Genomic DNA, 48,170 nt, shown 5'->3' on the forward strand with positions numbered 1-48,170 from the left:
CGGGGGGTCGTCGCTTGGTCTCGCCCCCGGGCGGGGTTGTTGTTCCGCCCCCCCCCGCCCCCCCCCCCGCGGCCCCCCCCCCGCGCCGGGGGGGGGGGGGGGGGCCCCCCCCCCCCCCACCTCTCCTCCTGTTCGGCGCCCTTTCCGCGAGTCTTTCGAAACCCTCCGATGGCCATCCCTGCGGGGAGGTCTCGCGGTCGCGCGAGCGGCTCCCTCGTTTCACCGGCCAGGAGACCGTGAGGAGGCGCGCCCCTTCCAGTCCGCACCGGTCACACAAAATGACCACTGGACAACAGTCAGTTTTCCTACATGATTAGTTGGGTATCGATTCCGGCTACGAGTTCAGGAGTTCACCGTGGCACTCATCCAGCCCGATCCCACCTTCTACCCGTCGGCCCGTGAGGCCATGACGGCCCCGAAGGAGGAGCTCGCCTACGTCGCACTGCTCGCCGCGACCGGCGACGGCCGGCCCGACGGGCTCGCCACGATCGACCTGTCGACCGGGGCGATCGCCGACGTGCACGACATGTCCGTCCCCGGCGACGAGCTCCACCACTTCGGCTGGAACGTGTGCAGCGCGGCCCTGTGCCCGTACGCGCCACACCCGCACGTGGAGCGCCGCTACCTGGTCCTTCCCGGTCTGAGGTCCAGCAGAATCTACATTTTCGACGTCAAGGACGACCCCCGGCGCCCCAAGCTCGTCAAGACGATCGAACCGGAGACGATCTTCGAGAAGACCGGCTACAGCCGCCCGCACACCGTCCACTGCGGCACCGACGCCATCTACGTCAGCGCGCTCGGCGACGTGGACGGCGACGCGCCCGGCGGGATCTTCACGCTCGACCACGACACCTTCGAGCCGAAGGGCCGCTGGGAGGCCGACCGGGGGACGCAGCGGCTGCACTACGACTTCTGGTGGCACCTCGGGCACGACACGATGATCTCCAGCGAGTGGGGAACACCCAACCAGATCGAGCCGGGACCCTCGCTGGAGCTTCTGGTCGGCCGACAGTACGGTCACAGGCTGCACGTCTGGGACCTGGCCAAGCGCAGGCACCTTCAGGAGATCGACCTGGGCGACCAGCACCAGATGGCCCTGGAGCTCCGGCCCGCCCACGACCCGACCAAGACCTACGGCTTCGTCAACACCGTGATCAACGTCGAGGACCTGTCGGCCAACATCTTCACGTGGTACCTGGAGGGCGGCGTCTGGAAGGCGCGCAAGACGATCACGATCCCGGCCGAGCCCGCCGACCCCGACCTGCTGCCCGAGCCGCTCAAGCAGTTCGGCGCCGTGCCACCGCTGGTCAGCGACATCTCGCTCACCCTCGACGACCGGATCCTGCTCGTCTCCGCCTGGGGCACCGGCGAGCTCAAGGCGTACGACGTCTCCGACCCGTTCGCGCCACGCGAGACCGGCTCGGTCCGGATCGGCGGGATCGCCAGGCGCGACGGTCACCCGGCGGCTCAGGGCCGGGCGCTGAACGGAGGGCCGCAGATGGTCGAGGCGAGCAGGGACGGACGGCGGGTCTATTTCACCAACTCGCTCTACCGCTCCTGGGACGACGTCTTCTACCCCGACGGCATCTCCGGCTGGATGGCGAAGGTGGACATCGCCGACGACGGTTCGATCGCCCTCGATCCGGATTTCTTCGTCGACTTCTCCTCCGACGGCCGCCGCGCGCACCAGATCCGTCTGCAGGGCGGCGACTCCTCCTCCGACTCCTACTGCTTCCCGTGATCCCGGCCACCTTCCCACCGGACGTCGACACCTTCCCACTCTCCGCGAGGCGCACCCGATGGATCTGACGTCCCTGATCATCCTGGCCGGGCTCGGTGCCTTCCACGGCCTGAACCCGGCCATGGGCTGGCTTTTCGCGGTCGCGCTCGGACTGCAGGAGCGCTCTCGCGAAGGAGTGCTGCGCGCGCTGCCGCCCATCGTGCTCGGCCACGCGGGCTCGGTGCTGATCACGCTCGTCCTGGTGTCGGCGGCCCGGCTGGCCGCCCCGCCGAAAGCGGTCTCGTACGGCGTGGCGGCCGTGGTGTGCGGGTTCGGCCTCTGGCGGCTGCTGAGACGGCGCCATCCCCGCTGGGTCGGCATGAAGGTGACGAAGTGGCAGCTGGCCGGGTGGTCGTTCCTGATGGCCACCGCTCACGGGGCCGGGCTGATGGTGCTCCCCGTCACCCTGCACAGCGGACATGGCGGGCACGGGGGCCACGAAGGGCACGACGCCGCCGCGCTGGCCTCACAGAGCCTGCTGACGACCGGGGTGCATACGGTGTCCATGCTGGTGACGACGACCGTTCTGGCCCTCGTCGTCTACGAGCGGCTGGGCGTGGCGGTGCTCCGCAAGGCGTGGTTCAACCTCGACCTCGCCTGGGCCGTCGCCCTCATCGGGGCCGGCGCCTTCGCCGCGATCACCTGATGCCGCCCGGCAGGCGAGCCGAACCCCACGCGAACCGGGTGAACCGCCCGGCGGCGGCGTACGTTTCAGGATCATGCGCCGACTGTTACCCGCCCTGCTGGCCGTCGCCGCCCTCTCGGCGTGTGCCATGACCGAGTCCAGTGTGATCACCGCGAAAGGGGTGGAACGGGAGACCCCGAAGGATCCTCCGATCGAGGAGACCGTACGCGGTCTGACCTCCTTCGGGCACGCCCTGTTCGTCGCGACCGCGAAACCCGGGGCCAACACCGTTCTGTCGCCTCTGAGCATCGGTTACGCCTTCGGCCTGGCGAGGGCGGGAGCCGCGGGAGACACCGCCACCGAACTCGACGCGGTCTTCGGCTTCCCCTCCGGCGGGCCGCACACCTCGCTCAACGCGCTCACCAGGCAGATCGTCACGACCGACGCTCCGCCTCCCCTCCCAGAACCGGACGCGGAGCGGGACGCCCAGGCGGGTGCGTCCGAACCACCGGTCGTGGGCATCGCCAACGACCTGTTCACCCAGAAGGGGTTGAACGTCAAGCCCGAGTTCCTGCGTACGCTCGCGGCGCAGTACGGCACGGGCGTGCGCCAGGTGGACTTCACCGGCGACGCCACGGAGGTCATCAACGCCTGGGCCGAGGAGCGGACCGCGGGGCGGATCAGAAAGGTGTTCGACGACCTGCCCGCGCAGACCAGGCTGGTCATCGCCAACGCCGTTTACCTGCGGGCCGACTGGACGGCACCGTTCACCGACGCGCCGGAAGAGGGCGCCACCTTCACCCGTGCGGACGGTACGACGACACGCACGACCCTGATGCGCAAAGACGGCTTCCTCCCGTACGCGGCGGGATCCGGCTGGCAGGCTGTGGAGCTGCGCTACGCCGGAGACGAGCTGGCCATGTGGGTCCTCCTGCCGCGAGCGGGCGGTTCCCCCGGCGACCTGCTCTCCCCCGTTGTGATGGCGGAGGTGGCGCGTGGGCTTGAGGAGCGGCCGGTGCGGCTCGCCATGCCCCGGTGGGACTTCTCCACGAGCCTGGATCTGGCGGAACCGCTCGCGAGGCTGGGGCTGCGGGGGACCGACTACTCGGGGATCACCGACGGGGCCCTCCTCGACCAGGTGATCCACCGCGCCAACATCACCGTGGACGAGTGGGGTACCGAGGCCGCCGCCGTCACCGGCCTCGCCTTCCTCCTGTCGGCCCCGGCCCCGCCAGAGGCGGAGATCCGTGCCGACCACCCGTTCGCCTTCGTGATCGTTCACCGGCCGACGCTGACCCCGCTGTTCGTCGGCCAGGTCGGCGACCCGGCCGCGTGAAGACGCCCGAGCGTGTGAAAGCGACCTGACTGTGTGAAGGCGCCCGACCGCGTGAAAGCAACCTGACTGTGTGAAAGCGAGCCGACCGTGTGAAAGCGAGTCGGCCCGCCCGGCGGAAGGCCCGCGAAGACCCCGCTGTCCGGCGGGAGGTGACCGCGCGAGAGCGCGATCCTTCGCGGACTCAGCGGGAGAAGGGGAGCAGGCCCTTGTCCACCACGGTCCGGCCGAAAACGCGGGCCAGCTCCGCCAGGCGGGCCAGTTCGTCGTCGGAGAGCGCGGCGTACGCGGGCAGCGCCAGCTCGTCGGTGCGGTCCTCGATCCGCTGCCTGAGCACCGCGCCTTCCTCGGTGAGCTCGTCGCCGGCGAGCAGGCCGCGCCCGCGCAGCCCTTCCTCGGCCGAGGCCCACTCCTCCTCGGACCAGTCGCGGCTGAGCTTGAGGAACACCGTGGGGACGTGCCCGGCCGCGGCGTGCAGGACCAGCGCGTCCAGCGGGCCGATGCCCTCGGCCAGCAGGGTCGCGACGTGCCCGTCACCCCGGAACTCACGAAGCAGCGTCTGGGCGTGCCAGAGCCGCTGAAGCGGCTCGGAGGGCCAGGGCAACGCGGCGTGCGCGGCGAACAGCGGGCGCCCCTGGGGATGCTCGCACGCCCTCTCCGCGGCGCGGACGGCGAGTTCCGTCGTCTCGGCGAGGGTGTCGATCTCGTGGATCCCGGCCCGGCGCAGTGCCGCTCCCGCGGCTTCGAGACGGGCCGCGAGCAGCTTCTCCGGGGTCGTGACCTGCCACGCGGCGGGAAGTGCGCGCCGCACCAGGGCGGGGTGGAAGTTGTAGAAGGTCGCGATGACCAGCTCGGCGGAGGCGGTGCCGAAGGCCGCGGCACGGGAGGCGAAGTAGCCTGCGCGGTCATCGAGGCCGAGCGCGGCGTAGCGCTCGGTGGCCTCGGGCACGAAATAGATCATCCCGTGGACGGGCTCCAGGCGGCGCCAGGCTTGACGGGCGAGCCGGACGTCGGTCATCACGCCTCCAGTTCAGTGGAACGGTCGGGGTCCTCGGTCTCGTGCCGGGCGGAGTCGGCCCCCCTGCATACCGACCGGCCGGTCTCCAGGAACCTATTCCTACCCGCCAGTAGCCGTCAACGGCGGCGCACCACGAAGACGCCCCAGCCGAGGTATCGCCTGCCGTACTCGACGTGCGAGCGACGGGAGCGCTCCAGGAAGTCGCGCACCTCCTCGGCCTCCAGGTCGTCGGGGTTGCCGCGCAGCCAGTCGCTCAGCGTCCACCACTGGCTCGCCATGTAGCGGTCCCAGCTGTCGGGGTCGGCGAGGACCATCTCCAGCACCTCGACCCCCGCCGCCTCGAACCGGTCGAACGTCCCGGCCAGCGAGGTGAAGTCGTCCGGGCCGAAGCCGAACGACTCGTACGCCCCGGCGGGCGGCTCGGAGGTCCAGTACGGCTCGCCGACGAGGAGGATCCCGTCGTCCTTCAGTGCGGGGAGCATCAGCTTGACCGTTCCCTCCAGCCCGCCGCCGATCCAGGTCGCCCCCAGACAGGACACGACGTCGAACGCGCCCGCCTCCGCCCGGTAGGCCCCCGCGTCGCCCTTCTCCAGGCGGACGCGATCGGCCACCCCGAGCTCCTCGACCCTGGCGCGCGCCGCGTCGAGGAAGACGTCGCTGATGTCGACGCCGACCCCCTCGATCCCGTGCGCGAGGGACCACCGGCAGAGCATCTCCCCCTTGCCACAGCACAGATCGAGCAGGCGCATTCCCGGCCGGAGCCTGGCGACCTCGCCGAGCAGCGCGAGCTTGTCGTCGGTGAACGGGTTGAGGATGCGATGACCGCCCTCGGCGATCTCGTGAAAACGCAGCGACATGGTCGCCATACTCACCCGGTGCCGAACCGCCGGACAACCGGTTATCTCCGGGCGCGACCCCGACGAAGGGGCAGGAGGGGTTGCGGCTGACACGGTGTCAGCCCCTATACCTGGAAGCACCATGTTCAGTATCGGAGAGTTCTCCCAGCTCGGCCAGGTGTCGGTGCGCATGCTGCGCCACTACGACGCGATCGGCCTGCTCAGGCCCGCCCATGTCGCCCCGGACAGCGGCCACCGCTTCTACCGGGCCGACCAGCTGTCACGGCTCAACCGCGTCATCGCCCTGAAGGATCTCGGCCTCACCCTGCGCCAGATCTGTTCGATCCTGGACGAGCGGGTCGACGCCGCGGAACTGTACGGGATGTTGCGGCTGCGCCGCGCCGAGTTGGAGGAGCGGATCGCGGCGGACACGGCCCGGCTCCTCCGGGTGGAGATACGGCTCACGACGATCACCAAGGAAGGCCACATGCACCCCGAAGAGGTCCTTCTCAAGCCGATCCCCTCGACACGCGTGGCGGAACTCACCGCCGTCGCGGCCAGCTACGAAGGCGAGGACATCGGCCCCGTCATCCAGCCCCTCTTCGCCGAGCTGTGCCGGCGCGTCGAGGCGGCCGGTGTGAAGGTCACCGGGTACGGCATCGCCCGCTACGAACCAGAGGCCGACGGCCGGGTGATCGTGCACGCCGGGCTGGAGGTCGCCGCGGAGACGAGCGACGGCCACGACTTCGCGGTCGTGGACCTGCCGGAGATCGAGCAGGCCGCCACGATCATTCACCGCGGCTCGATGGAGAAGGTGGGCCCGACGTTCCAGACGCTGGCCCACTGGATCGACGAGCACGGCTACCGGGGTGTCGGGCTGGCCCGGGAGGTCTCCATCGACTGTCCCGAGGGCGACTACGACAACTGGGTGACCGAACTGCAGATGACGGTCACCCGGGCGTGACGTCGTCCGCGGGCGGCGGTCACCCGCGGTCCGGCATCGCGAACGACGGGCCGCCGAGGCGATCTCCCCCCGTGGACGACGTCACGCGTCCGAGGTGACCAGGTCACCGAGGCGGCGGGCGTTCCGCTGGAGCTTGCGCCTGAGCATGCGTCCGAGAATGGGAGCGCGCAGGCGCAGCAGACCCGGGGGCCTCACCCGGAACCAGATGGTCAGCAGGCATCGGTCGTCATCCAGGGGCACGACCGATCTGCCGCCCACGACCTCGATTCCCGATGTTCCCCGCCAGAGGAACTCCCTTCCCGGCACCACCGAGGTCACCACACCGCTGATGTAGTAGACGCGTCCGGCGAAACGGAACATCTCCTCGGTGGTGGTGCCCGGGACGACGATTCCCGGCGGGTCGGGCGCCATCGTGGTCACGCCCGCACGCCAGCGGGGGTCCTGGCCGAAGTCGGCGACGATCCGCCATATGTCGGCCGCGGGGTGGTCCATCTCGATCGAGACCCTCACCTCGATCACAGCTCGTACACGGTCCCTGTCGGCCGCTCGGGCTCGGTCCGCGGGCGGGCCTGGGCAACGTCGGCGGCGGCGTCGTCGCGTGAGGCTGGAGCGGAAAGGACCGGCACGGGGTCCCTACGGGGGCCCGACGGGGCGTCGTGTTCGACGCCGGGGGCGACGTTCTCCGTCCAGTGTTCCCCGGTCATCGCCCCGCTCTTTCCCGTTAAGCGAAATCAGTCGATGAACCATATCGAATATGTATTTGTCATGAATGCTAACTAAAAGGGGGTTTCGGGGGGCGTCCCGACGCCCCCCGAATGTCGCGTAGGCCGACGCCGGTGCACGACGCCCCACGATCACCACCGATCAGAGCCGACGGCTCACGATCGTCACCGGCCTGGCCGGGCGATCCACGATCACGGCTGGTCGGAGCCGGTGGACTCGGGGACACGGACGGTGATGCCGCCGGGCACGACCTTGGCCTTGAGCTCGGTGACGCTGCCCTTCGCGCCGCCGTCCAGCTCGTAGGTCATGGGAGTGGCGAACGTGGCGGTCATCTTGCGCGCCCGGGTCATCCTGACGAACGGCGACTCGTCGGACCGCCCCACGCTCATCCGGCCGAGCACGCGGGCCCACTGGATCGGCCCCTCCGCGGTGGTCACGCCGATCTCCAGCCATCCGTCGTCGGGACGCGCGTCGTCGAACGCCTCGACACCGCCGGTGATGGTGCCGACGTTGCCCAGCAGCAGGCAGCTCGCCTCACCCTCGAACCACGTCACGCCGTCGATCTTGACCTTCATCCGCACGAGCTCTCCCCGGACGTGGCGCAGTCCCGTCCAGACGTACGCCACCCGCCCCAGACGGTCCTTCAGCCCCCGGTCGGCGTCCTCGATCATCGCCGCGTCGAAGCCGACCCCGGCCATCACGGCGAAGTGCTCCCCGTTGACCTTTCCGAGGTCCAGCTTCCTGCTCTCGCCGTGAAAGGCGATGTCCACGGCCTTGGGCAGGTCCTCGGGGATGCCCAGGTTCTGCGCGAAGAGGTTCGCCGTCCCCGCGGGGAGGATGCCGACCGTGACACCGGAACCCGCGAGCGCGTCCACGCAGCGCTGCACCATGCCGTCGCCACCCCACACCAGGACCAGGTCGGCCCCTTCCTTCAGCGCCTTCTTCGCCTTCTTCGGCGCCTTCTTGCTCTTGGGCACCTCGTACCAGAGCAGTTCACCGACACCCTCGTCGGCGAGCAGCCTGCGCAGCTCGTCAAGCCCTCCGCCGAACGTCTTCTTCTGGTGGGCGATCACCGCGACCGTGCCGACCTTCTGCTTCCGGGGCAGCATCTGACCTCCTGTAACGCCACGTCGGATCCCCCAACGGCTGCCCTCACCCCGAACCGGCAAACGTCAGCCGAGGCGGTCGGCCCGGCCGAGCAGATAGCGCCGTTCGATCTGGTTGCCGGTCAGAGAAGCGGCCTCACGGTACAGCCTCGCCGCGTCGCCCACGTTGCCGGTCATCTGCAGCAGGTGGGCGCGCACGGCGCGTTCGCGTTGCCTGATCAGCGGGTCACGGTCGAGCCGGAAGCGGCGGTTGAGGTCGTCGAGCAGGGCCAGTCCTCGGGGCGGTCCGTACGCTTTGGCCACGGCCACCACCCGGCTCAGCCGTACCGGTGGGGTGGGGGTGAGCCGTTCGAGCCACAGGTAGAGCGCCGCGATCTGCGGCCAGTCGGTCTGCTGCGGCGAGGTGGCCGCGGCGTGCACGGCCGCGATCGCCGCCTGCAGCTGGTAGGGACCGACCTCGCGGCGGCTCCAGACGCCGTCGATCAGCTCGGTGCCTTCACGGATGAGGTCGCGGTCCCATCGCGACCGGTCCTGCTCGTCCAGGGTCACCAGCTCGTCGTGGCCGCCGGTACGGGCGGGACGGCGGGCCTCGGTGAGCAGCATCAGCGCGAGCAGGCCGGTGATCTCGGCGTCGGCGGGCACGGAGGCGTGGAGCGCGCGGGTCAGCCGGATGGCCTCGCCGGTCAGGTCGACGCGGGCGAGCCGGTCACCGGTGGAGGCGGTGTAACCCTCGTTGAAGATCAGGTAGAGCACCCGCATCGCGGCGGCCATCCGGCTGTCGCGGTCGGTGTCGGCCGGCGGGGTGAAACGGGCGCCGGCGCGGGCCAGTTGCTGCTTGGCGCGACTGATCCGGGTGCCCATGGTGTTCTCCGGAGTTCCATGGGCGTGCGCGATCTCGGCGGTCGTGAGGCCCCCCACGGCCCGCAGCGTAAGCGCCACCTGGGAGGTGGCGCTCAGTGCGGGGTGGCAGCACAGCAGCAGCAGGGCGAGGCTGTCGTCGGTCTCCCGCGCGGGGCCCGGCCGACGGCCCGGTTCCCGCATGACCAGTTCGGCGACGCCGGCGTCCTGCTCGCGCCGGCGTCGGGCCTGGTCGGCGCGGAGCAGGTCGACCATTCGCCGGTAGCCGATGCGGATCAGCCAGCTGCGCGGATTGTCCGGCACGCCGTCGGCCGGCCAGGTGCGGCTCGCGGCGAGCAGTGCCTCCTGCACCGCGTCCTCGGCGACGTCGAAGCGGCCGAAGCGCCGTACCAGCGCGCCGAGCACCTGTGGCGCCTCGGTGCGCAGCAGGTGCTCGATGCCGGCGTTCATACCGGCGTGCGCCTTCCCCGCCATCCTGCCGACCGCCGGTTCGGCATGGTCGGTCACGCTGTGAAGTCCTCGCCCATGATCGGCCTGATCTCGATCGGCTCACCCAGCACCTCGACGATCCGCGAGCCGATCTCCACCGCTCGTTCCTGACCGGATACATCTATGACGGCGAAGCTGGCCAGCACCTCCTTCAGCTCGGCGAACGGTCCATCGATCGCCACCACGCCGCCGGCGGTCTTGCGGACCGTGGTGCTGACCGCGGGATGACCGAGGCCCTCGCTGCCGACGAACTCGCCGGTGGCGATCAGTTCCTGCTCGAACTTCTGGTAGGCGGCGAACGCCGCCATCGCCTCCGCCGACGGGGTGTCGGCGGTCGCGGCGTCCCAGGCTGCGGCCGGGGTGTAGCTGAGCAGCAGGTACTTCATGGTGCGTCCTCTTTCCGAACGTTCGGGAAAGCGTATGCGAGGTCAGGTGGGGCGGCGCAGGGACAGGGCCAGGACGGTCGTCCAGGTGAAGGCGACCAAGCCGTTGACGGCGATCTGAATGCTCATGTGATCGGGCGACATGGGCAGTAGCAGGACGATCGCGGCGGTGCCGTTGCCGATGGCCGCCGGTACGGCCCGGCGGCGGGCGCACCGGACGGCCAGCACGACGGCGGCGATGGCCAGCGCGGTGAAGGAGACGGCGGCCGCGACCGAGTGCGTGATGCCGTGCCAGGACATCTGCGCCACCGGCCCGTCGGAGGTTCCGGCGGGGAAGCCGTTCTCCGGGTCCATGGTGAACACGCCCGCAGCGATCATCCCTGCCCCGAAGACCCCGATGAGGATGGGCAGCGCCCGCCTGCCGATCCCCTCGGTGAGGGTACGGCCGACACCGCCGGCCAAGGCCAGGCCGCCCAGACCGGCGAGTACGAACGTGGCGATCTGGATCCAGCCGAGATCACCGGTGGAGAGCTGACTGATCGGATGGCGGGTGATGTCGAAGCCCTCGCGGGTGAGCATCTGGACGGCCGCCGAGGTGAAGAACACCGGCCCTGCCAGGGCTCCGGCGAGCAACAGGTGGCCGACCGAGCGGCGGACGGCAGGACTGCCGGTGGCGGCCGGGGTGTGAGGCGCGGTGGTGGCCATGACTTCCTCCTTGGTGGGTTCCTTCCGCTACCTCGGGGCCGGACCCGGGCTCTCGACACGATCGCGATGTGATCTGAAACACATCCGACTCGCGTCGAATCTCCCAAGCGCGCTCCGAGGTACCGGCAAGCAGTCACCAAGGCCACAAGGAGAATGAGATGTCCGAGACGACCCAGACCTACCGGCCGAGCGTCGACGTGCGGGCCCTGGATCGCCTGGTCGGCACCTGGGCGGTCACCGGCGGCGCCGAGGGAACCGTGCGGTACGAGTGGATGCCCGGCGGCTTCTTCCTGCTCCAGCATGTCGACCTCACCCAGTTCGGCCAGTCCGTCACCGGCCTGGAAGTGATCGGCAACCTGCGCCCGTTCGGCGAACCGGCCGCCACGGACGTGGTGTCGCGCTTCTACGACTCGACCGGCAACACCCTCGACTACGTGTACGAGCTGACAGGCGACAAGCTGACCATCTGGGGCGGCGCGAAGGGCGGCCCGGCCTACTACGAAGGCACGTTCAGCGCCGACGGCACCACCGTCACCGGTGCCTGGGTCTACCCCGGCGGAGGCGGGTACGCCTCCGCCATGACCCGGATCTGACGTCGGCACCTTGCCGGCCCGGCAGGCCGAGGCCTTCCGGGAACGCCTCTCCAAGGCGGCGCGCGCACCAGGGCCCCTGGCGGTGTCGACCAGATGCCCGGCCGGAACTCATGGTGAGCCGGCACGGGCAGGTCGTACACCACCGCTCCTGCGGCATGGATGACCGTGACAACGTGGTCATCCGGATTTACTCGATGACCGAACCCGTCACCTTGGTCGCCGCGACCCGCTCCCGCGTGACGCGCGGGCGCCGACCCGGCAGCCCGAACGTCGGGTTGGCGACACTCCAGGCGGCACCCCTGCAGACCAACTCCTTGTAGACGGCCGCGAGCCCTCCGGTCAGGACCGTCCGCAGGGCGCGGTCGTCGGCTGTGACGTACTGGATCAAGCCCTCCTTCCGGCCCAGTGAGACACACTGGTTGACGTAGCGGATCGGCGTGTTCGGGAGTCTCCCGCCGGTCAGGCGTGCCGCGATCGCCCCGGCGGCCTGCCACGCGGTCGGAATTCCCGAGGCGCACGACATCCGCAGCGGCTTGTCCCCCGGGCCCGTCACCATCGCCGCGTCGCCGACGGCGTACACCTCCGGATGCGAGACCGAGCACATGGTCTCGTCGACCACGATCCGGCCGGTGCCGGTGACCTCCAGGTCGGTCGCCCCCGCGATCGGGTGGACGGCGAAGCCGGTGGTCCACACGGTGACCGCGGCCGGGATGCCCCCGCCGCCGTCGGTGGTGACGCGCTCGGCCTCGACCTCGGTGACGGCGGTGTGCTCGTGCACGGTGATCTTGAGCTTGTCGAGGACCTTCCGCAGGTGCTCGCGGCCCCTGGGCGAGAAGCGGTCACCGAGGTCGCCGCGGACGGCGAGCGCGACGTCGAGGTCCGGGCGCGCCTCGGCGATCTCGGTCGCGGCCTCCAGGCCGGTGAGACCGCCACCGACGACGACCACGGTCTGTCCGGCGCCCAGGCGGGCGAGGCGCTCGCGCAGCCGGAGTGCTCCGGGACGGCCGGCGATCTCGTAGGCGTGCTCGGTGCTCCCGGGGACGCCCTGGGAGTTCCAGCCACTGCCCAGGGCGTAGACGAGCGTGTCGTAGGCGAGTTCTTCCGCGCCGTTCGCGTCGACGACGGCGACGGTCCTGCCGTCGACGTCGACGCCGGTGACCTCCGCGACCCGCAACTCGACGCCGGTGCCCGCGAACATCTCGCTGAGCGGCCGGGGCTTGAGGTCCTGGCCGACCGCCAGCTGGTGCATCCGGACGCGTTCCACGAAGTCGGGCTCGGCGTTGACAAGGGTGATGGCGACGTCCTCGCGGCGCAGCCGCCTGGCGAGGCGACCGGCGGCGATGGCTCCGGCATATCCGGCTCCAAGAACGATGATGCGGTGCTGCATTCCCCTGCTCCCATCTCGTGCGGATTTGCCCCTTGAACCGGGCGGCCCGCCGTTTCCTGACAGGAACGCGATGTGAAGCACCTCACACAGCGATCGAGAAGTGATCAGGAGGCGCCGAACAGGGGCTCCCCGTGGTCGGTGGCCGCCCAGCGCGCGGTCGCGCGGTCGAGCTTGTCGGGATTGACCTGGTGACGGAACGCGGCGATGCCCTCGGCGGTGACCTCCAGGCACATGACACCGACGACCCGGCCGTCCATGACGGCCACGACGGCAGGGTCACCGTTGGCGGTCCAGGCGTACACCTCGGGCACGCCGCCCACCACGGCGCGTACGCCCTTGCCGAACGCGAACAGGCCCCGCAGGAACTTCGCGACCGCGACGGAGCCCTCGAACGCCGTGGCGCGGGCCGGGACCTTCCCTCCACCGTCCCCGATCGAGACGGCGTCCTCGGTGAGCAGGCGCACGAGCGATTCGACCTGACCGCTGGCCGCGGCCGCCAGGAACTCCTCGACGATCCGCCGGGTCGCGGCCTCGTCGACCTCGGTTCGGGCCCTGCCGTCCGCGACGCGCTTCCTGGCCCGGTGGAAGATCTGCTGGCTGGCGCCCTCGGTGATGTCGAGGATCTCGGCGATCTCCCGGTGCGAGTAGCCGAAGGCCTCCCGCAGCACGTACACCGCCCGCTCGTTGGGATGGAGGCGCTCCATGAGAGTGAGGACCGCGTACGAGACCGATTCGCGCTGCTCGGCGGTCTCGGCCGGGCCGAGCATCGGGTCTCCGGCGAGCAGCGGCTCGGGAAGCCACTGGCCCACGTAGGTCTCGCGGCGCGCCCGCGCGGAGGTGAGCTGGTTGAGGCACAGGTTGGTGAGGACCTTCGTCAGCCAGGCCTCGGGGACCTCGATGCGGCCGACGTCGGCGGCCTGCCAGCGCAGGAACGTCTCCTGCACGGCGTCCTCGGCCTCCCCGCTGGAGCCGAGGAGGCGGTAGGCGATGGCCTCCAGACGCGGCCTGGAGGCCTCGAACCGGCCGACGTCGTTCGCGGTCAACGGCATGGCCCGATCCTAGGTCGCGCGGCGCGAATCGGCTGCCACGGTTCAATCAGGGTTCCGGGAACGGAGGGTGATCGCTTCACGGGGACAGCAGTCCGCCACCTCCCCGGCCAGCGAGATGTCGTCCGGGTCGGTGGAGATGAGCAGGTCCACATCCCGCGCGAGATCCTCCCTCCCCTCCATGGTGAACCCGAGACGCGTCGCGATCACGGAAGGCGGAATCGGCACCGCGAACTCCGCCACCAGATCCCGCTCCTGCCCCGGTTCCCAATCTTTTATGGTCAGGTCGATAACGCGCCGGATATCCTCCCGCCATTTTTCGACGGCGCGCGGGGTGAACGCGCTCATGGCGCACCGCCGGACCCGGGTGTGCTGCGGCGGATCGAGCCCCGGAATGGGCTGCGCCAGTATGCTCTCTCCGCCGATGGACAACCCCGCCGCATGGAATTCGGCGCTCCCGCGCCACTCGGCGGTGCTGAACCGCGTGTCGGCGAGGATGACCTGAGCATCGTCGTATCTGGTCACCACCCACATGGGGACGTCGCCGAGCGGAAAACATATCGATGAACAGGCGAGTTGACCCGCAACCAGTCAAGCGCCGTATAGGGATCACGAAAATAATCGGAGCCGAAAAGCTCGAACGGGGCGACCGTGTCAGCCATACGAGGATTCCTCCCGCTGCCTTTATCGCCCGCATCGCATGTCGCATATCCACCGCAGGAAATAGGAGGCCCGCAACGGAGCCACCACACAAAAGGCGAACGTCGGCCACCGGAAGAGACCTGTCAGCAAAGGCGCAGCTACTCGGCCCCAAGGCACTCGCCCCGGACTCCGAGCGGGAGGGCCCGGGGGTCGTCCTGTCGGGTAAACGAGAACGGGACCTGCGGGAAGCCGCCTCTGAAGACGGACCCGCAAGTCCCGGTCACACGTGGAGCTATGGGGATTCGAACCCCAGACCTCCTCCATGCCATGGAGGCGCGCTACCAGCTGCGCCATAGCCCCTTGCGATGCAGATGAAATCCTAGCCGATTCGGGACAGTCCTCGCGCCCTCATTCCGGCCGCGAGCGCGACGGCCGCGGAGCCCGCGGCGCTCGCGGTGATGATGCCGAAGGAGATCACGTACGCGTCACGGGAGGGGACGGAGGTTCCCGCGATGGTGATCGAGGTGAGGAGCGCGGAGGTCGCGGCGCCGGAGAGGCTGCCGCCGATGGAGCGGACCAGGGAGTTGATGCCGCTCGCGATGCCGCTCTGGTCCCTGGACACGTGCTGCACGGCGAGGGCCCCCAGCGCGGCGTAGCCGATGCCGAATCCCAGGCCCTGTACGGCGTTGGAGCCGACCAGATGGAGCACCGAGTCGTTGAAGAAGGTGAACCAGCCGAATCCGGTGGCGCACAGACCCGCGCCGAGGGCGAGGGAGTAGGCGGCACCGAGCCGGGCGGAGAGACGGCCCGCCGTGAAGGAGGCGAGCAGCATCGTCACGGTGCTGGGCAGGGCGTAGACGCCGACGTCGAGGACCGACCCGCCGAAGCCGTACCCGGTGGACGAGGGCGTCTGGATGAAGCCTGAGACCAGGGTGAAGGAGCCGAACATGGCGAAACCCAGGAGCATCGACGCCACGTTGGCCGGCAGGGACTGACGCCCGACGAGCAGGTGGAGCCGTACCATCGGCGCCCGGAGCCGCAGCTGACTGAAGACCCAGACGGCACAGAATCCGCCCGCGCCCGCGAACAGCCACAGGACGACTCCCGAGCTCCAGCCCCAGTCGTTGCCCTTGGAGATCGCCAGCAGCAGGCAGACGAGCCAGGCCGACAGCAGTGCCGCGCCGATGAGGTCGGGACGGCCCCCGGCGCCGGCTCCGTCTCCGGGAGCGCTCAGCACGATGAGAACGATCGCGAGCGCGCTGAGCCCCGCCGTGATCCAGAAGACCGGGTGGTGGTCGGGAGTGCGGTCGGCGATCAGTCCGGTGACGATCATACCGAGGCTGCCGCCGACCCCCATGGTGGCGCTCACCACCCCGATCGCCGTCATGACCCTGCCGGGCGGGAAGGTGTCCCTGATCATGCCGATGGCCAGCGGGATCAGTGCCGCCGAGGCGCCCTGCAGAGCCCGCCCGGCGATCAGCACGGGGAGGGAACCGGACAGGGCGCAGACCAGCGAGCCCAGTACGAGCAGGCCGACGGTGAACAGGATCATCCGCTTCTTGCCGTACATGTCCCCGAGGCGCGAAAGCAGCGGCGTGGCCACCGCCGCGGCGAGCAGCGAGGCGGTGAAGACCCAGGTGACCTCGGCCACCGACGCACCGAAGGTGACCATGAGCCTGGGCAGCAGCGGGATGACCACGGTCTGCTGCACGGACACGACCATCCCGGCGGTGGAGAGCGCCACCAGGGTCAGCCAGAGCTGCCTGCCCTGCCGTGTGGTGCCAGGTTCGGCGAGGGTCGTTCCCGTCACTGCCCGCTCCTCCGCTGTCGACTGCCGCCTTCGCATGGTAAAGGGCGACGGTAAACAACTGTTTACCGGGTGGCGGTCGGCCGAACCCCCTCGGCCTTTCCGCCAGAACGGGCGACGCGCGTCAAGTCCGTGATCGGCGTCACCTCGTCATGCCGGTGTCATGCCCCGGTGTCATGCCGGTGCGGCTCGCGCCGCCCCCGAAGGGACGCGAGCCACACCGACGCGGTCGATCAGCGCGCGGGGGACCGCTCGTCCTCCAGATATACCGGACGACCGGCGTGCCAGCCGGTCACGAACTGGACGGCGACCACCGCGAACAGCAGCAGGAACGGCAGCGTCCAGCCGCCGGTCGACTCGTGCATGACGCCGACGACCAGGGGCCCGGCACCCGCGATGAGGTATCCGACACTCTGCCCGAAGGCCGACAGCGCGGCCGTCGCCTCGGGAGTGCGGGTGCGCATGGCGAGCATCGTGAGCGCGAGGGGGAACGACCCCATGCCGACGCCCACCAGGCTCGCGAAGACCCAGGCCAGGCCGGAGGGACCGAGCCAGAGTCCGAGGAATCCGACGGTGTAGAAGACGACGAAGGCGGCCACCACGGGCCTCTGGTCGGAGAACCTCGACGCGATCGAGGGCACCAGGAGCGAGACCGGGATGCCGATCGCGGTGAAGACGCCCAGCACCAGGCCCGCCTGCGCGGTGGTGTAGCCGCCGTCGGTCAGGATCTTCGGCAGGAAGCCGAACATGATGTAGGCGACCATGCTCTGGGTGCCGAAATAGGCGGCGACCGCCCAGGCCAGCCTGCTACGGAGCAGGGCACGGGCATCTGTGCCCTCGCTGCCCCCGCTCGCGCCGCGCCGCTCCGGCTCACTGCGCGAGAGCGCAAGCCACGGAATGGCGGCGACGGCCGCGAGCGCCCCCCACACCCCCAGGGCAACGTGCCAGTTGCCGTCGGTGGCCCGCTGGATGGGCACGGTCGCGGCGGCCGCGAGCATCGTGCCCACCGCGAGGGCGGTGGTGTAGACGGTGGTCATGGTCCCGGCCCGGCCGGGGAAGTGACGCTTGATCAGGCTGGGGATGAGCACGTTGCCCACCGCGCCGCCCGACAGCGCCAGGGCACTGCTGTAGAGGAACACCTCGGCCGAGCCCACCATCGAGCGGATGAGCAGGCCCGCACCGAGGACGATGAGGGCGAGGAGCAGAAGGCGGTGCTCTCCGACCCTCACGGCGAGGGCGGGCGTCACCGCGCCGACCGAGGCGAAGATGAGCACCGGGAGCGTGGTGAGCAGCCCGGCTCCGACCGCGGTCATGCCGAGGCCGGAGGTTATCTGGTCGAGGACCGGTCCGACGCTCGTGACGGCGGTACGCAGGTTCAGTGCCGCGAGGACGATTCCCAGTACGAGCAACCAGGCGAGAGAGCCCGTGGTTCCACCGGTGCGGCCCCTGGTCTGATGGGTGAGCACGCTCATGCTGGTTTCAGTCCTCCTCAGTGGTTTCATCCAATCGTAGGATGATTGGCTGACCCCGACTGTAACAGGAGTGAAACTTCAGTTTGTTCCTGACCTGGCGTGTCGAATCCGAACGGGCGCGAATCACTGACAACGTGAAAGCCGGGCCACGCTCCTCTTTACAGAACGTGGCCCGGCTTTCTCACGCACCGGTACGACTCCCCGGCCTCCGGATGCCCGGAATCCCGGACGGTTCGGGCGGCGGACGCCTGGGCGGCGTCACCGAGCGCGACTTGGGATCGGACGCGCGGCCCGGGACCGACCGCACCGGACGCGCGCCTCGGACGAGAGTCCCCCAGGTCCGGGCGGCGGTTTCCGGGCACGCGGCCCCGGCCGACGAGCGTCAGATACGCGGCCCCGGGGTGAGCGGCGGCTCCTCACCAGGCCTGCGCCCCGCCGGGGGCAGCGGCTCACCACCGGGCGGAGGAAGATCCGGGTCCGCCGGGTAGGGCTGGCCCACCGTACGCGGAGGCACCGGCTCGTCGAATCCGTGACCGCCTCCCGTACCGGTGCCGCGGTGCTCCCCCAGGCCCCGGTCGCCCAGAGGTCGGTCGGTGACCCCACCGGTGCCGGCGACATCGCCGCCGCGCTCGTGCGGGCCGGGAACGTCGCCGCGCCACGCGCCGGTCTCGTCGCCGCGCGACTCGACAAAGGTCTTGAAACGCTCCAGGTCGCCGCGAACGCGCAGCCGGACGAGCTGCAGCCAGTCACCGACGGTCTCGACGAACCCCTCGGGGTCGTACTCCATCTGCAACGTGACCCGGGTGCTGTCGGGGCCGAGATGGTGGAAGGTCACCACACCCGCCTGGTGCGGCTTCTCCAGTGACTTCCAGGCCACCCGCTCGTCGGGGTGCTGCTCGGTGATCTCCGCCTCGAACTCCCGGCGGACCCCCGCGATCTCGACGACCCACGCCGTACGCGTGTCGCTCAACTGCTTGATCGACTCGACGCCTTCCATGAACTCGGGAAAGCTCTCGAACTGGGTCCACTGGTTGTACGCGGTCCGGATCGGGACGTTGACGTCCACTGACTGTTCAATCGAGCTCATGACCGTGCCTCCCTTGTGGTTTGGTCGGTTCGGGAAGCAGACCTGCCCGGTGAGGCACGGGCCTAACTAGCGGCGCCGCAAAAGCCAGTAAAGGCCCAGGATCGGAAGCACAAACGGGATGAAAAGATATCCACTCCCGTAACCCGACCAGACCGTGGCACGCGGGAAAGCCTCGGGGTCGACCATGCTGAGCGTTCCCACGATGAGCACCCCGGCCAGCTCGACGCCGCAGGCGACGAGCGCCAGGGTCCTGTTCCCCCTGGCCAGCGCCACGGTGAGCAGGATGTAGACGGCCGCGGCGAACGCCGACAGCGCGTAGGCCACCGGTGCCTCCTGGAACCGGGTGGCGATCTGCACGGCGGCACGCGCCCCCGCGGCGAGGGCGAAGACTCCGTAGACCGCCACCAGCGCGCGTCCCGGCCCGCTGCCGATCGCCGGTTCGCTCACGGCAGCCCCTGCCAGATCTGGAGCATCCGCCCGACCATGCCGGGGATCGCGAAACCCGCCACCGCGATCACCGCGGGCCCCCAGCGCGACCGCTCACCGATCCCCCAGAACGCCGCCACCGGCGGGATCACCAGGCTGCCCGCCAGATAGCCGATGAGTGTGGCCGTCTCCGCGGGCCCCTCACCTCTCACCAGCGCGGCGATCACGAACCCGGCCTGGACGAGCAGGCCGATCTCCAGCACTCCGAGCGCGACGAGGAGCGGTCTGCTCATCGCCCTGTTCCTCGCCGTGCTCACGAGCGCGAAGATCCCGACCAACAGCGACAGCAGGATGAGGCCGGTCGCGAGCGGGCCGATCATCGAGACCTCAGGGGATCGAAAAGCATGGGCAGCAGGGTACTGCCCGGACCCCTCGCCCTCCGCTCCGCGCCACGTACTCTGGGTCCGTGGAGAGGATCCTGGTCAGCGCCTGCCTGATGGGACGGAAGGTCCGCTACGACGGGGCCGCCAAGACGAGCGGCGACGCCCTGCTGGCCGCGTGGCGGCAACAGGGGCGGCTTATCCCGTTCTGTCCCGAGGTCGAGGGCGGTCTGCCCGTGCCGCGCCCGGCCGCGGAGATCGAGGGCGGCGCCGGAGGTGAGGCGGTGCTGTCCGGGGCGGCCCGGGTGCTGACCGCCGAGGGCGCCGACGTCACGGAGGCCTTTCTCTCCGGCGCGCGGGCGGCGCTCGCCGCCGCGCGGACCCACGGTGTGAGGGTGGCGATTCTGAAGGAGGGCAGTCCCTCCTGTGGCAGCCTGGTCATCTACGACGGCGCCTTCGGGGGCGGGCGCGTGCCCGGCCACGGGGTGACCACCGCCCTGCTCGAACGGCACGGCATCGCGGTCTTCTGCGAGGAGCGCGTCGCCGAGGCCGCCGCGCGACTGCGCGAACTCGGCGACCGGCACCCAGGCCCCACCTGAAGACCGGCCCCGCGGCTCCCCACTCGCCCCGGTGTCCATCAGGGCCGGCCTAGTACTCCCACAGGTCGGTGCGGCCCTCCGCTCCGATGCAGAAGACCGCGGAACCGTGCTCTCCCTGGACGAGGTCGACCCTGATCCAGCCGGTGGCCGAGGCGACCTTGGCCTCGTAGCCCGCGTTGGGCGCGGCGGCGATCAGACGGCACACGCCGTTCTCGATGGCGAACGAGACCGAACCACCCTTGACGTTCACCACGCGCAGGTTCTCGGTGGAGATCGATCGCGTCCTGGTGGCCGTCGCCCTGGGCGTGGTGGGCGACGAGGTGGCCGCCTGGGTCCTGCTCGATTTGGAAGGCGCGGACGACGGCCCGGAACGGGAGGAATCACCCTCCCGCGTGCGTGCCGGCGCCGCGGCGGTCCTCGACGGGGAGGGGGCGGAACTCGGCCTGGCGGTGCCGCGTGCGGGTGCGGTGGAGCGGGGCGCCGGGGTCCGGTCCGGCGCGGAGGAGGCCGCGGTCGGCGTGCCGAGCACCTGCGGTCCCGTGGGCGCTCCCCGAGGGAGTCGCGAGTCTCCCGTACGCCCGATGGCGGCGTTGATGGGTTCGATGCTCGCGTCCTCGAAGACCTCGCTGCGGAGCACGTCGCGGACGCCGAACCAGGCAACTGAGATCGCCAGGACGGTGGCCCCGCACCACACCGCTATGAACCCCAGCGTCTGCCGCATATCGTGAATTATTACGTCATATGTCCCACTGTTCACTACCGTTACATGACATGGCGACGGTGCTAGTGGTCGAAGACGATGAATACGTACGATCCGCGATCATCCAGGAACTCAGCAGGCGCCAGCACGCCGTACGCAGCGCGGGGCGTGCGCTCGACGCTCTGCGAGAGATCACCCAGAACCCCCCGGACGCGGTGGTTCTCGACCTCGGGCTGCCCGACCTGGACGGGGCAGAGGCGCTCAAGATGGTCCGCAGCGTCTCCAGCGTCCCGGTCATCGTGGCCACGGCCAGGGACAACGAGGCGGAGATCGTCCGTCTCCTCCAGGCGGGGGCCGACGACTACCTGGTCAAACCGTTCTCCGGCGACCACCTGAACGCCCGCCTGGACGCCGTGCTGCGCCGGGCGCGGAGCGCGACCCCACCCCCGGTCCTGTGCGTCGGCGCTCTGTCGGTGGACCTCAACCGGCGCGAGGCCCACCTGGACGGCGCCCCGCTCACCCTCACCAGGCGCGAGTTCGACCTCCTCGCCTATCTCGCCACCCGCGCCGACCGGGTGGTCTCCCGCAAGGAACTGCTCACCGAGGTCTGGCAACAGTCCTACGGGGACGACCAGACGATCGACGTCCACCTGTCATGGCTGCGGCGCAAGCTCGGCGAGAGCGCGTCCTCCCCCCGCTACCTGCACACCGTACGCGGCGTGGGGGTCATGCTGATCACACCGCCGTGAGGCGGACCCTCGCCTTGCTCACCGTCGCGGGAACCTCGATGGTCGCCCTCGCCTTCCTGATCCCGCTCGGGCTCATCGTCAGGGAGATCGCCCACGGCCGGGCCATGGCCGAGGCGGAGCGGCAGGCGTCGGCGCTGGTCCCCGTGCTGGCCATCACCGTCGATCCCGACCGGCTGACCCACGCGCTGCTCAGCACCGGCGCGCGGGACCGGATCGCGGTCCACCTGCCCGGCGGCGGCTCGGCCGGTACCGTGAGGGCCCCCGCGGAGACCGTGGCCGCGGCCTCTCGCCTGACCCGGGCCATCACCGCCGAAATGGACACCGGCTACCTCCTGCTGCGCCCCGTCGCCCTGGACGGCGACAGGACCGTGGTCATCGAGATCTTCATCCCGCCGGCCGACCTCACCCGAGGTGTCGCCTCGTCGTGGGCGGTGCTGAGCGGGGTGGCCGCGGTGCTCGTCGCCGGATCGCTCCTGGTCGGCGACCGGCTGGGCGTGCGCGTGGTGCGCTCGGCCCGGCGGCTGGGACGGGCGGCGAGTGCCCTGGGCGCCGGGGACCTCAGCGTCCGCATCGAGCCCGAGGGCCCGCCCGAGCTCGTCGCGGCCGGCGAGGCGTTCAACAGCATGGCCGACCGCGTGACCCAGCTGCTGGCCGCGGAAAGGGAGATGGCCGCAGACCTGTCGCACCGCCTGCGCACCCCCCTCACCGCGCTCCGGCTCAGCCTGGACCACCTGGGACCCGAGGCCGAGCAGAGCAGGAGCGCGCTGAGCCGCCTGGAGACCGAGGTGGATCAGATCATCGCGGCGGCGAGGCAGCCCTCCCGCGCACCGGAGCTCGTCCACTGTGACGCCGCCGAGGTGCTGCGCGAACGGCTCGCCTTCTGGTCGGCGCTCGCCGAGGACCAGAGGCGCCCCTGGGAGCTGATCGGCGCCTCGGAGAGCGCACGGGTGCCGGTCGCGGCAGGAGAGCTCAGCGCCGTGGTGGACGCCCTGCTCGGCAACGTCTTCCGGCACACCCCCCAGGGCACGGCGTTCACGGTGACCCTGCACCAGGGCTCGGGCACCGTCGGCGTGCTGATCGCCGACGCCGGTCCCGGCATCGGCGACCCCGAGGCGGCGCTGCGGCGCGGGACCAGCGGGGCGGGGTCCACCGGGCTCGGCCTGGACATCGCCCGCAGGCTCGCCGAGTCCTCCGGCGGCACCCTGCGGATCGACGCCTCCTCACTCGGCGGCGCCAGAGTCCAGCTCTGGTTCCGCACCGACCCGCACGACCGTCCCCCGCGTACCGCCCGACGTCTGGTCGGCGGCCGCTGGTCCCGCAGGAACGCGAGGCGCTGAGCGGCGCGGCCGGGAACGTGTCGTGGACCGTGCGGAGAGTGCGCCGCGGCCGGTACGGGGCCGGCTCACGAAGCGCTTCTCCGGATGTCGGCCAGAGCACGCGTAGGCGAACGGCCGAACCTCGACCGGATCACACGGAGCGCAGGGCGTTGCCCGGACCACGCGTAGGCGGACATTGGTTAGATCACACGTAAGCGCACCTTAAGCAATGCTCAAACAGGCTGTTTTACCATTCCGGCTGCTCGATCATGAAGGGGAACGCGGACGTCACCCCGCGTCCATGGTTTCCGGCTCGCCCCGCCGCGCCGGTCTCGCGTCCAGACGGAGGAGGCGCGACCGGCACGGCGGGCGAGCCGGGAACTCGCCTTCGCGGTCTCGTCTGACGATCCGTGATCGAAGCGCTCCGTCGCGAAGAACCGGAATGACGTTCGCCTTCCAGGGACGCGAGAACGGCGGGCGTCCCCGCCCCACCTCCTCGTTGACCCGCTGACTCGGTTCGGCCGACGTGTCGTCCCGCGTGATCGGCCATCACCGGATCACGAAACAGAACACGCCGGTGGCGAGACAGATGACGAGCATGCCCGTGGCGTTGAGGAAGAGGTTCCTGCCGAAGTCCCTCGCCGCCACGTGCATCGATATCGCGACGAGGAAGTACAGGACGAGCGCGGCGCAGGTGACCGCCCCCAGATAGGGGATCCATATGCCCGCCAGCAGGCCGGCCGCCGCCGCGAACTTGATGGGCGACATCACCCACCAGTGTCTTCGCGGCCACTTCACGTCCTCCAGGCACTGAGCGACGAAAGCCACCGGCCTGATGCACAGGATCGCATCGGCCACCTGGATGAAAGCCAGCACCACGACGGGCCACACCGGATCAGGAAGGTGCGTCAAGGTCGTCCTCCCTCCGTACACGCTCGATTCGAACCGTACCATACGGCATGGTATGGAAAGGCCGCAAGGATCCTCCGACTCCGGGCCGTGCGGGCGGGGCACCGGCCTTCCTCCCGCTCAGGTCAAGAAGAACGTGAGCCGCCCGGAAACCCGGCCGAATGATGGCGTGGATCGCGCGGAAAACCAGCCGACCGGCGTCACGAACCGCTCGGGAAACCGGCCGACCGATGCCATGAACCGCACAGAAACCCGCCCGGCCGATGCCGTGGAGCGCCGGGGAAACCGGCCGACCGATGTCGCAGAGCGCGAATCGATGTCGCGTCTCAGTCGGCGGCGGTGATCGGCTCCTCCGGCACGAGGGGCAGAAGCATCTCGACGACGTTCCTCAACTCCTCGGCGCCGACAGGCGGGACCATCACGGTGGCCCCCACGGCCAGGAGATACGGAAGCAGCGCGGCTCGTCTCGCCTCCGCGTCCGTCGCGACATGGGGCCGCCAGACGCGCTGCAACGCCGACAGCCTGACCTGGTCGATGCGCGCCTGCACGGCGCGCGCGTCGGGATCCGACATCGACCAGGCACGTACCGCGGCCTCCAGTTGCGGGCGGTAGAGCCCCGTATCCCGCGACCGGATCAGCTCGGTCAGCCTCCCAAGGACGGCGCGCGCGTCACCCGGCGTTTCGACCCCGGCGATCGCCCGGTCGAACGCCTCGACGGACAAACGCTCGAAGTACGCCAGCAGGTCGCGCTTGTATCCCTCGGCACCATCGAAATGGTGGTGAAAGGACCCCTTGGACAATCCCAGACGGGCGGCGATCCGGTCGATGCGCACCCCCGAGGCCCCCTCGGCGGCCAGCACTCGGATGCCCTCGTCCAACCAACGGTCACGCGCCGCGCTCACGCCCCGACCATACCAGGAGGTACGGTGCCCGGACGTGCCCGCGACACACCCCTGAACGAAACAAGGCCACCCGGAGGGTGGCCTTGTCAGGGAGATCGCGGGCGACCTCTCACCGGCGCTCACCGCACCGACGATCCGATCACCCGTCCGTAGGTGGAGCTATGGGGATTCGAACCCCAGACCTCCTCCATGCCATGGAGGCGCGCTACCAGCTGCGCCATAGCCCCTGGTCACCGCTTCGAGTGCTCTCGTTGCGGCGCTCGGGAAGCATATAAGGACACCGGCGTGTTCACCTAATCGACGACCACACGGCCCGCGCCCGCCGCCGGGGCGCAAGCCGCGCCGCTCGAAGGTCACTCCTGGGTGACCTCGGGGTTGTCGTCACTACTGACCGGCTCGGGGAGGGTCCCCGCGTTGTGCTCCAGCAGACGCCAGCCCTTGCGCGCCTCCTCCAGCACCGACCACGAGCAGTTTCCGAGACCTCCCAGGGCGGGCCAGAGCTCCTGCGGCAGGTTCATGAGCTTGGCGATACCGAGTCGGATCGCCGCCCCGTGGGAGGCGACGACCAGCAGGCCGTCGGAGTCGATCTCCGCCGCCCAGCGGCGTATGGCCGAGGAGACCCTGTCGGCGACATCGGTGACCGTCTCACCGCCCGGCGCCTCCCAGTCGGCGAACTCCCGGGGCCACCTCTCGGAGATCTCCGCCCGGGTGAGCCCCTCCCACTGGCCTCCGCCCCGCTCTCGCAGGTCCTTGTCGACGCCGACGTCCAGGCGAGTGACGCGGCCCAGCGCCGAGGCGGTGTCGAAGGCGCGCTGAAGATCGGAAGAAACGATCTTGCTCGGGCGGAGAGCGGCGAGCAGCGAGGCCGCGCGGGTGGCCTGCGCGATCCCGGTCTCGTCGAGGGGGATGTCGCTGTGGCCCTGGAAGCGGTGCTCGACGTTCCACAGCGTCTGGCCATGCCTGAGGCAGACGACGCGGCGACTCACTCAGCTACCGTCCCGCGGGCGCGCTGGGCGGCGACCTGGGTCACGCTGTCCGGCAGCGAGATGGAGGGACAGTCCTTCCACAGGCGCTCCAGCGCGTAGAAGGTGCGGTCCTCCTCGTGCTGGACGTGCACGACGATGTCGATGTAGTCCAGCAGGACCCAGCGGCCCTCGCGCTCACCCTCGCGGCGAACGGGCTTGGCGTCGGCCCCGATCCGCAGCCGGTCCTCGATCTCGTCGACGATGGCGCGGACCTGACGGTCGTTGGTGGCGGAGCAGAGCACGAACGCGTCGGTGATGACGAGCTGGTCGCTCACGTCATAGGCGAGAATGTCATCGGCCAGTTTGTCCGCCGCCGCCTCGGCGGCGAGCCTGACGAGCTGGATGGATCTTTCTGTTGCTGTCACGGTGTGGGTCAGTCCTCCTGCTAGTCGGCGCTGTCACCTATCAGGGTGCCCGATTCGGCGCTTGTTGAAGAGCCGCCTGTTGGACAACGCCTATCGTGTGTCACCCGATTCCGCGCCGCAAACGAATTGACGCCCTGATCAGGGGCGTCTTCGGCGGGCGGGGCCGCGTTTGTCGATCTCGGGTGGGACGGGCACGGCTCGCGCGTTCGGCGATCATGCCGGATGAGCTGCGGATACTCGTCCCACGCAAATTTCTCGAATCATAGCGAATTTCATCAAAATCGGCCCCTACTCACCGGCCGCCGGAAGGCCTGGCCGCCGCACCGCCGTACAGGCCGCGCTTGTTGATGTACTGGACGATGCCGTCGGGGACGAGATACCAGATGGGCTCCCCCGAGGCCACCCGCTGGCGACACTCCGACGACGAGATGGCCAGTGCCGGGATCTCCACCAGGCTCACCTTGCCGTCGGGCAGGCCGGGGTCGTGCAGGATATGGCCCGGCCTGGTGGCACCCACGAAGTGTGCGATGGTGAACAGCTCGTCGACGTCGCGCCAGCTCAGGATCTGGGCGAGCGCATCGGCCCCGGTGATGAAGTAGAGATCCACGTCGGGCCCCCAGGCGGCGGAGATCTCCCGGAGCGTGTCGATGGTGAAGGTGGGACCCGGGCGGTCGATGTCGACGCGGCTCACCGAGAACCTGGGGTTGGAGGCGGTGGCGATGACCGTCATGAGATAGCGGTCCTCGGCGGCCGAGACGATCTTGTCGGCCTTCTGCCACGGCTGTCCCGTCGGCACGAAGACCACCTCGTCAAGATCGAAATAGTGAGCGACCTCACTGGCCGCGACCAGGTGACCGTGGTGGATCGGGTCGAAGGTCCCGCCCATGACGCCCAGACGTCGCTTCCCCTTGCCGGTAGGCACGTTCATCATGAAACGGACCATACGTGCAAGCCGTACACAGCTTTTAATCACCCCCCGCGCGTGGCAGGCGGACCCGACGTAGCATGCCGGACATGACCACCACCCCGGATCGCAACCGCGTGCAGCTTCCCGGCATCAGCTCACGCGCCTACGAACATCCTGCCGATCGGTCCGCGCTGGTCGCCCTCCGGTCGCTCAGCGGGTTCGACACGGTGCTCAAGCAGATGTCCGGCCTGGTCAGCGAGCGCCGCCTGCGCCTGATCTACCTCGCCTCGGCCGTGCGCACCAGCGACACCCAGTTCCGCTCGCTGCACGACATGGGCCGCGACGCCGCCTACATGCTCGACCTCCACCGCATTCCCGAGGTCTACGTGCAGCAGAGCCCGCTGGTGCAGGCGAAGGCGATCGGTTTCGACGACCCGTTCATCGTCGTCACGACCGGTCTCCTCGACCTGATGGACTCAGAGGAGCAGCGCTTCGTCATCGGCCACGAGACCGCCCACATCCTGTCGGGCCACGCCGTCTACCGGACCATGCTCGACATCCTGACCCGTCTCGCCACCCGCGTGGCCTGGATCCCGCTCGGCTACATCGGCCTGCGCGCGATCGTGGCCGGCCTGGAGGAGTGGCACCGCAAGTCCGAGCTCTCCGCCGACCGGGGCGGTCTGCTCTGCGGCCAGGACTCCGACGCGGCACTGCGCGCCCTGATGAAGCTCGCCGGCGGCTCGCGCCTGCACGAGATGAACATCGAGGCCTTCCTCGACCAGGCCAGGGAGTACGACACGGCGGGCGACGTCCGTGACGGCCTGCTCAAGGTCCTCAACCTGCTGGGCACCACCCACCCGTTCGCCGTCTCGCGCGTCGCCGAGCTCGACAAGTGGCGCCGCAGCGGCGAGTACGAGACGATCCTCGCCGGTGAATACCCCCGCCGCGCCGACGACGCCAACGCGAAGATCTCCGAAGAGGTCAAGGCGGCCGCCCGCTCCTACCGGGAATCCTGGTCGCAGTCCCAGGACCCGTTCATCGGCGTCCTGCGCGACGTCGCAGAAGGCGCCGTCAACGCCGGAGAGCGCATCTTCAACCGCTTCTCCCGCCGCGATGGAAATTAATCAGAAGTTCCACCAAAAGGGTCCGGGCAGGTGTTCCCGGGCCCTTTTCCATGCAGGCCGAACACATACAGATCCATGCGCGAACAGGAGCGAGACCTAAGCGAGACCTACACGAGGAGGGCGATCGCGCGTACGGCCGCGGAGCACAGGGCGACGAACCCGCCCAGTACGGCGAGCGCGCGCAGGCCCTCCTTGCGGAGTTCGACGAGCTCGGCACCGATCCGCTCGATCTCCCGGCCGAGGATGCCCCCGCAGACGACGCCGAACACGACGCCGGCGACGGCGACCGGGGCGGGATGCGCCCACCAGTCGGGGGGCAGCGAGCCGCCGAGGCTCAGCCAGAGCGCGCCCCCGGCGAGGGCCGCCGCCGGCAGCCCCGGCCACGCGAGGGCGGTCAGCAGCGAGACGACGAAGGTCAGCGGAAAGCCCAGCACACGCAGGATCGCCCGGGTCCTGGCCGACTTACGCTTCCTGACCAGCCAGTGCCCGACCCACAACGTGCGGGCCAGCGTGGCGAACAGCCCGGTGACGGCGAAGGTGGCCGGCGGCCAGATGACCGTGGCCACGACGCACGGCACGGCCAGCACCGCCAGCAGCAGCAGCGCCGCGTTGCCCGCGGGCAACGGCCCCGCCCTGCCCCCGCCCTGGAGCTCTCCGGCCGCCCCGCCCCTCCCCTTACCGGCTTGGCGCCGCCGGACGGCTCTGCCCGCCGCGGAGGCGGGACGCCCGCCACGCGACGTCTCCGCGGCCGCGGGGGCCCGTCCGGTCCTGGAGGTCTCACCTGTCGTGGAGGCCACGCGTGCCGCGCGAGGTGTCTCACCGCTCGCGGGGGCAGAGCGGCCACGGGGTGCCTCGCCGACCGCGGCGGCCGGGCGCCCACCACGGGACGTCTCACCGGGTGCCGGGAGTGCCCGTGCCGCACGGGCCGTCTCACCGGCGGGCACCGCCCTCCCCCCGCGCGGCGCGCCGTCCGTGCCGGCCGGGGACCGGGGCGGACGCACCGCTCCGTCCGCGGGAACGGATGACCTTCCTCTGCCGGTCTCCGCCCTGGCCGCCCGCCCGCCCTTGACGGGATCCTCACCCTTGGTGCCGGACCTGGAGCGGCCTTCCTGCTTCCTGCCCTGGCCGGGCTTCTCCCCCGCGAAGGTGCCCGGTTTCCTGGCCGCCCCCGCCTCGGACGGGATCGTCCTCACCAGGCGGCCCAGGCGGCTGGTGAGGAGGGCCGCGGTGGGGCGCTTGGCCGGCTCACGGTGCAGGGCCGCGCGGATCAGCGGCAGCAGAGCCGCCGGGACGCCCTCGAGGTCGGCCTGGCCGTTGAGGATCGCGTACATCTGTGCCTCGACGGTGCCTCCGCCGAAGGTGGGGCGGCCGGTCGCGGCGAAGGCGACGGTGGCCGCCCAGGCGTGCACGTCCGCGGGCTCGCCCACGTGCTCGTCGGCGAACAGTTCGGGGGCGGCGTAGCCGGGGGTGCCCAGGAAGGTGCCGGTCAGGGTGAGCCGGGTGGCGTCCAGGACGTGGGCGATGCCGAAGTCGATGAGGACGGGCTCGTCGTCCCCGTTGACCACCACGTTGGCGGGTTTGAGGTCGCGGTGCACGACCCCGGCCGCGTGGATGATCGACAGGGCGATGGCGAGGCCCTGCGCGACGCTCAGCAGGCCGGCGCCCTCCAGGCAACCGTCACGGCGCACCCGATCCAGGAGGGTGTCTCCCTCGATGTGCTCCATGACCAGGTAGGGCCGGTCACCGTCGAGATCGGCGTCGACGACGCGGGCGACGTAGGGGCTCTCGACCCTGCGCAGGGCGCGGACCTCCCGCTCCAGACGCACCCGGCCCTCGGAGCCCGCGTCGTGGACGTCGTGGAGCACCTTGAGCGCGACCCTGTCACCCCGGCGGCTGGAGGCGAGGTAGACCTCGCCCATTCCCCCCCGACCGAGACGTTCCAGCAACGTATAGGGACCGACCCGCCCGAGACGACCCACGTGACCTCCTGCGTCGGCCACATGGGTCAGGGACCGCCGCGCCTATCGGGTCGCTCACTCCCGCTCGCTTCCCTGCTCTCCAGCCATAGGAGACCACACCATAGCGGGCGAGTGTGGCGTTTTCCCGACGGCACGCCGGACTCCCAGAAAGATCCGGATGAGCGAAAGGCCCTGCGGCTGCGGGATTCGCCGGGTCCGGACGGTGCGCCCCGGGTCCGAAGAGAGGCTCACGGGGCACCCGGAAGGCCGCGTCGCGACGTCCGGGGCCCCGTGGGGAATCGACTATCGGGACGCGGACTCGGGTGAGGCGAGGATCGTACCCTCGGCCGTGCGCAGATGACCTTCGCCGGTGTAGACCCACTTGGTCGAGGTCAGCTCCGGCAGGCCCATGGGGCCGCGCGCGTGCAGCTTCTGGGTGGAGATGCCGATCTCCGCGCCGAAGCCGAACTCCCCGCCGTCGGTGAACCTGGTCGAGGCGTTGACCGCCACGGCCGCGGAGTCGACCAGCGCGACGAACCTGCGGGAGGCGGTGACCGAGCGCGTGACGATCGCGTCGGTGTGCGCCGAGCCGTACTTCCTGATGTGCGCGACCGCCTCCTCCAGCGAGTCGACCACGGCGGCGGCGATGTCCAGCGAGAGGTACTCCATCCGGAAGTCCTCCTCCCCTGCGGGCACCACGTCGCCGTACGCCGCGACGCGCGCGTCGCCGTGCACCGTGACGCCCTCCGCCGCCAGCGCGGCCAGCGCTCGCGGCACGAAGGTGTCGGCCACGGCCGCGTGCACCAGGAGCGTCTCGGCGGAGTTGCACACCGAGGGCCGCTGGGCCTTGGAGTTGATCAGGATCTGGATCGCGAGGTCCGGATCGGCGTCGGCGTCGACGTAGACGTGGCAGTTGCCCACACCGGTCTCGATCACCGGGACGGTGGACTCCTCCACCACCGAGTTGATCAGCGAGGCGCCGCCGCGCGGGATCAGCACATCGACCAGGCCGCGGGCCCTCATGAGCTCCTTGGCCGAGTCGCGGCTCTGCCCGGGGACCAGCTGGACGGCTCCGGCGGGCACCCGGGTGCCCGCCAGCGCCTCCTGCATGATCCTGACGAGGACCGTGTTCGACTCGTACGCGCTGGAGGAGCCGCGCAGCAGGGTGGCGTTGCCGCTCTTGAGGCAGAGCGCCGCGGCGTCCACGGTCACGTTGGGGCGGCCCTCGTAGATGATGCCGATCACGCCGAGCGGGACCCGGAGCTGGCGCAGCTCCAGCCCGTTGGGCAGCGTGTTGCCCCGGATCACCTCGCCGACGGGGTCGGGCAGGTCGGCGACCTGACGGACCGCCTCGGCGATCGCCTCGATCCTGGCCTCGTCGAGACGAAGGCGGTCGATCATGTACTCGGAGATCCCGCTCTCCCTCGCCCTCTCCACATCGAGCGCGTTGGCCGCGACGATCTCGGCGGACGCGGCCACCAGCGCGTCGGCCATCACCCGGAGCGCGGCGTCCTTCGGCGCCCTCGGCAGCGGGGCCAGCTCTGCGGCGGCCTCTTTGGCCGCCAAGGCCACCTTCAGGAAGTCCTCGGACATCTCGCGCTCCAAAAAACTAGTTGTGGGATTCCAGTATGACGATGTCGTCGCGGTGGATCAGCTCTCGTTCGTACTCGGGCCCCAGGCTCGCCGCCAGCTCCCGGGTGGAGCGCCCGAGCAGCCCAGGAATCTCCCCCGCGTCGAAGTTGACCAGGCCGCGCGCGACCACCCGGCCGAGCGGCCCGCACAGGTCCACCGGATCGCCCGCCGCGAACTCGCCCTCGACGGAGGTGACCCCCGCCGGGAGCAGCGACTTGCGGCGGCTCACCACCGCCTCGACGGCGCCGGGGTCCAGGTGGAGGCGTCCGCGGCCCGTGGTGGCGTGGGCCAGCCAGAGCAGGCGGGTGCCCGGGTGACGCCCACCGGGATGGAAGTAGGTGCCGATGTCGGTTCCCGCGAGTGCCTGGGCCGCGTGCGCGGCGGCGGTGAGCACCACGGGCACACCCGCCCCTGTGGCGATCTTGGCGGCCTGCACCTTGGTGATCATGCCTCCGGTGCCGACCGCCCCGCCCTTGCCGAGCTCCACCCCGACGAGATCCTCGGGTCCGCGTACGTCGGCGAGCCTGCGGGCGCCGGGACGACGGGGGTCGCCGTCGTAGAGCGCGTCCACATCCGACAGCAGCACCAGCGCATCAGCCCTGGTCAGGTGGGCGACCAGCGCGGCGAGCCGGTCGTTGTCGCCGAAGCGGATCTCGTCGGTGGCCACGGTGTCGTTCTCGTTGACCACGGGGACGATGCCCAGCTCCAGCAGCCGGGCCAGCGTGCGCTCGGCGTTGACGTGGTGCGAGCGGCGCATCATGTCGTCGGCGGTCAGCAGAACCTGGCCGACCCGCAGGCCGTACCGGGCGAAGGAGGAGGTGTATCGGGCCACCAGCACGCCCTGGCCGACCGAGGCGGCGGCCTGCTGGGTGGCGAGGTCGCGCGGCCTGGCGGGCAGGCCCAGAGGACCGAGACCCGCCGCGATCGCGCCGGAGGAGACCAGCACGATCTGGGTGCCGGCCTTGCGCCGGGCGGCGAGCACGTCGACCAGGGCGTCCACCCGGTCGACGTCGATCATCCCCCGCGGGGTGGTGAGCGAGGACGAACCCACCTTCACGACAAGGCGCGAAGCCGTACGGATCCGTTCGCGCGCAGAGTCCACGACACGCACCTCTCAAAGATGATCACTTGGAAGACCAGGTTATCCGAGCCGCCCGGACGGGGCGGGAACCACACGGGACGCGCGTCGAGGCGCCCTCGCGAGGCCCCGCTAGCCGAGCCGGTTGTCCGATCCGCGCGGCCCCTGACGTACGGCCTCGGCGTTGAGCGTCGGCTGCCAGTCGAAGATGTGTCCGCTCTCCATGGAACCGATGATCACCTCGGCTCCGGCCTTCGCCCCGGCCTTGGTGAGCTCCTCCTCGACGCCGAGCCGCTCCAGCCGGTCGGCCAGGTAACCCACGGCCTCGTCGTTGGTGAAGTCGGTCTGGCGGATCCACCGCTCCGGCCTGACCCCGGTGACCTGGAAGGTGTGGTCGTCGATCCTGCGGACGGCGAATCCCGCGTCGCCGTGCTGCTTGGGCCTGATGACCAGGCGGGTCGGCTCCGGGACCGGAGCGGCGGCCCTCGCGGCGGCGACCATCTCCCCCATGGCGTAGGTCAGCTCCTTGAGCCCGTCGTGGGTGGCCGCGGAGATCGAGAAGACCCGCAGTCCCCGCTCCTGGAGCATCGGCGTCACGATCTCCGCCAGGTCGCGGGCGTCGGGCACGTCGGACTTGTTGAGCACCGCCAGACGCGGCCGGTCCTCCAGCTTGCCGTACGCGGCCAGCTCGGCCTCGATCGCCTCGTAGTCGCTGATCGGGTCACGGCCCGGCTCCATCGTGGCGCAGTCGATCACGTGCACGAGCGTGTTGCAGCGCTCGACGTGGCGCAGGAACTCGTGCCCCAGCCCCTTGCCCTCCGAGGCGCCGGGGATCAGGCCCGGCACGTCGGCGACGGTGAAGACGGTCTCGCCCGCGGTGACCACCCCGAGGTTGGGGACCAGGGTGGTGAACGGGTAGTCGGCGATCTTCGGGCGGGCGGCGGAGAGCGCGGCGATGAGGGAGGACTTGCCCGCACTGGGGAATCCGACGAGCGCCACGTCGGCGACGCTCTTCATCTCCAGCATGACGTCGAGTTCGTCGCCCGGCTCACCGAGCAGCGCGAAGCCGGGGGCCTTGCGCTTGGCGGAGGCGAGTGCGGCGTTGCCGAGCCCGCCGTGCCCGCCCTCGGCGATCACGTAGCGGGTGCCCGCGCCGATCAGGTCGATCAGGACCTCGCCGGTGTCGGCGTTCTTGACCACGGTGCCGTCGGGCACCGAGATGATGATGTCGCCGCCGTTGGCGCCGTCACGGTTGGCGCCCTGCCCCTGCTTGCCGTTGTCGGCCTTGCGGTGCGGGCGGCGGTGATATTCCAGCAGGGTCGCCGTGTTGGCGTCGACCTCCAGGATCACGTCACCGCCCCGGCCTCCGTTACCCCCGTCGGGGCCGCCCAGCGGCTTGAACTTCTCCCGATGGACAGAGGCACAGCCGTTTCCCCCGTCACCGGCCTTGATGTGCAGGACCACCTGGTCCACAAAGTCCGGCATATCTACTTTCCTACCTCTATCTACGGGAAATTCCGGTGAAAACGCGAACAGGGGTGGACCGCTGAATGCGATCCACCCCTGCCCTCAACGTCTGTCGGCGCGAATCTACTCCGCGACCGGAACGATGCTCACCGCGCGGCGTCCGCGCTTGACACCGAACAGAACGTGGCCCGCGGCCAGCGCGAACAGCGTGTCGTCACTGCCACGGCCGACGTTGTCGCCGGGGTGGAAGTGGGTGCCGCGCTGACGAACGATGATCTCGCCGGCGTTGACCAGCTGACCGCCGAAGCGCTTCACACCGAGCCGCTGGGCGTTGGAGTCGCGGCCGTTCCGAGTGGACGACGCGCCCTTCTTGTGTGCCATCTCGCAAAACTCCCGAAACTCAGGCCTGGTCGATGCCGGTGATCTTCACCTGGGTGTACCGCTGGCGGTGACCCTGGCGCTTCTTGTACCCCGACTTGTTCTTGTACTTCAGAATCCGGATCTTCGGACCCTTGGTCTCACCGAGAATCTCGGCGGCAACCGTGAACTTGCCCGCCTCGGTGGTCACGTCGCCGTCGTTGACGACGAGGACCGTCGGCAGCGAAACCGTGGAACCGACCTCGCCGGCGACCTTGTCCACTTCAAGGACGTCACCGACGGAGACCTTCTGCTGCCTGCCGCCGCAACGAACGATCGCGTACACCGCGGAACCCTTCTTCTGACTGCTTGCTCGCTGGATGCTGCGCCCCGCATCCGGCTGTGGTCATTGATGACGTACCGGGTAGGCGCGCGAACAGGGCGCGCCATGAGCGCACCGGTTCACCAGGGTACCGGATTGACGGTGTCCTGGTCGAACCGGGCGGAACGTCGGGGGTGCCGGCCTTCGGCCCCGTCCCTGTGCGGGACGGGGTCTAATCGGCCGACCTGGCCTTGCGGGAGCGTCGCCGCCCCCGGCCAGAAGCCTGTGCTGCCTGACCGTCCTCATGCTGGACTCCATCAAGCGCATCGGTCACCGTATCACGCCCAGACTGGTCACCGGCCGCCACCGCGTGGTTACCGTCCTTGCCGAGCTTTTCCGCGACGGCCTTCTCCACGGCCATCTTGCCCTGGGTGCCGCGCGGCTCGGGCTTGCCCTCGACCGGTTCCGACGAGACGTGCAGGCCGCGGCCGTTGCAGCACTCGCAGGTGGTCGAGAAGGCCTCCAGGAGGCCCTGGCCGACCCGCTTGCGCGTCATCTGGACCAGGCCGAGTGAGGTCACCTCGGCCACCTGGTGCTTGGTACGGTCACGGGCCAGGCACTCCAGCAGTCGCCGCAGCACCAGATCCCGATTGTTCTCCAGCACCATGTCGATGAAGTCGATGACGATGATGCCGCCGATGTCGCGCAACCTGAGCTGGCGGACGATCTCCTCGGCCGCCTCCAGGTTGTTGCGGGTGACGGTCTCCTCGAGGTTGCCGCCCTGACCGGTGAACTTGCCGGTGTTGACGTCGACCACGGTCATGGCCTCGGTCCTGTCGATCACCAACGAGCCGCCGCTGGGCAGCCAGACCTTGCGCTCCATCGCCTTGGCGATCTGCTCGTCGATCCGGTACGCGGCGAAGACGTCACCGCTCTCCTCCCACCTGCTGAGGCGGTCGGCCAGATGCGGGGCGACATAACGGACGTACTCGTCGACCGTCTCCCACACATCCCCCGCGACGACCAGCGAGGCGAAATCCTCGTTGAACACGTCGCGGACCACCCGGACGGTCAGGTCGGGCTCGGAGGAGAGCAACTCGGGCGCGCTGGCGGACTTGGCCTTGCGCTGGATGTTCTCCCACTGCGCCGACAGCCTGGCCACGTCGCGAGCCAGCTCGTCCTCCGAGGCGCCCTCGGCGGCCGTACGGACGATGACCCCCGCGTTCTCCGGCATGACCTTCTTCAGGATGCTCTTGAGGCGGGTGCGCTCCTTGTCGGGGAGCTTGCGGCTGATACCGGTCATCGAACCGTCGGGCACGTAGACCAGGTAACGTCCCGGCAGGCTGATCTGGCTCGTCAGGCGGGCGCCCTTGTGGCCCATCGGGTCCTTGGTGACCTGCACCAGCACCGACTGGCCGGACTTCAGCGCCACCTCGATCCGCTTGGGCTGTCCTTCCAGCCCGGCGGTGTCGAAGTTCACCTCTCCGGCGTACAGGACCGCGTTGCGACCCTTGCCGATGTCGACGAACGCGGCCTCCATGCTCGGCAGGACGTTCTGCACCTTGCCGAGATAGACGTTGCCCACGTACGACTGGCTCGCCTCGCGGTTGACGTAGTGCTCGACGAGGACGCCGTCCTCCAGCACCGCGATCTGGGTGCGCCCGCCGGTGCGGCGGACCACCATCATGCGCTCGACGGACTCCCTGCGGGCCAGGAACTCCGACTCGGTGATGATCGGCGGACGCCTGCGGCCGAGCTCACGGCCCTCGCGGCGGCGCTGCTTCTTCGCCTCCAGACGGGTCGAGCCGCGCACGCTCTGCACCTCGTCCACCGAGGTGCCGCGACCGGCGCGGGGCGCGCGAATGCGCACCACCGTGTTCGGCGGGTCGTCAGGGACGTCACCGGACTCGTCCGTGCCCCTGCGCCGCCTGCGTCGACGGCGGCGCGAGCTGCCGCTCTCGGCCTCGTCGTCCTGCTCGGCCTCGGCCTGCTCCTCGTCGTCCTGCTCGGCCTCGGTCTCCTCGGTCTCGTCGAGGTCGCGCGCCTTGCCGCGGCCCCTGCCACCCCTGCGGCGCCGACGCCGGCGACCTCCCGCGTCGTCGTCGCCCTCGCCTTCCGAGTCGTCGTCCTCGAGCTCCTCGGCGAGCTCGGCCCTCTCGGTCTTCTCGACCCTGTCGGCCTTGTCGGCCCTCGTCTCGACGGGCTCGGGCTCGGGGGTGGCGGGCTGGACCGGCGCGGGACGCGTGGCGGGCTGTGCGGCCCGCTGCGGGTCGGGCGCCTGGAACAGCGGCTGGAACACCGCGGCGGGTGCCTGGAAGGTCACCGAGGGCACCTCGGAACGTTCCCTGGCGGCCAGGCCGAAGGGGTCGGCGAACAGGCCGGGACGCTCCTCGATGATGTCCTCGCCCGCGGGCTCGTCGTCGAGCGGCTCGTCGACCGGCAGGAGTTCCGCCTCGGCCTCCTCCACCTCGGTGGGAGACACATGGACGCTCTGCTCGGCCTCGACCGGCGGCGCCTCGCGCGGCGTGGCCTTCTTGCGCGTACGGGTGCGCTTGGCGGGAGCCGCGGGCGCCTCCTGGGGCGCGGACTCGGCCTCGGCGAAGGGATCCGGTACGGCGACGGGCGCCACGGGATGCGCCGGGGAGACCGTCACGGGTGCCGCGGGGGTCGCGGCGGTCACAGCCTCCGCGACCGGCTCGGGCGCCGTCTCGGCGGGCTCGGCGACCGGCTCGGCCGGTTTCTTCGCACGGCTACGACGCGTGGTGGTGGTCGCACCGTCCGCCACCGCCGTCTTGCGCCTGGTGGCTCGCTTGGGAGCGGGCGCGGCGGGCTCCGCCGTGGCGGGCTCGGGGACCTCGGGCGTCACGGTCTCCGCGACCGGTACGGGTGGTGCCGTGACCACCGGGGCCGGCTCCGGCGGCTCCGGCGGAGGTCCAGCCGGCCTGCTCGCGGCCCTGCGACGGGTCGTCGGCGGTCGTGTCTCTTCTGTTGTCGTATCCCCGTCAGGGCTGTTGACCCCGGCGTTGGGCTCGTTGTCGAGCATGCGGGCGCTCTCCCGTTCAGCTCCCGGGCGCGTCTCCGCGCCGCGCGGGAGCTCTCGTCTCTCACTGTCCGCCAGGCCTGGGGCCCGGCGCCAAGTCCTATATGTCGCCGCCGACGTGCCTGCCCACCGGTTCCGCTTCGCCGCCGCGCGTGATGTCGCGGTCCAGGCCGAGCGGGTCGGCGGGCTCACCGGTGTGAACGTCCAGCGGGCCCTGCGCCAGCCTGGTCACCTCGGGGGGCACCGGCGGCGCGAAGTCAGCCACAAGACGCAGTCCAGTGAGAACGTCGTCGGGTCGAACGGCAGGAGTTTCGTGCCGTACAACCATGCGAAGTATGACACATGGCTGACTGGACGCCTGACCTGCTGTTGTCTCTGTTACCTCAAATACCGTGAGGCTCAGCACCGCTTCACGTGCGTCGAAGCGCCGCATCCCCTTCTTTGTAAGGCGTTCGACCTCGACGTGTTCCGTGGCGAGGAATTTCTCGACCGCGGCCCCGGCGAGGGCGGAATCGGCTCCTCGAAGCCGCAGCTCCCACGCCGAGCACTCCATCTGGTCGGCCAGGCTCGCGGAGCCCGCCTCGACGACGTCGAGCACGTCGAGACCGGGAGGCAGTGAGGTGTCCAAAGCGGCTCGCAGCCTGCCGGGATCACACTCACGCGTCACGCTGATCTCGAAGTACTCGGCCTCGCTGGCGACCCCGGTGGGGGCGGCCGATCCCACGTAGGAGATCTTCGGGTGGGGCGAGAAGCCCGCGCTGAACGCCACCGGGACGTCGGCTCTCCTGACCGCCCGTTCGAGGGCCCGGGTGATGTCACGGTGACTGGTGAAGCGCAGGCGGCCGCGCTTGGCGTAGCGAACGCGCAGGCGTTGCACCACGGGCGCGGGCGGCGGCCCGTCAGGAGCGGGTTTCAGGGTGGTGTCGTCCTTCCCGAATCGTGGTCGTCGTTTCCGGAGGCGGCGCTAACGCACCGCCCACCTCAGACAACCGTCAGTGGCAGCAGCTTCTTCCCGGTGGGCCCGATCTGGATCTCGGTGCCCATCGTGGGGCAGACACCGCAGTCGTAGCACGGGGTCCAGCGGCAGTCCTCGACCTCGACGTCGTTGACCGCGTCCTGCCAGTCCTGCCAGAGCCACTCGCGGTCGAGCCCGGCGTCGAGATGGTCCCAGGGCAGGACCTCGTTCTCCTCGCGCTCGCGCGTGGTGTACCAGTCGACGTCGACCCCCACGGCGGCGGCGGCGTCCATCCAGCGCTGGTAGGAGAAGTGCTCGCTCCAGCCGTCGAAGCGGCCCCCCTCGGCCCACACCGCGCGGATGACCTTGCCGACCCGGCGGTCACCCCGGGAGAGCAGACCCTCCACGATCGACGGCTTGCCGTCGTGGTACCGCAGGCCGATGGCGCGGCCGTACTCCCTGTCGCCCCGCAGAGCCTCCTTCAGCGCCTTCAGCCTGCGGTCGACCGTCTCATGGTCGGCCTGGCCGGCCCACTGGAACGGGGTGTGCGGCTTGGGAACGAAACCGCCGATGGAGACCGTGCAGCGGACGTCGCGCGACCCGGTGGCCTCCCGGCCCGCCTTGATGACCTTCTTGGCCAGGTCGGCGATGCCCTGGACGTCGGCGTCCTCCTCGGTGGGCAGGCCGCACATGAAGTAGAGCTTCACCTGCCGCCACCCCTGGGTGTACGCGGTGGTGACGGTCCTGATCAGGTCTTCCTCGGTGACCATCTTGTTGATCACCTTACGCATCCGCTCCGAGCCGCCCTCGGGGGCGAACGTCAGACCGGAGCGGCGGCCGTTGCGGGAGAACTCGTTCGCCAGGTCGATGTTGAAGGCGTCGACCCGGGTCGAGGGCAGCGACAGGGAGGTGTTGGTGCCCTCGTAGCGGTCGGCCAGCCCCTTGGCGACCTCGCCGATCTCGGAGTGGTCGGCCGAGGAGAGCGACAACAGGCCGACCTCGTTGAAACCGGAGGCCTTGACGCCCGCCTCGACCATGTCGCCGATCGTGGTGATCGAGCGCTCGCGCACCGGACGGGTGATCATGCCGGCCTGGCAGAACCGGCACCCGCGGGTGCAGCCGCGGAAGATCTCCACACTGAACCGCTCGTGCACGGTCTCGGCCAGCGGGACCAGCGGCTTCTTGGGATAGGGCCACTCGTCCAGATCCATCACGGTGTGCTTGTGGATCCGCCACGGCACGCCCGACCTGTTGGGCGTGACCCGCTGGATCCGGCCGTCGGCGTGGTAGTCGACGTCGTAGAACTTCGGCACGTAGACCCCGCCGGACTCGGCCAGCCGCATCAGCAGCTCGTCGCGCCCGCCGGGCGAGCCCTCGGTCTTCCACTCGCGGATCACCTCGGTGATCGCGATGGCGACCTGCTCCCCGTCGCCCAGCACGGCGGCGTCGAGGAAGTCGGCGATCGGCTCGGGATTGAACGCCGCGTGCCCACCGGCCAGCACGATCGGGTCGTCGTCGCCCCGGTCGGCCGCCTCCAGCGGGATGCCCGCCAGATCCAGCGCGGTCAGCATGTTGGTGTAGCCGAGCTCGGTCGAGAAGGAGAGCCCTAGCACGTCGAACGCCCTCACGGGCCGGTGCGCGTCGACCGTGAACTGCGGCACGCCCTCGGAACGCATGAGCGCCTCAAGGTCGGGCCAGACCGCGTAGGTCCGCTCGGCCAGCGTCTCCGGCAGCTCGTTGAGGATCTCGTAGAGGATCTGGACACCCTGGTTGGGCAGGCCCACCTCGTAGGCGTCCGGATACATCAGCGCCCAGCGGACCGTGCTCTCGTCCCAGTCCTTGACGGTCGAGTTGAGCTCACCTCCCACATACTGGATCGGCTTCTGCACTCTGGGCAGGAGCGCTTCCAGGCGGGGAAACAACGACTCGACAGACATGCCGTCAAGAATATCCGCCTGGAGAGGGTGCCACAGGCGGGCCACCCTGCGCCGGAGCCGGAGCGGGCACCGGACTCCTCACCTGAACGACGGTTGCCTGCGCATATGGATCGCCTGGAGCAGCCCGAAGGCGATCATGTTGGCGAAGGTGGCGGTACCGCCGTAGGAGACGAACGGCAGGGGAAGGCCGGTGATCGGCATGATCCCGATCGTCATCCCGATGTTGACGAACGACTGGAAGGCCAGCCAGCACACGATCGAACCGGCCATCAGCGCGCCGAACCGGTCGTCGCACTCGCGCGCGATCCGCACCCCCCGCAGCAGGATCACCCCGATCAGCGCCACCACCGTGACCGAGCCGAGGAAACCGAACTCCTCCCCCGCCACCGTGAAGACGAAGTCGGTGTGCTGCTCGGGCACGAAACGGCCGGTGGTCTGGCCACCCCCGAACAACCCCTTGCCGAACACCTCCCCCGATCCGATCGCGATCAGCGACTGGGTGCTGTTGTAGCCGACGCCGCGCGGGTCACTGGCCGGGTTGAGGAACGCGGTGAACCGGGCGATCTGGTACGGCTCCAGGACATCGAGGAGCCACACGGCCACCCCCGCACCGATCACGCTGAGGGTGAGTCCGGCGATCCAGCGCTTGCGGACCCCCGCCACGACCATCGTGCCGGCCGTGATCACCCCGATGACCATCGTGGTGCCCAGGTCGGGCTGGAGCATCACCAGGCCCATGGTGAAGGAGGACACCACCAGCGCGATCACGACATCGAAGCTGCGCGGCCGGTCGGTGCCCCTGACCGGCTGGGCCAGCAGCATGGCGAGCATCAGCACCAGACCCAGTTTGGCGAACTCGGAGGGCTGGAACGCGAAACCGCCCCCCAGCATGATCCATGAGTGGGCGCCGTTCACGGTGCTGCCAAGCGGTGTGATCACCAGGATCAACCCGATCAACGTCACCCCGTAGATCAGCGGCGCGAAGATCCGCAGCGCCCGATGGTCCACCATCGCGGCCGTGCCGGCCAGCACGGCCCCGATGACGAGGTTGAGGATGTGCTTTTTGACCAGCCCGGTGGAGCCGAGCGCCCAGGTCCTTGTCGACGACCAGACGAGCATCGTGCCGATCACCGCGAGCGCGGCCACGGCGACCAGCATCAACCCGTCCATCCGGCCCACCGTGGAGACCGCCGCCACCGTCCGGCCGGTGAGGGACGTCCTCGGCGCCGCCGCCCGACTCACGCAGCCTCACTCGCGGACGTCACCGCCGCCGATGCGGGTGTCATCGCGACACCGTCCCATCCTTGGCGATCACCGGGAGCGCCCTCGCGGGACGCCCGCCCGGCAGGATGGAGGAGGAGGGTTTCCCGTCAGGCTTGAACCCGTAGATGCCCTCGTAGATCTTCCGTACCGCCGGAGCCGCGGTCTGACCGCCCATCCCGCCCTGGGACACCATGGCGACGATCACAAACCGCGGGTTGTTCGTCGGGGCGAACGAGGCGAACCACGACGTGTCGGCCTTGCCGTAAACCTCGGCGGTGCCGGTCTTCCCACCAATCTTGACCTTGTCCATGGGGAACCCCGCGAAGGCCCCGGCGGCGGTGCCGTCGGAGGCGACCTCGCTCAACGCCCCCTTGATGTAGTCCCGCTCCTCCCGCGTGATCGGCAACTTACCCACCACCGGCACCTTGATCTCCTTGACCTTGGTCCCGTCGGGACGCACCAGCGCCCAGGCCACCCTGGGACTGCGCAACTTGCCGTCCCCGACCAGTGCCGCGTAGGCCGCCGCCAGCTGCAGCGGCGTCACCAGCACGTCGCCCTGCCCGATGGAGAAGTTGGCGGCGTCACCCGGCCGCCACTGGAATCCCTCCAGGCAGTTCTCGTACGCCAGTCGCTTGAGGAAGGCCGCTCTGCTGGGGCTGCTCTTGGCCACTTCCGGATAACCGGTCTTGGCCCGCCTGCAGTTGTCCTCCTTCGTCACCGCCCAGAGCGCCTTCTTCCATGCCCGGTCGGGAATCCTGCCCGGCGACTCGCCCGGCAGGTCGACGCCGGTGGGGCGGCCGAACCCGTAGGCACGCGCCATGTTCGCCATCGGCTCCTTGGGCCTCCCCTTGGGATCGAGACCGCCGTCGCGCAGCCACTGCTCGTACGCCGCCCGGTAGAAGATCGTGTCGCACGACTTCACCAGCGCCGTGTGCAGGTCGAGGGTGCCCAGTCCGATGCCGCGGAAGTTGTTGAACGGCCGGTCACCCACCATGTAGGACCCCGGGCAGTCGTACTTGCCGTGCAGTGGGTAGCCGTCCCTGAGCATCGCCGACACCGACGACACCTTGAACGTCGAGCCGGGCGCGAACTCGCCCTTGATCGCCCGCGACACCAGTGGCTTGCCGGTCTTGCCCGACAGCAACCGCTGGTACTCCGCCTCCGAGATGCCCCCGCTCCAAACCGCCGGATCATACGTCGGCGCGCTGGCCAGCGCGATCACCCGGCTGGTCTTCGCGTCCAGCACCACCGCCGCCGCCCCGTCGGCCTTGGGCGCGCCCTTCATCGCCTCGGCCAGCGCCTTCTCCGCCAAGGTCTGCACCCTGGCGTCGATGCTGGTGATGAGCGTGTCGCCCGGGATCGGCGGCACGTGCCGCTCCACCCCGATGACCTTGCCGAGCCGGTCGACCTGCACCCGCCTCATCCCGGGCGTCCCGCGCAGCGGCACGTCGTAGACCGACTCCAGGCCGTCCCTGCCCACCAGGTCGACCCCGGAGAACGCCGCCCTGAGCCCGTCGCGCCTGTCCAGCTCCTCCTGCGTGATCGGCTGCAGGTAGCCGAGCGCCTGCGCGCCCGCGCCCTTGCGGGGATACTCCCGCACGGCCTGCACCTCGGCCGTGACGCCGGGGAACTCCTCCTGCCGCTCCAGGATCTGCAGGGCCTCGCGCGTGGTCACGTCGACGTCGATGGGGATCGGCTGGTACGGGGATCCCGGCCAGCACGGACGGGCGACCCCGGGCCCGCACGCCCTGATCCGCTCCCGCAACTCGCCGGGACGGCGGCCGAGCACGGCGGCCAGCCTCTTGATCACCTCCTCGCCGTTGCCCGTCATCCGGTTCAGGCGCGTGCGGTCGACCGAGACCACCAGGGTGGTCCGGTTGCGCACCAGTGGACGGCCCGTCGCGTCGAGGATCTGTCCGCGCACCGCGGGGACGACGACATCACGCGTACGCGTCTCGGTCGCGGCCTCCACGTACTCCCTGCCGCGCACCACCTGCACCTGCCAGAGCCGCACCGCGAGCAACGCCAGCATCGACACCACGATCACCTGCACCACGACCAGGCGCCCCCGCATCAGGCCCATGACCGCTCCTCCCCGCACACCTCGCGGAAACCCCCTGTCCACGCCCCGCCGAACCCCTCGCGGCGCACGCACCGGGAACCCCACCGCGCACGATGCCGCGTACGTGGTCTCATGCACGACTCCGCATGGCCGACCGGGGCATCTGGATGAGGCGCGGCTCCGGCCCCCTGACAACCCTCCGCACCATCCACACCACCGGGGACGCGGCGAGCAGGTTGTAGATCATCGCCTGTGGCAGCACCGCCGTGAGCATGGACACACCGGCCCGCGGATCCCCCACCAGGGCGCCGGTCACCAGAGCGACCACGGGACCGGCGATCGCGCAGGCCAGCGCCGCGAGCGGCCCCGAGGCCGGTCGGCTCTCCACCGCCCGTCCCGCCATGAAGCCGATGAGGCAGAACACAAGCGCGTTGTGCCCGAGCAGATGCGCCGCCGGCGGCAGCAGGTCGCTGACGAGGCCGGCGGCGAAGCCCATCACGGCCCCCGCGGCGGCCCCGCGCGCCAGCGCGTACCCCACCACGGCGAGCAGCACCAGATCCGGCGCGGCATGCCCCGGCAGCGGCAGCCTGTTGACGACCGTCACCTGGAGGATCATGATCCCCAAAAGCAGCACCACGAACATCGCGTTGCGCCCCATCCCCTCAGGCCCCCTCTCGCCGGCGACGGGGAACCCCCGCCTCTCGCCGACCGGACTCAGAGGTGGAGTCGGCCTCGGAGTCGGAGCCGTCCTCGGAACCGGGCCCGGACTCGGCGTCGGACTCGGGTGAGCGCGGCGTGGATCGTCCCGGTGCCGAGACCTTCGCCTTGCGCGGGGCCGGCGGAAGCACCGTGTCACGCGGGTCGCGCTGAGGCGCCCGCACCACCACCCCGACCACGTCCAGCGAGGTGAGATCCGCGGACGGCCGCGCGTACGCGATGCGGGTCAGCTCACCCGGCGTGGCCTCCACCCGCTCCACCACCCCGATCGGCACCCCCGCCACATACGGTGCGCCGCGCTGGGAACCAAAGCTCACGATGCGATGACCCGGGGTGATCGGCGCGGTCGAGTCGAGCAGCCGGAAGCGGACCAGGCGACCGTTCTCCCCCACGCCGTGCACCACCCCGATCTCGTTGCTGCCCTCCAGCCTGGCCCCGGCCGCCGAGGCGGGGTCACTGAGCAGGACCACCGTCGAGGTGGACGGGCCCACCTGAACCACCCTGCCGACCAAACCATCGGCATTCAAAACGGTCATCTCCGGACGCACTCCGTCGGCGCGCCCCACGTCGAGCTCGACGGCCTCCTCGAACCCGGGAGCGCCGCGCCGAGCGATCACCTGGGTGGTCAGGATCTTGTATCCGCCGGTCCCCGCCACACCGAGCAGCTTGCGAAGCTCCCTGGAGCGCTCCCGGTCGAGGCTCTGCGTCGCCAGATCGTGCCTGAGGCGCTGGTTCTCCGCGTGCAGCCTCTCGATCCGGCTCCGCGCCGAGGGAGCCTCGGCCATCGCCTCGAAGAACTCGCCGACCGGTCGTACGAGTCCCGCACCCGCGCTCTCCGCGGCGCCGAACAACGTCGTGCCGACCGTCCTGAGCGGGCCGAACGGCGACTCCGTGACCGAACGGTGGTCGATGGTCACGAGCACGAGTGCGGAGGCGAGCAGCAGCCCCAGATTGACCCGTGCTCTGCGGGTGTCCTTCATCAGTGCCGCGGCTCGGGGACCAGAACCTGCTGCAGGGCGTCGAAGTCCTCGACACACTTGCCCGAGCCGAGCGCGACGGAGTCGAGGGCGTTGTCGACGAGGTGAATCGGCATGCCCGTCTCCGCCTTCAGCCGCTCGTCCATGCCCTTGAGAAGCGCACCGCCCCCGGTGAGGGCGATCCCGCGGTCCATCAGGTCTCCGGAAAGCTCGGGCGGGCACTTGTCGAGCGTGGTCTTGACCGCGTCGACGATCACGTTCAGCGGCTCCTCGATGGCCTTGCGGATCTCCGCGGCCGAGACCACGATCGTCTTGGGCAGGCCGCTGACCAGGTCACGGCCCCGGATCTCGGCGTGGCTCTCCTCGGGGAGCGTGCACGCGGAACCGATCGCCATCTTGATCTCCTCGGAGGTGCGCTCACCGAGCATCAGCGAGTACTCCTTCTTCGCGAAGGTGATGATCGCCTGATCGAGCTCGTCGCCGCCCACCCTGATCGACTGGCTGGTGACCACACCGCCCATCGAGATGATCGCCACCTCGGTGGTCCCGCCGCCTATGTCGATCACCATGTTGCCGGTGGGCTCGTGCACGGGAAGCCCGGCGCCGATCGCGGCCGCCATGGGCTCCTCGACGATGTAGACCCTGCGCGCACCCGCCTGGTAACCGGCCTCCTTGACCGCTCGCTGCTCGACACCGGTGATCCCGCTCGGCACGGCGATGATGATGCGCGGCTTGGCGAAGTGGCGGCGCTTGTGCACCCGCTGGATGAAGTAGCGCAGCATGCGCTCGGTGACGTCGAAGTCGGCGATGACGCCGTCCTTGAGCGGGCGGATGGCCACGATGTTGCCGGGAGTGCGGCCTATCATCCGCTTGGCCTCGATACCAACAGCCACGATCTTCCCCGTCGCGGTGTTGATCGCTACGACGGACGGCTCGTTGAGCACGATCCCGCGGCCCCGCACATACACGAGGGTGTTCGCGGTGCCGAGGTCGACCGCCATGTCACGGCCCAGAAAAGCAAGATTGCTGCCCATGAGGAAGGCCGGCCTCCTTCCGTCAGGTCGTCGGCGAAAACTACGGAACGCACTCGAATCGTAACGTGACGTACCCACCGTTGAGCGCAATGAGGCGGCCTGCCGCAGCAAAATCTTGGGTTAACCGAACAAGGTGGGCCCCGCCGTCCACAAGGACGGCGGGGCCCGACAATCGCGACGAAAGCGCGCGTTCTAGAAGCGATCCGGGAAGAAGATCTTAATCTCCCTTGCGGCGGACTCAGGAGAGTCGGAGCCGTGGACGACGTTCTCGCCGATCTCCAGGGCGTGGTCGCCGCGGATGGTGCCGGGCGCGGACTTGACGGGGTCGGTGAGGCCCGCGAGACCACGGAAGGCCTCGATGGCCCGCGGCCCCTCAAGCACCAGCGCGACCAGCGGGCCGGAGGTGATGAACTCCACCAGCTCGCCGAAGAACGGCCGCTCGGAGTGCTCTGCGTAGTGCACCTTGGCGGTCTCGACGTCCAGGGTGCGCAGCTCCAGCGCCACGACCTTCAGCCCCTTGCGCTCGACACGGGCGATCACATCGCCGATGAGACCACGCGCCACACCATCGGGCTTGATCAGGACAAGGGTGCGCTCGGACACTGGAGTTCTCCTTTGAACATGTATGGGTCGCGGACTGCGGTAATCGCGCGAAGTTTACCGTCCTTCGCGCGATTACCCGTGGTCGGCGAGGTCACTGGAGGGCCGGCCCACTTCCCGGGCCGTCCTCGGGCGAAGGCGCGGGCGGGGGCACCACCACGGGCGGCGCGACGACCTTCTCCGGCTCGGCCTCCGTCTCCGGCTCGGGATCATGCTCGGGAACACGGTCGGGCTCGTGCCGGGGCCTGGGCCTGCCGCCCTTGCCCACCCCCTGCCCTCCCCCGGTGGCGGCCGCGGACCCGCTCTTGGATCCGGTCGCGGCCATAGGTCCCGCCTCGGGATTCGGGCGGCCCTGCGGCCTCGGGGGGGGGGGGGGGCGCGGCGCCCCCCCCCCCCCCCCCCCCCCCCCCCCCCCCCGGGGGCCCCCCCCCGGGGGGGGGGGGGGGGGGGGGGGCCCCCCCCCCCCGGGGCGGCCGGGGGGGGGGGGCCCCCCCCCCCCCCCCAAAGACTCGGCT

Annotated in this window: 49 protein-coding genes and 2 tRNA genes; 11 read left to right on the top strand and 40 right to left on the bottom strand. The window is 70.2% G+C overall.

All coding sequences use genetic code 11. The annotated features are described in order from the left end of the window. Nucleotides 1-355 precede the first annotated feature (355 nt). The 3 genes from ACIBH4_RS37750 to ACIBH4_RS37760 all read left to right on the top strand — a co-directional run bounded on the left by ACIBH4_RS37750 (nt 356) and on the right by ACIBH4_RS37760 (nt 3,741). Entirely contained in the window at nt 356-1,741 is a 1,386-nt protein-coding gene (locus tag ACIBH4_RS37750; protein WP_362769583.1) for a selenium-binding protein SBP56-related protein, read from the top strand. Between the two features lie 58 nt (nt 1,742-1,799). Next, on the top strand, nt 1,800-2,426 hold the full coding sequence (locus tag ACIBH4_RS37755; RefSeq protein ID WP_362521655.1) for a hypothetical protein: 627 nt from the start codon (nt 1,800-1,802) through the stop codon (nt 2,424-2,426). 73 nt (nt 2,427-2,499) lie between these two features. Continuing rightward, nucleotides 2,500-3,741 carry a serpin family protein gene (locus ACIBH4_RS37760; protein WP_362521657.1) on the top strand — a complete coding sequence of 414 codons (1,242 nt, stop codon included), beginning with the start codon at nt 2,500-2,502 and terminating at the stop codon, nt 3,739-3,741. Nucleotides 3,742-3,922: 181 nt separating this feature from the next. Here the strand turns inward: ACIBH4_RS37760 and ACIBH4_RS37765 are convergent, their stop codons facing one another. Next, nucleotides 3,923-4,756, bottom strand: a complete 834-nt coding sequence (locus ACIBH4_RS37765) for a hypothetical protein (RefSeq protein WP_362769581.1) — start codon at nt 4,754-4,756, stop codon at nt 3,923-3,925. A gap of 116 nt (nt 4,757-4,872) precedes the next feature. Next, nucleotides 4,873-5,613 carry a methyltransferase domain-containing protein gene (locus ACIBH4_RS37770; protein WP_362769579.1) on the bottom strand — a complete coding sequence of 247 codons (741 nt, stop codon included), beginning with the start codon at nt 5,611-5,613 and terminating at the stop codon, nt 4,873-4,875. 121 nt (nt 5,614-5,734) lie between these two features. Between ACIBH4_RS37770 and ACIBH4_RS37775 the strand changes: the two genes are divergently transcribed. Beyond that, complete coding sequence (locus tag ACIBH4_RS37775; protein ID WP_362769577.1) at nt 5,735-6,556, top strand: MerR family transcriptional regulator; 822 nt, start codon at nt 5,735-5,737, stop codon at nt 6,554-6,556. An 81-nt stretch (nt 6,557-6,637) separates the two neighbouring features. Here the strand turns inward: ACIBH4_RS37775 and ACIBH4_RS37780 are convergent, their stop codons facing one another. The 6 genes from ACIBH4_RS37780 to ACIBH4_RS37805 all read right to left on the bottom strand — a co-directional run bounded on the left by ACIBH4_RS37780 (nt 6,638) and on the right by ACIBH4_RS37805 (nt 10,820). Then, the gene (locus ACIBH4_RS37780) at nt 6,638-7,075 is read right to left on the bottom strand and encodes an SRPBCC family protein (RefSeq protein WP_362521664.1); all 438 of its coding nucleotides are present in this window, start codon (nt 7,073-7,075) and stop codon (nt 6,638-6,640) included. Then, nucleotides 7,072-7,260, bottom strand: coding sequence for a hypothetical protein (locus ACIBH4_RS37785; RefSeq protein WP_362521666.1), 189 nt, complete (start codon nt 7,258-7,260; stop codon nt 7,072-7,074). The genes ACIBH4_RS37780 and ACIBH4_RS37785 overlap by 4 nt, the downstream gene beginning before the upstream one ends. Nucleotides 7,261-7,470: 210 nt before the next feature. After that, nucleotides 7,471-8,388, bottom strand: a complete 918-nt coding sequence (locus ACIBH4_RS37790; protein ID WP_362521668.1) for a diacylglycerol kinase family protein — start codon at nt 8,386-8,388, stop codon at nt 7,471-7,473. Between the two features lie 63 nt (nt 8,389-8,451). Further along, nucleotides 8,452-9,750, bottom strand: coding sequence for a DUF6596 domain-containing protein (locus ACIBH4_RS37795; protein ID WP_362769574.1), 1,299 nt, complete (start codon nt 9,748-9,750; stop codon nt 8,452-8,454). Beyond that, the gene (locus tag ACIBH4_RS37800; protein WP_362769572.1) at nt 9,747-10,118 is read right to left on the bottom strand and encodes a YciI family protein; all 372 of its coding nucleotides are present in this window, start codon (nt 10,116-10,118) and stop codon (nt 9,747-9,749) included. Before ACIBH4_RS37800 ends, ACIBH4_RS37795 begins: the two co-directional genes overlap by 4 nt. A gap of 42 nt (nt 10,119-10,160) precedes the next feature. After that, entirely contained in the window at nt 10,161-10,820 is a 660-nt protein-coding gene (locus ACIBH4_RS37805; RefSeq protein WP_362521673.1) for a DUF998 domain-containing protein, read from the bottom strand. A gap of 158 nt (nt 10,821-10,978) precedes the next feature. Between ACIBH4_RS37805 and ACIBH4_RS37810 the strand changes: the two genes are divergently transcribed. Then, nucleotides 10,979-11,413, top strand: coding sequence for a hypothetical protein (locus ACIBH4_RS37810; RefSeq protein ID WP_362521675.1), 435 nt, complete (start codon nt 10,979-10,981; stop codon nt 11,411-11,413). Nucleotides 11,414-11,600: 187 nt separating this feature from the next. Here the strand turns inward: ACIBH4_RS37810 and ACIBH4_RS37815 are convergent, their stop codons facing one another. From ACIBH4_RS37815 to ACIBH4_RS37855, 9 genes are all read right to left on the bottom strand, one after another. Further along, nucleotides 11,601-12,800 (bottom strand): FAD-dependent oxidoreductase, encoded by a 1,200-nt coding sequence (locus ACIBH4_RS37815; protein ID WP_362521677.1) that lies wholly within the window; start codon nt 12,798-12,800, stop codon nt 11,601-11,603. Between the two features lie 104 nt (nt 12,801-12,904). Continuing rightward, a complete protein-coding gene (gene sigJ, locus ACIBH4_RS37820; RefSeq protein WP_362769570.1) occupies nt 12,905-13,849 on the bottom strand; it encodes an RNA polymerase sigma factor SigJ in 945 nt (314 codons plus the stop codon). 42 nt (nt 13,850-13,891) lie between these two features. After that, nucleotides 13,892-14,371: a hypothetical protein gene (locus ACIBH4_RS37825; protein WP_362521680.1), complete on the bottom strand. Its 480-nt coding sequence runs from the start codon at nt 14,369-14,371 to the stop codon at nt 13,892-13,894. Nucleotides 14,372-14,775: 404 nt separating this feature from the next. Further along, nucleotides 14,776-14,848, bottom strand: a tRNA-Ala gene (locus tag ACIBH4_RS37830). Nucleotides 14,849-14,867: 19 nt separating this feature from the next. Further along, nucleotides 14,868-16,298 carry an MFS transporter gene (locus ACIBH4_RS37835; RefSeq protein ID WP_362521682.1) on the bottom strand — a complete coding sequence of 477 codons (1,431 nt, stop codon included), beginning with the start codon at nt 16,296-16,298 and terminating at the stop codon, nt 14,868-14,870. Between the two features lie 230 nt (nt 16,299-16,528). After that, nucleotides 16,529-17,767, bottom strand: a complete 1,239-nt coding sequence (locus ACIBH4_RS37840) for an MFS transporter (protein WP_362521684.1) — start codon at nt 17,765-17,767, stop codon at nt 16,529-16,531. Nucleotides 17,768-18,149: 382 nt separating this feature from the next. Then, on the bottom strand, nt 18,150-18,854 hold the full coding sequence (locus tag ACIBH4_RS37845; protein ID WP_362521686.1) for an SRPBCC family protein: 705 nt from the start codon (nt 18,852-18,854) through the stop codon (nt 18,150-18,152). A gap of 66 nt (nt 18,855-18,920) precedes the next feature. Further along, nucleotides 18,921-19,301: a hypothetical protein gene (locus ACIBH4_RS37850; protein ID WP_362521687.1), complete on the bottom strand. Its 381-nt coding sequence runs from the start codon at nt 19,299-19,301 to the stop codon at nt 18,921-18,923. Then, the gene (locus ACIBH4_RS37855) at nt 19,298-19,660 is read right to left on the bottom strand and encodes a hypothetical protein (protein WP_362521689.1); all 363 of its coding nucleotides are present in this window, start codon (nt 19,658-19,660) and stop codon (nt 19,298-19,300) included. Before ACIBH4_RS37855 ends, ACIBH4_RS37850 begins: the two co-directional genes overlap by 4 nt. An 86-nt stretch (nt 19,661-19,746) precedes the next feature. Here ACIBH4_RS37855 and ACIBH4_RS37860 point away from each other — a divergent pair, with 86 nt between their 5' ends. After that, complete coding sequence (locus tag ACIBH4_RS37860; protein WP_362521691.1) at nt 19,747-20,259, top strand: DUF523 domain-containing protein; 513 nt, start codon at nt 19,747-19,749, stop codon at nt 20,257-20,259. A 49-nt stretch (nt 20,260-20,308) separates the two neighbouring features. Here ACIBH4_RS37860 and ACIBH4_RS37865 read toward each other — a convergent pair whose 3' ends face one another. After that, nucleotides 20,309-20,509, bottom strand: coding sequence for a hypothetical protein (locus ACIBH4_RS37865; RefSeq protein WP_350945828.1), 201 nt, complete (start codon nt 20,507-20,509; stop codon nt 20,309-20,311). Here ACIBH4_RS37865 and ACIBH4_RS37870 point away from each other — a divergent pair. The 3 genes from ACIBH4_RS37870 to ACIBH4_RS37880 are packed head-to-tail and all read left to right on the top strand — an operon-like array spanning nt 20,499 to nt 23,045. Next, complete coding sequence (locus ACIBH4_RS37870; protein WP_362521693.1) at nt 20,499-20,987, top strand: hypothetical protein; 489 nt, start codon at nt 20,499-20,501, stop codon at nt 20,985-20,987. The two genes, ACIBH4_RS37865 and ACIBH4_RS37870, sit on opposite strands and share 11 nt — an antisense overlap. A gap of 43 nt (nt 20,988-21,030) precedes the next feature. Next, nucleotides 21,031-21,708, top strand: coding sequence for a response regulator transcription factor (locus ACIBH4_RS37875; protein WP_350945826.1), 678 nt, complete (start codon nt 21,031-21,033; stop codon nt 21,706-21,708). Beyond that, entirely contained in the window at nt 21,705-23,045 is a 1,341-nt protein-coding gene (locus ACIBH4_RS37880; RefSeq protein WP_362521695.1) for an ATP-binding protein, read from the top strand. The genes ACIBH4_RS37875 and ACIBH4_RS37880 overlap by 4 nt, the downstream gene beginning before the upstream one ends. Before the next feature lie 528 nt (nt 23,046-23,573). Here ACIBH4_RS37880 and ACIBH4_RS37885 read toward each other — a convergent pair. Then, nucleotides 23,574-23,936, bottom strand: coding sequence for a DoxX family protein (locus ACIBH4_RS37885; protein ID WP_362521696.1), 363 nt, complete (start codon nt 23,934-23,936; stop codon nt 23,574-23,576). Between the two features lie 52 nt (nt 23,937-23,988). On the opposite strand from ACIBH4_RS37885, the gene ACIBH4_RS37890 reads away from it, so the two are divergent. After that, nucleotides 23,989-24,276 (top strand): hypothetical protein, encoded by a 288-nt coding sequence (locus ACIBH4_RS37890; protein WP_362521699.1) that lies wholly within the window; start codon nt 23,989-23,991, stop codon nt 24,274-24,276. On the opposite strand, the gene ACIBH4_RS37895 is transcribed toward ACIBH4_RS37890, so the two are convergent. The 5 genes from ACIBH4_RS37895 to nadD form a co-directional block, all read right to left on the bottom strand. Further along, nucleotides 24,260-24,835 carry a TetR/AcrR family transcriptional regulator gene (locus ACIBH4_RS37895; protein ID WP_362521701.1) on the bottom strand — a complete coding sequence of 192 codons (576 nt, stop codon included), beginning with the start codon at nt 24,833-24,835 and terminating at the stop codon, nt 24,260-24,262. The two genes, ACIBH4_RS37890 and ACIBH4_RS37895, sit on opposite strands and share 17 nt — an antisense overlap. A 154-nt stretch (nt 24,836-24,989) precedes the next feature. Continuing rightward, nucleotides 24,990-25,062 (bottom strand) — tRNA-Ala (locus tag ACIBH4_RS37900). A 126-nt stretch (nt 25,063-25,188) separates the two neighbouring features. Beyond that, entirely contained in the window at nt 25,189-25,821 is a 633-nt protein-coding gene (locus ACIBH4_RS37905; RefSeq protein WP_362521705.1) for a histidine phosphatase family protein, read from the bottom strand. Continuing rightward, nucleotides 25,818-26,225 (bottom strand): ribosome silencing factor, encoded by a 408-nt coding sequence (gene rsfS / locus ACIBH4_RS37910; RefSeq protein WP_350945821.1) that lies wholly within the window; start codon nt 26,223-26,225, stop codon nt 25,818-25,820. The genes ACIBH4_RS37905 and rsfS overlap by 4 nt, the downstream gene beginning before the upstream one ends. A gap of 292 nt (nt 26,226-26,517) precedes the next feature. After that, entirely contained in the window at nt 26,518-27,156 is a 639-nt protein-coding gene (gene nadD, locus ACIBH4_RS37915) for a nicotinate-nucleotide adenylyltransferase (protein WP_362521710.1), read from the bottom strand. Nucleotides 27,157-27,230: 74 nt separating this feature from the next. Between nadD and ACIBH4_RS37920 the strand changes: the two genes are divergently transcribed. After that, nucleotides 27,231-28,256, top strand: a complete 1,026-nt coding sequence (locus ACIBH4_RS37920) for a M48 family metallopeptidase (protein ID WP_362521713.1) — start codon at nt 27,231-27,233, stop codon at nt 28,254-28,256. A 107-nt stretch (nt 28,257-28,363) separates the two neighbouring features. Here the strand turns inward: ACIBH4_RS37920 and ACIBH4_RS37925 are convergent, their stop codons facing one another. The 16 genes from ACIBH4_RS37925 to ACIBH4_RS38000 all read right to left on the bottom strand — a co-directional run bounded on the left by ACIBH4_RS37925 (nt 28,364) and on the right by ACIBH4_RS38000 (nt 47,980). Beyond that, a complete protein-coding gene (locus ACIBH4_RS37925; RefSeq protein WP_362521714.1) occupies nt 28,364-30,235 on the bottom strand; it encodes a protein kinase in 1,872 nt (623 codons plus the stop codon). Nucleotides 30,236-30,517: 282 nt separating this feature from the next. Then, nucleotides 30,518-31,807: a glutamate-5-semialdehyde dehydrogenase gene (locus ACIBH4_RS37930; protein WP_362521716.1), complete on the bottom strand. Its 1,290-nt coding sequence runs from the start codon at nt 31,805-31,807 to the stop codon at nt 30,518-30,520. Nucleotides 31,808-31,823: 16 nt separating this feature from the next. After that, nucleotides 31,824-32,948 carry a glutamate 5-kinase gene (proB, locus tag ACIBH4_RS37935; protein WP_362521719.1) on the bottom strand — a complete coding sequence of 375 codons (1,125 nt, stop codon included), beginning with the start codon at nt 32,946-32,948 and terminating at the stop codon, nt 31,824-31,826. Between the two features lie 108 nt (nt 32,949-33,056). Next, nucleotides 33,057-34,409 (bottom strand): GTPase ObgE, encoded by a 1,353-nt coding sequence (gene obgE, locus ACIBH4_RS37940; protein WP_362521722.1) that lies wholly within the window; start codon nt 34,407-34,409, stop codon nt 33,057-33,059. Nucleotides 34,410-34,514: 105 nt separating this feature from the next. After that, the gene (rpmA, locus tag ACIBH4_RS37945) at nt 34,515-34,772 is read right to left on the bottom strand and encodes a 50S ribosomal protein L27 (protein WP_030924780.1); all 258 of its coding nucleotides are present in this window, start codon (nt 34,770-34,772) and stop codon (nt 34,515-34,517) included. A gap of 19 nt (nt 34,773-34,791) precedes the next feature. Further along, nucleotides 34,792-35,094: a 50S ribosomal protein L21 gene (rplU, locus tag ACIBH4_RS37950; RefSeq protein WP_030924785.1), complete on the bottom strand. Its 303-nt coding sequence runs from the start codon at nt 35,092-35,094 to the stop codon at nt 34,792-34,794. Between the two features lie 208 nt (nt 35,095-35,302). After that, complete coding sequence (locus ACIBH4_RS37955; RefSeq protein ID WP_362521728.1) at nt 35,303-38,113, bottom strand: Rne/Rng family ribonuclease; 2,811 nt, start codon at nt 38,111-38,113, stop codon at nt 35,303-35,305. 97 nt (nt 38,114-38,210) lie between these two features. Then, nucleotides 38,211-38,990, bottom strand: coding sequence for a TIGR03936 family radical SAM-associated protein (locus ACIBH4_RS37960; protein ID WP_362521730.1), 780 nt, complete (start codon nt 38,988-38,990; stop codon nt 38,211-38,213). Between the two features lie 101 nt (nt 38,991-39,091). Continuing rightward, nucleotides 39,092-41,002 carry a TIGR03960 family B12-binding radical SAM protein gene (locus ACIBH4_RS37965; RefSeq protein ID WP_362521732.1) on the bottom strand — a complete coding sequence of 637 codons (1,911 nt, stop codon included), beginning with the start codon at nt 41,000-41,002 and terminating at the stop codon, nt 39,092-39,094. A gap of 78 nt (nt 41,003-41,080) precedes the next feature. Then, on the bottom strand, nt 41,081-42,244 hold the full coding sequence (rodA, locus tag ACIBH4_RS37970; protein WP_362521734.1) for a rod shape-determining protein RodA: 1,164 nt from the start codon (nt 42,242-42,244) through the stop codon (nt 41,081-41,083). Between the two features lie 40 nt (nt 42,245-42,284). Next, nucleotides 42,285-44,348 carry a penicillin-binding protein 2 gene (gene mrdA, locus ACIBH4_RS37975; RefSeq protein ID WP_362521736.1) on the bottom strand — a complete coding sequence of 688 codons (2,064 nt, stop codon included), beginning with the start codon at nt 44,346-44,348 and terminating at the stop codon, nt 42,285-42,287. A gap of 109 nt (nt 44,349-44,457) precedes the next feature. After that, nucleotides 44,458-44,985, bottom strand: a complete 528-nt coding sequence (gene mreD / locus ACIBH4_RS37980; protein WP_362521738.1) for a rod shape-determining protein MreD — start codon at nt 44,983-44,985, stop codon at nt 44,458-44,460. Nucleotides 44,986-44,989: 4 nt separating this feature from the next. Further along, nucleotides 44,990-46,024 (bottom strand): rod shape-determining protein MreC, encoded by a 1,035-nt coding sequence (locus tag ACIBH4_RS37985; protein WP_362521740.1) that lies wholly within the window; start codon nt 46,022-46,024, stop codon nt 44,990-44,992. Next, nucleotides 46,024-47,055 (bottom strand): rod shape-determining protein, encoded by a 1,032-nt coding sequence (locus ACIBH4_RS37990; RefSeq protein WP_350945807.1) that lies wholly within the window; start codon nt 47,053-47,055, stop codon nt 46,024-46,026. Before ACIBH4_RS37990 ends, ACIBH4_RS37985 begins: the two co-directional genes overlap by 1 nt. A gap of 192 nt (nt 47,056-47,247) precedes the next feature. Next, nucleotides 47,248-47,658, bottom strand: a complete 411-nt coding sequence (gene ndk / locus ACIBH4_RS37995; RefSeq protein ID WP_362521742.1) for a nucleoside-diphosphate kinase — start codon at nt 47,656-47,658, stop codon at nt 47,248-47,250. Nucleotides 47,659-47,749: 91 nt separating this feature from the next. Continuing rightward, entirely contained in the window at nt 47,750-47,980 is a 231-nt protein-coding gene (locus ACIBH4_RS38000; protein ID WP_399173776.1) for a hypothetical protein, read from the bottom strand. Between the last annotated feature and the right edge of the window lie 190 nt (nt 47,981-48,170).

Origin of the sequence: Streptosporangium sp. NPDC050284 (assembly GCF_044459525.1) — a bacterium.
Taxonomy (GTDB): domain Bacteria; phylum Actinomycetota; class Actinomycetes; order Streptosporangiales; family Streptosporangiaceae; genus Streptosporangium.

Bases quoted from the DNA above. Each gene is read 5' to 3' on its own strand.
- obgE (WP_362521722.1), bottom strand. From the start codon at position 34,409: ATGCCGGACTTTGTGGACCAGGTGGTCCTGCACATCAAGGCCGGTGAC.
- ACIBH4_RS37815 (WP_362521677.1), bottom strand. From the start codon at position 12,800: ATGCAGCACCGCATCATCGTTCTTGGAGCCGGATATGCCGGAGCCATC.
- mrdA (WP_362521736.1), bottom strand. From the start codon at position 44,348: ATGGGCCTGATGCGGGGGCGCCTGGTCGTGGTGCAGGTGATCGTGGTG.
- ACIBH4_RS37930 (WP_362521716.1), bottom strand. From the start codon at position 31,807: ATGTCCGAGGACTTCCTGAAGGTGGCCTTGGCGGCCAAAGAGGCCGCC.
- ACIBH4_RS38000 (WP_399173776.1), bottom strand. From the start codon at position 47,980: ATGGCCGCGACCGGATCCAAGAGCGGGTCCGCGGCCGCCACCGGGGGA.
- rpmA (WP_030924780.1), bottom strand. From the start codon at position 34,772: ATGGCACACAAGAAGGGCGCGTCGTCCACTCGGAACGGCCGCGACTCC.
- ACIBH4_RS37840 (WP_362521684.1), bottom strand. From the start codon at position 17,767: ATGAGCGTGCTCACCCATCAGACCAGGGGCCGCACCGGTGGAACCACG.
- ACIBH4_RS37845 (WP_362521686.1), bottom strand. From the start codon at position 18,854: ATGAGCTCGATTGAACAGTCAGTGGACGTCAACGTCCCGATCCGGACC.
- ACIBH4_RS37765 (WP_362769581.1), bottom strand. From the start codon at position 4,756: ATGACCGACGTCCGGCTCGCCCGTCAAGCCTGGCGCCGCCTGGAGCCC.
- ACIBH4_RS37990 (WP_350945807.1), bottom strand. From the start codon at position 47,055: ATGGGCAGCAATCTTGCTTTTCTGGGCCGTGACATGGCGGTCGACCTC.
- ACIBH4_RS37890 (WP_362521699.1), top strand. From the start codon at position 23,989: ATGGAAAGGCCGCAAGGATCCTCCGACTCCGGGCCGTGCGGGCGGGGC.
- ACIBH4_RS37805 (WP_362521673.1), bottom strand. From the start codon at position 10,820: ATGGCCACCACCGCGCCTCACACCCCGGCCGCCACCGGCAGTCCTGCC.
- ACIBH4_RS37755 (WP_362521655.1), top strand. From the start codon at position 1,800: ATGGATCTGACGTCCCTGATCATCCTGGCCGGGCTCGGTGCCTTCCAC.
- ACIBH4_RS37985 (WP_362521740.1), bottom strand. From the start codon at position 46,024: ATGAAGGACACCCGCAGAGCACGGGTCAATCTGGGGCTGCTGCTCGCC.
- ACIBH4_RS37785 (WP_362521666.1), bottom strand. From the start codon at position 7,260: ATGACCGGGGAACACTGGACGGAGAACGTCGCCCCCGGCGTCGAACAC.
- ACIBH4_RS37800 (WP_362769572.1), bottom strand. From the start codon at position 10,118: ATGAAGTACCTGCTGCTCAGCTACACCCCGGCCGCAGCCTGGGACGCC.
- mreD (WP_362521738.1), bottom strand. From the start codon at position 44,985: ATGGGGCGCAACGCGATGTTCGTGGTGCTGCTTTTGGGGATCATGATC.
- sigJ (WP_362769570.1), bottom strand. From the start codon at position 13,849: ATGCCGTTGACCGCGAACGACGTCGGCCGGTTCGAGGCCTCCAGGCCG.
- ACIBH4_RS37955 (WP_362521728.1), bottom strand. From the start codon at position 38,113: ATGCTCGACAACGAGCCCAACGCCGGGGTCAACAGCCCTGACGGGGAT.
- ACIBH4_RS37775 (WP_362769577.1), top strand. From the start codon at position 5,735: ATGTTCAGTATCGGAGAGTTCTCCCAGCTCGGCCAGGTGTCGGTGCGC.
- ACIBH4_RS37790 (WP_362521668.1), bottom strand. From the start codon at position 8,388: ATGCTGCCCCGGAAGCAGAAGGTCGGCACGGTCGCGGTGATCGCCCAC.
- ACIBH4_RS37920 (WP_362521713.1), top strand. From the start codon at position 27,231: ATGCCGGACATGACCACCACCCCGGATCGCAACCGCGTGCAGCTTCCC.
- ACIBH4_RS37770 (WP_362769579.1), bottom strand. From the start codon at position 5,613: ATGTCGCTGCGTTTTCACGAGATCGCCGAGGGCGGTCATCGCATCCTC.
- ACIBH4_RS37965 (WP_362521732.1), bottom strand. From the start codon at position 41,002: ATGTCTGTCGAGTCGTTGTTTCCCCGCCTGGAAGCGCTCCTGCCCAGA.
- nadD (WP_362521710.1), bottom strand. From the start codon at position 27,156: ATGATGAACGTGCCTACCGGCAAGGGGAAGCGACGTCTGGGCGTCATG.
- ACIBH4_RS37855 (WP_362521689.1), bottom strand. From the start codon at position 19,660: ATGATCGGCCCGCTCGCGACCGGCCTCATCCTGCTGTCGCTGTTGGTC.
- ACIBH4_RS37760 (WP_362521657.1), top strand. From the start codon at position 2,500: ATGCGCCGACTGTTACCCGCCCTGCTGGCCGTCGCCGCCCTCTCGGCG.
- ACIBH4_RS37875 (WP_350945826.1), top strand. From the start codon at position 21,031: ATGGCGACGGTGCTAGTGGTCGAAGACGATGAATACGTACGATCCGCG.
- ACIBH4_RS37810 (WP_362521675.1), top strand. From the start codon at position 10,979: ATGTCCGAGACGACCCAGACCTACCGGCCGAGCGTCGACGTGCGGGCC.